Here is a 57,671-nt window from a genome sequence, read left to right as displayed (position 1 = left end):
CGACGATCAGCGTTACCGACGCCGCCGGCAATGTGCTGGGCACGGATATAGTGGATGGCAATGGCAACTACAGCGTCGCAATCACGCCCCCGCTGATCGATGGCGAGCCGTTGACAGTGGCGCAGACCGATGCAGCCGGCAACGCTTCGCCCTCCATCGGCCTGGTCGCGCCCGATCTTACCGCGCCTGATGCCCCGACCGGAACCGTCACGCCCGATGGCAGCGCGGTGACGGGCATGGGCGAGGCCGGTGCGACGATCAGCGTTACCGATGCCGAAGGATTGGTGCTGGGCACCGCTACGGTCGGCGTAAATGGCGCCTTCGTGGTCATGCTGAGCACCGCGCAAGTGAACGGCGAGACGCTGAGCCTGGTCCAGACTGACGGGGCGGGCAACGCGTCGATCGCGGTCGATTTGTTCGCGCCCGACATCACACCACCTGCGGCGCCGGCCGGCACCATTACACCCGATGGCGCAGTGGTAAACGGCAGCGGCGAGCCGGGCGCCATTATCCAGATCACCGATGCCGCCGGCACGGTGCTTGGAACGGCGACGGTCGCCGGCAATGGCAGCTTCAGCGTGACGCTGGACGTTCCGCAGACCAATGGCGAGGCGTTGACGCTGGTGCAGACCGATGGAGCGGGCAATGAGTCGCCGCAGGTGCCGATCACGGCGCCCGACATCACCGCGCCCGACGCCCCGACCGGGACCGTTTCTTCCGACGGCATGGTCATCACCGGCACAGGCGAGGCGGGTGCGACGATCGAGGTTACGGACCCGGACGGCGCCGTCATCGGCACCGCGACGGTCGGCGCCAATGGTACCTATATTGCCGCGCTGGCGAGCCCCCAGGTCAACGGCGAAACGCTAGGGATCGTTCAGACCGACGCGGCCGGCAACATGTCCGACGATGTCGATGTCATCGCCCCTGACATCACCGCACCCGATGCGCCGACTGGCGTGGTCAATGGTGACGGCACGGTGGTGGATGGCACGGGCGAGCCTGGCGCTACCATCCGCATTACCGACCCCGAAGGCGTCGTGATTGGCACGGCCACGGTCGCGGCCAACGGCACCTATAGCGCGACGCTGACGCCGCCGCAGATCAATGGCGAGACACTGGGCGTCGTGCAGGCGGACGCGAGCGGGAATGCGTCGCCATCCGTTTCGACCATCGCACCGGATCTGACGGCGCCGGCTGCGCCCACCGGGACCGTCACATCCGACGGCACGGTCGTGACCGGCACCGGGGAGGCGGGCGCTACCATCCGCATTACCGATCCCGAAGGCATGGTGATCGGCACAGCCACGGTGGCGGCGAACGGCACCTACAGCGCCGCGCTGACAACGCCGCAGGTCAATGGCGAGATGCTGGGCATTACCCAGGCGGATGATGCCGGCAATGTCTCGCTTCCGACGACGGCAGTCGCACCCGACATCACGGCGCCAGCCGCGCCGACGGGCAGTGTATCGGCGACCGGCGTGATCGTCACCGGCACAGGCGAGGCGGGCGCGACAATCCGCATCACCAGCGCAACCGGCCAGTTGCTGGCGACCGCCATTGTCGCGGCCAATGGCAGCTACAGCGCCACGCTGTCGACGCCGCAGGTCGATGGCGAGAGCTTGACCCTGGTGCAGGCGGACGCGGCGGGCAATATTTCGCCACCGGTGCCGTTGACCGCGCCCGATATCACTGCGCCCGACGCGCCGACAGCGGCGATCGCCGCCAATGGCGGCTCCGTCACTGGCACGGGCGAAGCGGGCGCAACGGTCACGGTCCGCGACGCTGAGGGCATGATCCTGGGCACTGGCATTGTTGCTGCGGGCGGTAGCTATACCGTCACGCTCAGCCCGGCGCAGCGCAATGGCGAGGCGCTATCGGTCACGCAGACGGATGGCGCGGGTAACGAATCCGGCGACGTGCCGCTGACCGCGCCTGACCTGACCGCGCCTGACACCCCGACCGCGATCGTGTCAGCAAATGGCGCGACCGTCACGGGAACGGGCGAAGCGGGCGCGACCATCACCATCACCAACGAGGCCGGCGTCATCATCGGCACTGCGCTGGTGGCGGCCAATGGCAGCTACACCGTCATCCTGACCACGCCGCAGGCCAACGGCCAGACCATCGACGTCATCCAGACGGATGCGGCCGGCAATGTGTCGCCCGAAATCAGCATCGACGCGCCCGACATCACGGCGCCGCCGGCGCCAGCCAATCTGGCAATCGACGACAGCGGCACCGTGGTGACCGGTGTCGGCGAGGCCGGCGCGACTGTGGAGGTGCGCGACGGCACCGGGACGCTGATCGGGACGGGCGTGGTCGCGGCCAACGGGTCTTTCCTCGTCACCCTGTCGAACCCGCAAATCGGCGGCGAGGATCTGACGGTGACGCAGACCGACCTGGCCGGTAACCAGTCCGACCCCGGACTAGTGGGCGCGCCATTCGACATCGCCGCTTTCGACAACAGCACCATCGCGCTGGTCGATCTGCTGCCGGTGACGACCCCGGTCAATCATGGCAATGCCAGCTATGTGGCGCTGGTCTCGCTGGATGTTCTCGACCTCGATGCGCAGGTGCTGAGTACGCCCAGCGTCGGCTTTACCGTAGCGGACGGCCACAGCCTGAACGCGGTCTTCACCTATGACGCCACGCTGAGCATCGGCGTTCTGAGCGGGTACAGCGTTGCCGTGCAGCAGTGGAACGGGTCGCAATGGGTCGCGGTCGACGGCGGCGGCGGTGCTTCCCTGCTTGAGCTGACGTTGCTGAACGGCAATCTGGTCAGCACAGAGGCGCTTGGGCCAGGGCAATATCGCGCTTTCGTGACGTTCAATGACGTTCTGGGCGTGGGCTTGCTGGGGTCGCTGAACGTATCGGGGACCGATGCGGATTTCACCGACGTGGGCAGCATTGTCCCGCAGCAGATCGAAGGCAATGTCATTACCGATGCCGGCCCGACAGGCCAGGTCGATATCGTCAGCCCCCAAACGGAAATACAGAGCGTCACCGTGAACGGCGTGACCACGGCGGTGACCGCCGATGGCACGGTGGTGAACGGAGCGTTCGGCCGGCTGACCATCGATCTGGACGGAAGCTATAGCTACACGCCATTGGCCAGTGCAGCCGCGATCGGCAAGACGGATGTGTTCCAATATACGCTGATCGATCGCAGCGACGGGGAGACGGAAACGGCCAACCTGTCAATCGCGATCGGCAGCGACGACATCACCGCCGCCCCGATCGCCAATGACGACAGCGCCACGGCCGGGGCCCAATATCGCAATGTCGTGGAAACGGTGCCGAACAGTCAGGAATTTGCGTTCAATACGCCGATCCTGAGCACGAGGTCGGGCAATGACGGTTTCTCTGTGGCGGCGAACAGCGAAGCGGACATTACCATCACGGTGATCCGCGGCGGCACGATCGCCTTGCTACCGACCTACACCATCACGGTTCGCAACGGCGCCGGGCAGGTGGTCGACAGCTATACGGGAACCACGGTTGCCGGGCTGCCGCTTGGATCGGGCATCAGCCACACATTCGAGGATCTGCCATCTGGCAACTATACCTACACGGTGTCGAGCACCAATCTTCTGGGCACGGCCTATAGCTCGACGGTGTATATCAGCCAGTCGATCACGCATCTGGACCAGTTCGAGGTCGCAGGCGTCACCGGCACGCAGGGCGACCTGCTTGCCAACGATGTCACAGGCACTGACTTCCCGGTGGTGAAGGTGGGCACCGGCAGCGGTTTCGTCGAAGTCGGCGATACCCCCGTCACGGTCCAGGGTAGTTACGGCACGTTGACGGTGACCGAAACCGGCGATTACAGCTACACGCCGCGCGGCACCATCCCTTATTCAACGGTCGATCTGGTCGACAGCTTCACCTATCAGATCGTCCAGCCCAACGGCGTCACATCGACCGCCACGCTGAACGTCACCATCGATGTCGACACGGGCGTGGCCGGGGGCGCGATATTGGCCGAACCGAGCAGCCTAATGATGGAAGAGGCGGTCCTGGCCAGTGACGAGAGCATGGTCGTGCGGAGCGCTTCGCCCGAAGCCGAGGCGTCGATGGAGGACGACGCGATGGCGCGCCTGTCCAGCGCGGACCTCATCATGGCGGCGACCCAGACGGAAACTGGCGAGATCGATCCGGGCGATCGGCCCCTCCTGTCCGATGCCGACGCGGCCGCATCCATGCCATCCGATGACATACTCGGCGAACTCGCCTATGAAATGTTTGAGGGACAAGGCCAGCTTGAAGATGTGCTGACTGCCTATCTTGACCGTCAGCCGATGCCGGAACAGGTCGCACTGGCCGCGCCAGTCGGTGAAGGGTCGCCTCATCCAGACGATCTATCGTCGATAGATGTGCCGCAGGATCCGCTCGCCTATCTGGCGCAACCGGAAGATTTGGAGAAGCATACAGCCAATAGCACCTCCCAAATATGACAGTGTTTGATAACATAAATCATAGAATTTGGATGACAATGGTGGCAAATCATTAGCTTATCGGTAATCTGTGTCGGGCATGCTGTTCATCACTGGATGAGGATGTGACCGACATGGGAACTTGGTTCCATAGCGGCAAAGCCTGTCTCGTAGCGACGGGCAGCTGGATGTTCTTCACCGCTGCTGCGCCCGTCGGCCCGGCAGCGCCCCAGGCCGCCCCTCTGACGCTGGAAGCGGCGGCGCGCGAGGCCATCGCCTGGCATCCCGCGTTGACCCAGGCCGCTGGTGAACTCAACGCGCGTGAAACAGAAGTGGATGTCGCGCGCGCAGGCTATTCGCCGCAAATCAGCGCAGGGCTGGCGACCGGGCTGGACAGCCGGTTGACGGCAGACTGGCGGCCCCGTCCGCAGATCAACGCATCGCAGATGCTTTTCGATTTCGGGAAGGTGTCAAGCGCGGTGGATCTGGCGCGGGCGGGAACGCGCGTGGGCGAGGCGCAAATGCTGCTGGCGATCGACCAGCTGGTCCGCGACACCGGCTATGCGCTGATCGAGGTGCAGCGCGGCGAGGCGCTGCACGCCGTCGCGCTTGAGCAGCTGGAACGGGTGCGGGCGATCAGCGAGCTGGTCGGAAATCGCGTCACCATGGGCGCCGCCACCAAGTCGGACCGGTTGCAAGCGCTTGCGCGCGTCGAAGCGGCGGTCGCGACATTATCGCAGGTGGAGGCAGCGCGCCGCCGCTGGTCGAGCAATCTGGCCTATCTGTTGGGACGTACCAAACCGCCCGACGAGGTAGCGGAAAATGCGCCTGGCTGGTTGATGTTGGCGTGTCGGCAGCCGCCCCCCGATTGGGGACAGGTGCCCGCCGTGATGGTGGCAGAGGCGCAACGGGAAGAGGCGTCGGCCGACCTCAAGCGCCGCCGCGCGGACCAGATGCCAACCGTATCGATCGGCGGAACTGGCACGATCGACGTGTCTGATCCCTTTTCCGATCGCCGCAGTGCCTATTCACTGGGCCTTAACGTGACCGGCAATGTCTTTGGCGGCGGTATCAGCAAGGCGCGGGTGCGCGGCGCGACCTTTGCCTTAGAGGCTGCCGACGCCGCCGCCGAGCGCGCGCGCAACGAAGCCGAGCAGCGGCTGGCCGAGGCCCAGCAGCAGATCGACAGCCTCAACGCCCTCCTGCAGACGCTAGCGTCGCGCCAGGACAATATGGACGAAACGGGCAAGCTCTATCGCATGCAGTATCTGCAGATGGGAACTCGGACGCTGGTCGACCTGCTGAACGCCGAGCAGGAATTCCAGCAGGTCCGGTTCGAGGCGGTCAACAGCGCCCATGATCTGCGTCGGCTGCAACTGGACTGCCTTTATAATTCCGGACGCACCCGCGCAGCCTTTCACCTGAGCGGCACCGTCGTGCGCGGGGTAACGTTGTGAAGATGACGCCGCCGATCAGTCCGGCCGACGCCACGCCAGTCGATAGCTGGCTGGACATGCTGCAGCAGGTCGCGCGCCATTATGGGCTGCCCAACAGCGGACAGGTCGCCAAGCTCACAGGCCTGTGGGCGGGACTGGACGGAGAACAGGCCCGGGTACGCGGCATGGCCCGGGCGCTGGGCCTGTCGGTGCGTTTTCGTCCGGTGGGCGGACGCGAGCCGCTGACAGGGTGGCGCTTGCCGATGATCGTGCGGATGGCGGATGGCGCGTTGGCCCTGGTCACGGCGATCGGAGAGGATGGCGAGGCGACACTGACGCTGTCGGGGGAAGCGGGACTGATGGCCCACCGCCCGATAGCCGACATTGCGCGCGAAGCGTCCATGGTCGTGATCGCCCGGCCGGCGCGCGCGGCTCCGGACATGCGGGTGGACCCCTATATCCATAAGCAGGAGGAGAATTGGCTGCGCCGCATATTGTGGCAGGACAGCCGATCCTATGTGCATGTGATGGTGGCATCGTGCATCGCCAATCTGCTGGGGTTGGCGGGCGTCATTTTTTCCATGCAGGTCTATGATCGCGTGGTCCCGGCCGAATCCTATCCCACGCTCTACATCCTGGCGTTCGGCGTCGCGCTGGCGATCGGGTTCGATTTCCTGCTTCGGCGGTTGCGCATGAACATCGTCGATGTGCTCGGCAAGCGGGCAGACCTGCGCATGTCGGACAGGGTGTTCGGCCATGCGCTTCACGTCCGCAACCGCGCGCGGCCGACATCGACGGGCACATTCATAGCGCAATTGCGCGATCTGGACCAAGTGCGCGACCTGCTGACCTCCACCACCGTGGCGGCGATGGCTGATCTGCCCTTCTTCCTGATTTTTCTGGTGATCCTCTGGTCGATCGGCGGGCCATTGGTGCTGGTGCCGATCGGCGCGCTGATCCTGCTGATCCTGCCCGGCTTGCTGGCCCAGCGGAAATTGCGGGTCTACGCCACCGCATCGATGCGAGAATCGTCGCTGCGCAACGCCATGCTGGTAGAAGCCGTGCAGGGCATCGAAGACATCAAGTCGCTACAGGCGGAGGAGCGGTTTCGTCAGCACTGGAACCGGTACAATGCCGAAGCAGGAGAGGCGCAGCTGAAACTGCGCGGCCTTACCAACAGTCTGACCGTATGGACGCAGAATGTGCAAAATGGCGTTTACGCCGGCATCGTGTGCGTGGGCGCACCGATGGTGATCGCCGGGGACATCACGACGGGCGCCCTGGTGGCTTCATCTATCCTGGGATCGCGGATGATGGCGCCCATGTCGCAAGTGACGGCGCTGCTCAGCCGGTTTCAGCAGTCGCGGGTTGCAATGGGCAGCCTCAACCAGATCATGCGCCTGCCGGTGGATCGGCCCGAAGCCGAACATCGCATCTCCGTCGATGCGATAAAGGGCAGCTTCAGTGTCCGCAGCGGCGTTTTCACCTACGCGGATCCCAACAGCCCGCCGGCGTTGACCATCGATGCGCTGGAAATCGGCGCAGGGGATAAGATCGCGCTGCTGGGTCGCAACGGCGCGGGCAAGTCGACGCTGCTGCAAGCCCTGTCCGGCATGTTGCCGCCAGTGTCGGGAGAAATGCTGATAGACAATCTGGCGATGCACCATGTGGACCCTGCGGACCTGCGCCGGGACGTCGCCTTCCTGTCGCAAAACAGCCGCCTGTTCCACGGCAGCATCCGCGAAAATCTGACGCTGGGGGCGCCCGATGCGTCCAATGAGGAAATCGTGTCGATGCTGGCGATGTCCGGCGCCCTCCAGTTCGTGCGCCGCCTGCGCAGCGGTCTGGAGCATGTCGTTCTGGAAGGCGGGCAGGGGCTTTCGGGCGGGCAGGTGCAGTCGCTGCTCCTGGCTCGCATGTTGCTGCGCCATCCGCGCGTGGCCCTGCTGGATGAGCCGACTGCCGCCATGGACGAGGTGTCGGAGCGCAATTTCATCGACGGCCTGAAGGGGTGGGCCGAGGGGCGGACACTGGTGGTGGCGACGCACAGGATGCGCGTGCTGGAACTGGTGGACCGGGTGATCGTGATCGACAATGGCGCCATCCTGCTGGACCAGCCGCGCGATGCAGCGCTGCGCACCATGCAGGCCAACCGGGCGAGGGTGGCATGACCAGCACGGTGATGGACGATGACTGGCAGTTCGACGATGAAGGGCGTGGCCGCATCAGGAGTGCGCGGCGGCTGGTCTGGCTGCTCGCGGCGCTGTTCCTCGTCGCCTTTTGCTGGGCCTGGTTCGCCCGGCTGGACGAGGTGGCCAGTGGCAGCGGCCGGGTTGTGCCCACCAGCCGCGAACAGGTGATCCAGTCGCTGGAAGGCGGGATATTGGCCAAACTAATGGTCCGGCAGGACGATATCGTGCACCCTGGCCAGATCGTGGCGCAGCTCGATCCGACCCAGGCGGGATCGACAGTGGAGGAAAGCGCCGCGAAATATCGCGCAGCGCTTGCCAGCGCGGCGCGGCTGCGGGCGGAGGTGACAGGTTCGGCGATCGACTTTCCAGCCGAACTCGATGACTATCCGGACCTCAAATCGGCGGAAAGCCGGTTGTATCATGACCGGCGCAGCAGCCTTGCCAGTTCCGAACGACTAATCGACGAATCGCTCGCCCTCATCAGCAAAGAGGTCAAGATCGGTGAATCCCTGATCGAGGTGGGGGCGGCCAGCAATGTCGAGGTGCTGCGGTTGAAGCGTCAGCGCGCCGAGCTGGCGCTCAAGAAGGCGGACCTTCGATCGCAATATCTGGTCGAGGCGCAGCAGGAACTTGCCAAGGTCAGCGAAGAAGTGGAAGCGCTCGGGCCGGTGGTGCGTGGTCGGTCCGACACGTTGGAGCGGTTGACCATCCGATCGCCCGTGCGCGGAGTCGTGAAGAGCATCGAGGTATCGACCATCGGCGGCGTGATCGCGCCCAACGGCGAAATCATGCAGATCGTGCCGCTGGACGACCAATTGTTGATCGAAGCGCGCATTTCGCCGCGCGATATCGCGTTCATCCACCCGAACCAGCGCGCGACGGTCAAGATCACCGCCTATGACTATTCCATCTATGGCGGGCTGAATGGCGTCGTTTCGAGCATTTCGCCCGACACGATACGGGACGAGGTCAATCCAGACATATATTATTATCGCGTATTCGTGCGGACCAATTCCGTCGCGCTTGTCAACAAGGCGGGCAAGCGCTTCCCGATCGTGCCGGGCATGATCGCGACTGTCGACATCCACACTGGCAGCAAGACCGTGATGCAATATCTGATGAAGCCGCTCAACCGGGCGCGCGAAGGGCTGCGCGAGCGATGAGGCCGACGCTGACGGACAGGCTGGCGGCAATCGGCGATCGGCTGGCGCATATCGACCCGATCATGATCGACGGGACGCCGGGCGTCGTGCTGTTCCTGTCCTACACCGACGGCGAAACGCGTGCGCGCACGCTCCGCTTCGCCGGCCCGAACGCGCAAAGCTGCTGGGCGGCCGCCGAGACTGTGCTGAAGCGGGCGGCGCCTGAAGGCTGCTGGCTGCGCGTCGACTGGGTGCGGGCGGTAGAGCAGATCGACTGGGGCGACCTGCGCGCGCGCCTTGGGCGGACGAAGCGCAATTATTTCCGCCTGGGCATCGCACTGGACGGACGTCTGGAGCGCGCCTTCCTGGAGACGGAGATCAACGCCAATGCCATGCTCTATGGCGGCAAGGGGCATCCCACCGCGACCCTGAACGAGGCGAATTTCCGGCGCTATGCACGGATCCGCCATGGCGTCGACCCGCTCGATTTCAGCGATGACGCGCCGGTATGGCTGTTTTCGACGGCCGGCCTGTTCCAAGGAGAAAATGGCGTCATTCATGCCATCCGGCAGCAGGGACGCAATGCCGGGCGCCGGACTGTCGAGCAATTGGATCCCGAACTGCTCCAGCAGATGATCGCCGACGGCAGCGCCTATCTGGCGTCGCAGGTGAGAGAGGATGGGCGCTTCCATTATGGCTGGCATCCCTGTTTTGACAGGCCAATCGTCGCCTATAACAGCCTGCGCCATGCCAGCACGCTCTACGCCATGCTGGAAAGCTGGGAGGTGACGCGTGCGCCGGACGTGCTTGCAGCGATCGAGCGCGGACTGGGCTATCTTGAGCGCGCACTGATCCGGGAGGTCGCCCTGCCCGACGGCTCACCGGCCGCGTTTCTGATCGACGCGGGCGAGGAGATAAAGCTGGGCGGCAATGCGGTCTGCGTGCTGGCGCTCGTGAAGTATAGCGAGTTGTTCGCATCCGACCGATATCGCCCGCTGCTCGATCGGCTGGCGCAAGGAATAGCATATATGCAGGATGCGGCCAGCGGCGGCTTCGTCCATATCCTCCAATATCCAACCTTGCGCGTAAAGCAGCCCTTCCGCATCATCTATTATGACGGCGAAGCGGCATTCGGGCTGATGCGGCTCTACGGGTTGACCAAGGATCCGCGCTGGCTGGCGGTGGCGACCCGTGCAGTCAGGCACTTCATCGCGGCCGGTCATGCCGCGGCCCACGATCATTGGCTCGGCTATTGCGCCAATGAACTTACCCGCCATTGCCCCGAAGAAGCATGGTTCCGCTTTGGCCTGGACAATGTCCGGGACTATCTGGATTTTGTCGAATATCGGATCACGACCTTCCCGACGCTGCTGGAATTGATGATGGCGGCGCAGGGGATGATCGATCGGTTGGCCCAGGATCCTGAACATCGCCATCTGCTGGACGATTTCGATCGCGAGCGGTTCGACAGGGCGCTACACGCGCGCGCCCATTACCTGCTCAACGGCCATTTCTGGCCGGAACTGGCGATGTTTTTCGCCAACCCGCGCCGAATCGTTGGCAGCTTTTTCATTCGCCATCACGCCTTTCGCGTGCGGATCGACGATGTCGAACATTATCTGTCGGGGCTGGTCGCCTATCGCCAGCATCTGCTGCGCCAGCGCACGGCAGATGCCAACGAGATCGGCTGGACCGCGCACAATGTAGCGCGCGCAACGGGCGGGACATGGGTTCGGTCTCCGCCCGAAGATTGGCGAGCGACAGGCTTGTGCATCTATCGTCCGAGCCTTCAGGACGGCGATATGGTCGTGATGCGCGGAGAGGAGGACGCCGAGCGTGGCATCCCACCGCGCCAGGTTAACCGGGTAAAACCACAAGCTCGGGGCATCATTACCAGCGCGCCGCAGGCATTTGCCGATGCAGAATTGCCGGTTTTGTCGGTGCGCGACAATGGCGACGCGGTGCTGGCTCTAGGTCGCTACGCTCGGTCGATGATGCGCGGCAAGTTGATCGGCGTCACCGGGAGCGCCGGCAAGACGACGATGGTCGCGATGCTGGCGCAGGCTCTGCGGCCATGGGGAAAGGTCGGTACAAGCCGGCTTAACGCCAACCTGCCACATGGCATCGGCTGGAACCTGGCCTCGATCGCCTGGGATACGCCGCATGTCGTCATGGAGTTGGCGATCGGGCGCATGAAACAGAATGCAGCGCTGGCGCGGCCGGACGTCGCCGTCTTTACCAACATCGCAGCCGCGCATCTGGAATTTCATCATGACCTCGCGACGGTGGCGCGCCGCAAGAGCGCGATTTTTGAAGGGATGGCTGCCGGCGCGACGGCCATCCTCAATGCCGACATGGCGGAACTGGCGCGGGTGCGCGCTCTGGCACTGGCGCGCGGATTGAGCATAGTGAGCTATGGTGAGGCCCCCCAAGCCGACATCCGCCTGATCAGCCGTAAGGGCAACTTTCTGGAAGCCGAGACGCCTTCGGGACGCATGGGCTATCATCTGGCCGCGCCCGGCCGGCACATGGCGGTCAACAGCCTGGCGGTACTGGCCACGCTGCATGCGCTGTCGCTCGAACCCGATCGCGGAATGAGCGCGCTAGAAGATTTCCGGCCGCTCGCCGGCCGCGGAGACGTGGCGGCGCTGTGCGTTCAAGGCAAGCGCATCCTGCTGATTGACGAGGCGTATAATGCGAACCCGGCATCGATGGCCGCCGCGCTGGAATTGCTGGGCGCGCAGGCCGGCGGCCGTCGCGTGGCAATATTGGGTGAGATGCTGGAACTGGGCCCGGGGGCGGAGGGCTATCATGCCGATCTGGCTCCGCTCGCCACGGGCCTTTCCATTGATGTCGTCCATGCCGTGGGGCCTCTTTACGCGCGCTTCTGCGCCGACCTGCCGCCCCGCCACCGTGGCATCCATGCACCGGATCTCGCGACGCTGCACGCCAGCTGGCCAGAGCTGATCCGCGATGGAGACATTGTGCTTGTCAAAGGATCCCACGGTAGCGGCGTTCATGAGATTGTTCAAGCCATCCAGGCGGAGGCTGATACCATCGCGATGCCGCGTTCGCCGGCATTGCTGGCGTCATGAAACCAAGTTTTTCAAGGAATTGACATATTCTTAACTACTCATCTTCAAGCTCGACCCTGCTCCACGAGAACATAATGCAAGGAATTCTGCATGGGCTCGCGTGATTACAGCATGGCCAAGCGGGGGAACGGCACCAAGCCGAGCCGGTCCTTGGTGGCGCTGGCGCGGCAAACCCAGCAGGCGCGGATCAATTGCTCGCAACATTTTCCCAAGCACGTGTTCCGCGATGCAGCCTGGGACATCATGCTGGAATTGTTCATCGTCGCCGAGGAAGGACGCAATATGTGCGTCAAGGAAACCATGGCCGTATCCGGAGAAAGCGCGACCAGCACCCTGCGCCGTATCGAGGGGCTGGAGGAGGCCCGACTTGTTGCGCGACGCTACGACCCGATTGATCATCGCCGCGTCATCGTCGAACTGAGCGAGAATGGGCGTCAAGCGATGATCGCCTTCCTCGTGCATTTGTTCGAAGCAGGCGAGGCGGCATCCGAGCAGGGAGGGACGACGAAACCTGTATCGTTCATCCCGATGGCGAACAATCGACAGAGAGGGCTTGGCGAGATGGAGTAAGAAAGCAAACACTTCGACATCGCCCTATATCGTTACGCCGTCTGGCCGCGGCGCGTCAGGATGCGAAGAGATCCCCCTGGCGGGCGGGCGCGTTCGTCCTGGGTGGGCCAGGCCGGCTGGAGACCAGTGCTCTGGCGCGTCCGGTCAATGTGTAGACCGCCTGACGCTGGGCGCCGCGATTGAGATGGTCCACGCGATAGCCCTGATAGTGTCGCTTGAGCAATCCGGCCTTTACCAGTTCCGATGCTGCCCGACTCAAATTGGTCTTTCCTGAAGCGCGCACGCGCACCTGTACTTCATCGTGAACCAATTTTGCGTCCGCTTCTGTGTCTCCGAGGATCTGACCGTTGGCCCGCAACTCTTCCCGCACGCGTTCGATCAATGCCAACCGGCGCGGATCACGCTGGCCCATTGGTGTCAATGCGTCACACAACCAGTCGCGCAAAGGCACGAGGCCGTCTTCGACCCGCACCAACGGTCCTGCGCTGCCATCGGGCCGCGCCACATCGGCGATCAGCGTCAGCAGCATGAAGGCATAACGCGGGCGTGAGCAGCAATGAGCCAATTGGTCGAGCAACAGCGAAATGTCGCTGCCGCCCACCATGCGGGACGGGACGGATGCGTGAAACATATCGTGAATCAAGCACAAAGCTATGCAGATGGGAATCCCGTTTTTCAGCCGAGTCGCGCTTTGTCGGCTGTGACACTTTACCCGCTGGCAAAGTGTCACAGCTGAAACATCATAAGCGGATTAGCCAGCACCTAAATGGGGGCCAGTAATTGCGGCTCGGCGTAAACGGACACCCGCTGGTTGGCGTGACCAAAATGGTCCCTGTCGAAATGCGCGTTAGCGCAGCTTGTCGAGCGTGAGCGGCAGGTCGCGGATTCGTTTTCCCGTGGCGTTGAACACCGCGTTGGCGATGGCGGCGGCTACACCGGTGGTGCCGATCTCTCCAATGCCGCGCGCGCCGAGTGGGGTACGGGGGTCGGGGATGCCGGTCCACAGGACATCTATATCGGGCACGTCCAGATGCACCGGCACATGATAGTCAGCCAAGGATGTGCTCATGATGCGGCCGGTGCGTTCGTCGAGCAGCGTTTCCTCGGTGAGGGCCATGCCAAGACCCATGACCATGCCGCCTTTAAACTGGCTGGTCGCCGTCTTGGCATTGAGAATGTGGCCGCAGTCGAAGGCACCCACGAGCCGGTCCACGCGAATTTCTCCGGTCACGTCGCTGACGCGCAATTCGCAGAAATTCGCCGAGGTGCTGTGCATCGCATATTTCATGATCTCAAGCGGCGCTCCGCTTTCGCCCACGACGCTTAGTTCCTCCCGCCCCGACCGGCGGAGGATGGAAGCGAAGCTCTCACTGCGGGAGGGATCCTCAACACTGCGCAAGCCCCCGTCGGCGAACTCGGCCTCAGCGGGCTTGAGGCCGGCCAGCGGCGTGTCGTTGCCCGCGAGCCGCAGCAATTCGGCGACAAGCTTCCCGCTCGCCGCGCTGATCGCGGCGGCCAGCGATGCAGTCTGCGACGATCCGCCGGCAAAGCTGGCGAAGGGGAGGCTTGAGTCCCCGATCGTCACCGTGACACGATCAAGCGGAAGGCCAAGGCGATCGGCAGCGTGCTGACGTTGCACCGTCGCCGTGCCCATGCCCATTTCATGCGCGGCGCTGGCGACATAAGCGTCCCCGCTGGTGTCGATGGTGATCCGCACCGAGGTGCCGGGCATCCGCATGAACGGAAAGGTGCCGCTGGCGCAGCCCATGCCGATCAGCCACTCACCCTCGCGCCGCATTCCCGGCTGGGCTATGCGCCGGTGCCAGCCGAAGCGCGCGGCGCCCATATCATAGGCCTCCATCATCGCGCTTTGCGAGTGCGGCGCGCCACTGACCGGATCGCGGGTCGCAACGTTGCGGCGGCGCAGTTCGATTGGGTCCATGCCGATAGCATGCGCCAACTCGTCCATCGCGCATTCAATTGCGAATGTGCCCGGCGTCTCTCCCGGCCCGCGCATGAAGCTGTTCGCCAGCAGATCAAGATCGACATAATGCTGGACGATGTCGAAGCTTTCGCAAGCGTAGAGGGATCGCCCGGTAAGGGTGAACCCTTCATCGCAGATGCTGTGCAGCGGTTTGACGCCATAGCCATGGTGCAGCAGCGCCTTGAGCTTGCCGTCCGCATCCGCAGCCAGCGCCACCCGCTGCTCCGTCTGCGTTCGCCCGCCGATCAACCTTTGCATATTGGCGCGCGTGAGAGCGACGCGCACGGGACGATCGGCGAGCTTCGCAGCAGCCACGCCGAGAATCTGGTGGTCCCACAGGCCCTTGGCGCCAAAGCCGCCGCCCACATAGGGCGAGCTGACCCGAACATCGCCTTCCTTCAGTCCGAATATCTTCGCGAGCGAACCGGCAGTGCCGTGGATCATCTGGGTCGCGTCGTGAACGATCAGCTTGCCGTCTTGCCAGACGATCGTGGTGGCGTGCGGCTCGATCGGATTATGGTTTTCCCATGGCGTCGTGTAGACGGCGTCGATCTTGAACGCCGCTTCCGCAAGCTTCTTGGCGGCGTTGCCCTTGTCGAGCCTGTTCTTTTCGACAAGCATCGATTCCGGCGTATAGGCGCTGGCCTTGCCTTCCTCGAACCGTGTGCGCGCCGGCGCGGTGTCGTAACCCACGCGGATCAGTGTCGCCGCATGGTCGGCCTGTTCACGGGTTCCGGCCAGAACCACCGCCACGACCTGGCCATTCCAGCGTATTTCGGCATCCTGCATGATCGGCAATGTGTGATTGCCCGCGGCCTTCAGGTTCGTCATGCCGATTGGCGGCGGGACCGCCATTTTAGGCGCGTTGCGATGGGTCATTACCAGCGCGACGCCCGGCGCCGCCTCGGCTGCGGACACATCCAAATCAGCAATGCGGCCGCGCGCGATCGTGGAATGAACAAAGGCGGCGTAAAGCAGATTTTCCATTGGTACTTCGGCGGCAAACCGAGCAGCGCCGCGCACCTTGTCGGGTCCGTCAACGCGCGACTGCTGCCCGCCAAGCGCCACCCGCTTGTCGATCAGCGGATCCGGCGTGCCCCCCGGCAGCCAGCTTGCGGGCACATGGCCGATCACGGCGCGCACGCCGCCGACGATGGCGTTTTGAAGCTTGGTCATGCGTTCGCTCCTGCAAGGGCGGTCAGGACGGCGACCGTCGTTCGTTCTACGAGGCCGATCTTGAAGGCGTTGCCGGACAGCGGCTGGGCATCGACGAGTTCTTCGCGGATCGCAGCCAGGAAAGCGTCGGGCGTCGGCGCCCGGCCGAGCAGAGCGTGCTCGGCCCGACTTGCCCGCCAGGGCTTGGCGGCGACGCCGCCCAGCGCGATGCGGATTTGCGTGACCTGCCCGTTGGCGAGCGACAGGCCGCCCGCGACGGAGATCAACGCGAAGGCGTAGCTGGAGCGGTCGCGCACCTTGCGATATTCAGAGTTCGCGATCGCATCCGATGGCGGCGGCAGTTCGATGCCGGTAATCAGCTCGCCGGGCTTCAGCACTGTCTCTATTTGCGGCATATCCCCCGGCAAGACATGGAAATCCATCAGCGGCACCTGCCGTTCGCCGGCCGGCCCTGATAGATGAACCACGGCGTCAAGCATGGCGAGGGCGACGCACATGTCGGAGGGGTGCGTCGCGACACATTGGTCCGACGCGCCCAATATCGCGTGATAGCGATTGAAGCCGTCGAGCGCATCGCATCCGGCCCCAGGCTGCCGCTTGTTACAGCGCGCACCATCGGCATCGTAGAAATACATGCAGCGTGTGCGCTGGAGGATATTGCCCCCGACCGTCGCCATGTTGCGGATTTGCGCCGAGGCGCCGGCGAGCAAGGCACGCGCGAGTACGGGATAGCGACTGCGGACGATCGGATGGGCTGCAAGTGCGGCATTCTTGACCGATGCGTCGATGAGCAATCCGCCGCCTTCGATTTCGCGGATGGCACCGTCCAGGCGGCTGATGTCGACCAAAGCGCTTGCTTGTTCGACATTCTGGCGCAGGAGGTCGACCAGATTGGTCCCGCCACCCAGAAATCGACCGTCGGTGCCGACACGCGCAAGCGCGTCCGCCCGGTCCGACGCTCGGATGTAGGTCAGGGGGGTCATGCCGCGGTCTCCGCCAGCATCGCCTCGATGGCTTCGACGATACCATTGTGCGCACCACAGCGGCAAAGATTGCCACTCATGCGCTCGCGTATCTCCGCGCGCGTCGCGACCGGTGGCCCGGCGGCGAGATCATGGGTCACATAGCTGGGATCGCCGCGGCGCAATTCCTCGGCCATGGCGATTGCCGAGCAGATCTGGCCGGGCGTGCAATAGCCGCATTGTAGCCCATCATGCTCGACAAAGGCGCGCTGCAACGGGTGAAGATCGTCACTTTCGCCTGAGAGGCCCTCGATCGTCCGAACGTCGCGGCCTTCCGCCTGCGCGGCCAGCGTAAGACAGGCCAGGACGCGATCACCATCGAGAAGAACCGTGCAGGCACCACAGGCACCCTGATCGCACCCCTTCTTCGTGCCGGTAAGATGCAGATGCTCCCGCAAGAGATCGAGCAGCGAGACCCTGGCGTCGTCCGGCGGTGAAATCTCGATGCCGTTCACGCATATCATCATACGTCGCTCCATTCCTGACGGTTTGCCAACCATGCCGCACCGCTTACGAAGATACAACGACGGTCGGACTATTCAACTATCGTTGTAGACGATTTTGGTGATCATTGCGATGAACCGGTCCCTTTCATCGGGCGACAGCCGCGAGAGCATGAGCATATATATCTGTCGATAGGCCTCGACCTGCGCCTTGGCATAGGCTTCGCCGTCCTTGGTGAGCGTGAGCGCCACGGCGCGGCGATCGACTTCGATCCGTTCCCGCTTAAGAAAGCCGCGCCTGACAAGCCGGTCCGTCGCCGAGGACAAAGTTGTCTGGGGCACGCCGAGAAAGCGAGCAACATCAGTCGGGCCGCAACCAGCGTGCTCGGCGATATAGAGCAGCACTGCCTTATCCAGTTCGGCAAGCGGCCGTTCGGCGCGCCGCGCATCGGCCAGCTTATAGCGGCGCGTAAAGGTTTCAAACGCATTGCCGAGCGTGGCAAGCTGGTCTTCAGTCGGATCAGTCATTCATTCCGCATATCCCGTTAGGGCCGCTTTGGGCAATGATCCGACGTCGATGGCAGGTCAGGACCGCAGAGCCGTTATCGGCTATGTGTGAGCCGTTTAGCGCTTTCGAAATCGTCCGGTCTCCATGTCTGGGCTGTGGTGTGCATGCATGGCCTAATGGATGATCCTTCATCCGAGGCGCGGCCGGTCGCTGCATTGGCCTGATGGCAGGTCGCCATAGGCTGCTAGTGAGTACCCACAGGAATTGGGAACGGTCCGTATTTGGTAAGTGACAATACGGCGCTGACCGGCTGGTATGGGTCGGCATATGCCGGAAGCTCCCGAGATACCGCGGTTATTCGCTGGCAAAACAGAAATGGCAAAACAGCTGACTATTTAACATAAGATATATTATCAGTTTTCTTTTGGTGCGCTTAGCGGCTTATGCCTGTTCGAAAAACCGAATTACAGCTGAGGCTCCTGGAGAGAATGCGATCCCGGAGAAGCCCCTACCCCATGCGGCGCGTTATGTTTCAAAAGCGGATCGATATCCAGCCGGCAAGGAAATCGGAGCTGCTATAGCCCGCTTTGGTGAGCGCCGGGCCGGCGGCGAAATGTTCGTAGCGCCCTGTGAAGGACAGCCGCGGCGTAATCGACCAGACGAGTTGGAGCCGGGCCACATCACCGATCTTGGCTGAGCGGACATTCTGAGTACCCGCGAAGGGCTGACCGCTGGCGCGATAGACGGCGTCGGTTACGCTGTCCCGCCAGGCAAGCTGATATTCAGCTGTGACGCGAAGCCGGCGTGTCGGCGAGACCGTGAGGTTGGGAGCGATTGCGATCAGGTTCGATGGCGTCAGGAACAGCGCATAGCTATAATAGATGTTGTTGCCGAACGGCGCGTAGGCATTGCGCAGCTTGCCGTCGCCATAGCCGCCCCCGCCGCTCGCATAGTCGGCATGGAAGCCCATGCGCGGTGCGGAGCGGGACGACCCGAGGCGATAGGTCTGGGCCAGGAATATCTGCCAGGCGTCCGTCCGCTGATCGATGAAATGGCCCCATTGATGGTTGGCCGACCAGTCGATCGTCAGCGGCCCGACTTCGCCCCAAAGGCGTGCGCCGAAATAATGGCGTGTGGCGGGGCCGACCCGTCCGCCCCAGGTGCCGACGCGATTGCGGCGGCGCCAGAGAAAGGGATCGAGATAAAGTTTCGATCCACCAAGCCAGCGGGTGGGCAGCGCGAACCCCATCGTCAGGCCCGAAAAGCGCCGTTCGGGGTCGATCACGTCGTCGTCCGTTCCAAGGTCGCCATATTGCGTCGGGCGAAGGTCGAAGGTGTCGATCCGCATCTTCGGTCCACGCCCCCATGCCCGCCAGCCATTCAATGTGTAGCGGATCGTGTTGTTGTCGCGTTGAGACACCAGAAGGTTCGGCCCATCGGTGAACTCCTGCCGACCATAGCGGACACCCAGCGCCACGTCGCCCACGGTCGCATTCCCCTCCACGAACGCCTGCTGCACCACGATGTCGTTGCGTAGCGTCGCCGGAGGAGCGCCTAGTTCCACGCCCGAGATGCCCCCATGCGCCAGTTCGCCATAGACGCGCAGGTGCGATCCCAGATGCAGATCGGCGCCGCCGACGAAGCGGCGGATGTCCTGCCGCTGGGCGCGCGCCTCCCGCAGGTTGGGATTGGTGGTGTGGTTGATGCGCAGCCGCGCCTCGCCTGATAACGTGAGATACACCTCCTTGTCGGCGCTGAGCGGCAAAAACTTAAGACGATCGAAAAGATCGTCGCGCTCTGCCGGATCGCGCATCACGCGCCAGTCCTCGGCCCACCGCGACAGGTTGTAGCCGCCTGGACTGGCGCCTTCCCCGATGGCGTTGCTGGGGTAGCCGGTGACGGCAGGTGATACGGTATCCGGGATCGACGCCCTCCCGCTTTGGGTCTGCTGGGCCAGCGCGGCTGGGAAAGCCCCGCTGGCGAGTGTAGCGACGAGGCCGCTGGCGATCTGGGCGCCGGTGTAAGGCATGATTGCGACTTACTCGGCCGGGACTGTGTCAGGGGTAAACACCCGGCCGGCCATCGCGTCTTTGAAACGATCGCGGTCTAGCCGCCCCTCCCAGCGCGAAACGACGACGGTAGCCACAGCGTTTCCGATGAAATTGGTGAGGCTGCGGCACTCGCTCATGAAGCGGTCGACGCCCAGGATCAGCGCCATGCCGGCGACCGGCACCGATGGCACGATCGAGAGGGTCGCCGCAAGGGTAATGAAGCCCGCGCCGGTGACGCCGGCTGCCCCCTTGGACGACAGCATCGCGACCCCCAGCAACAGCAATTGCTCGCCGATCGACAAATGGACGTTGGTCGCCTGCGCAATGAACAGCGCAGCGAGGGTCATGTAGATGTTGGTGCCGTCGAGGTTGAAGGAATAGCCGGTCGGCACCACAAGGCCTACGATCGACTTGGGGCAGCCTGCGCGTTCCATCTTTTCGATCAGGCTCGGCAGTGCGCTTTCCGATGAGGATGTGCCGAGCACGAGCAGCAACTCGGCCTTGAGATAGGCGATCAGGCGGAAGATCGAAAATCCGGCGATCCAGGACACGGTGCCGAGAACGACGATGACGAACAACAGGGACGTTAGATAGAAGGCGGCGACGAGCGTCGCCAGATTGGCGAGTGTGCCAACGCCATATTTACCGATAGTGAACGCCATAGCGCCGAAAGCGCCGATAGGGGCCGCTTTCATTACGAGTGAAACGACCTTGAACACGGCCAGCGACAGATCGTCGAGCGCGGCCAGGATACGGTCGCCGCGATCGCCAATCAAGGCTAGGCCCACGCCGAAGAGGATGGCGACGAACAGCGTCTGGATGATGTTGCCCGCAGTCAGCGCCGACAGGAACGTGTCGGGGATGATGGCGAGCAGGAAGCCGATCAATGTCGTTTCATGCGCCTTGGCCGCATAGCCCGCGACCTTGGAGGCGTCGAGCGAGGCGGGGTCGATATCGAGCCCTGCGCCGGGCTGGACGATGTTGGCGACGATAAGGCCGACGATCAGCGCCAGCGTTGAGAAGAACAGGAAATAGGCGAAGGCCTTGCCAGCGACCCGTGCAACCGAAGCAAGATCGCGCATCCCTGCGATGCCGGTCACGATGGTCAGGAATATGACCGGCGCGATGATCATCTTAACGAGCTTGATGAAGCCGTCGCCAATGGGCTTGAGGGCCTCACCTGTTGCCGGCGCGAAATGCCCTAGAAGGACGCCTGCGAGGATCGCCGTCAGCACCTGCACATAGAGGCTGGCATACCATGGGCGTCGCGCAGTCTTCGCCACGCCGCTATTCATATCCATTGTCAACTTTGTCACGCGTACGACCTTATAGTTATCCGATCAGACGACCGCCTGCGCCCGGATCGATTGGGGAAAGGGATTGATCCGGGCGGGCGCGGTCACCCCATTGCCGCGAACCGCTCGCGCATTCTCTGGATGACCTTGATTTTCACGGGCTTGCCGTCCCGCAATTTGTACCAGCTGTGCTGGCTGATGCCGTAGGTCGCCATGACCCCTTCTTTGGTGACGGCTGGAATGTGCCGGCGAAGCCGGTCGAACTCTTCCTTGCTGATCGTATCCATTGGAAGAATGCGCGCCATGCCCCTGCTCCTTTCTAGAACTTCACGCCGGCAGTGATGAAATAATAGGACCCGTTGAAACCGAACTGGTTGGCGTTGCGCGTGTAGGGCGTCTGGCCGTCCGAATAGGATGCCGCCTGGCCGACATCGCCGTCGCGCGTGTTCTTCCATTTGTCGGGATAGGTGTTGAAGATGTTGTTCGCGCCCATCGTCAGCGAGAAGGATTCGGTGAACGCGTAGCTGAGCGTCGCATCGAACAACGCTTTTCCCCGGAAGGTCTGTACGCAGCGGTTGGTCGCGTCGCATTTCACATTCTTGTCCTGCGACGAGAGCCCGGTGGAAAAGGCTTTCACATTTCCGAAATAAGAGCCGCGCAGGCCCAGAGTCAGCTTGTCCCAGGTATAGCTGGCCGACCCCAATATCTTAGTGCGCGGCTGCGCCACCTCGATCAGTTCGGTCGCGGTCTGGCCGAGCAGCTTGATCTGCTGCGCCGTGGGCGATGCGCCTGCAAGGATCGCCACGGGGGTGTCCCGCTGGCGCAGCACGTCGGTCTTGGCATGGGTGCCCGCCAGCGTCAGCGTCAGGGTCTGGTCAGGCCCTATCGCCGCCTTGTAGGTCAAGACCACATCGACGCCGCGCGTCCTGGTGTCGATCTGGTTGGTAAAGAAGCGGATTTCTCGCGCTTGCGGGAAAAGTGCCTGGACCGCCGGATATTGCGCGGTGAGCAGGCCTTCGGTGATGACGATCCGGTCCTTGATGTCAATCTGGAAGGCGTCAATGGTGGCCGTGACCTTTCCGCCGAGCACATCCGGGAGATCGCCGGTGATGCCAAGCGAATAGCTGTTCGATATCTCCGCTTTCGGGTCGGGCACGCCAAGCGCAGCGAGGCGCGGATCGTCGCTCGACACCTGTTGGGTGATGAGGATCAGGTTGTTCTGGACAGTCGAGGTATTCACTCGATTGCCGGTCTGCTGGAGAGAGGGGGCGCGGAAGCCGCGATTGTAAGAGCCGCGCAGCGCGATCTGGTCAGTGATCTTGTATCGGCCAGCCAGCTTGCCCGACAGATTGTTGCCGAAGTCGGAATATTTCTCGAAGCGAAGCGCCGCTGCGACCAGCAGCCGATCGTTGAACTCCGCTTCCGCGTCGACATAGAAGCCAACCGAATGGCGGCTCACGTCATTCTCGTCCGCTGGCGCATAGCCCGGCCGGCCGTTGGCGCCAGGCGCCTTGCCGGTCGTGGCGAGTGGCCCGACGGCGTAGGAGGCAGGGTCGCCACGCTTCACGATGAAATTATCACGGCGATACTGCCCGCCCCACGCAACGTTCAGGCTCTTTCCGATGAAGCCGACGGGACCAAAGTCCTTCGATGCGTTGAAATCGGCGGTCCACTGGTTGAAGGCGGTACGGCCGACGTAGAATTCGGTCGGGCTGGCATTGCCGAGCGATGCGTTGACGGTGTTGCGGGCGTTCTGATCGAGATGATTGTCGCCGTAGCCGAGGCTCAGGTCGACCTTCCAGTCATCGACCACGCTGTTGATGCCACCGGCCGCCGACCAGTCGATCGAGGTGCCCGGTAGTACCGGCACATAGCCGTCGGGGTAGATGCCAAGCGATGCGTTGGAGAAGACCGCTGCCGAACGGAAGAAGCCGAACGCGCGAATATCCTTTCGGCTGTAGCCGCCGAATGCATAGATATTCGTGTCGTCGTTGATGGGATAGGATGCGTTCACGAAGGCTTGATAGGTACGATTGCGATTGGCGCCGTAATTGCCGACGACAAAGGGCGTTTGCGGATAGACGCCGCGGTCGGCACGCGGATCGGCGGTGCTGTAGGGGAAGTTGGGCGTCGGCCCCGTTACCGCATAATTGGCGGGCGTCGCGGGGTAGAGCGCACCGGTATAGGTGTCGGAGCGGTTGGTCCCTTCGAACCCGAAATATTCAAGGGTGTAGTTGATGAAACCGCCGCTGCCGCCGAGCGCGATCCCATGGTTCAGGCTGATCTTGTTGGTGAAGCCGTCACCTTCCTGGTAGATGCCGCCATTGGCCTCCAGATAGTTGCCAACCTGGTCATTCAGCACGATGTTTACGACGCCGGCGATGGCGTCGGACCCATATTGTGCGGCAGCGCCGTCGCGCAGCACCTCAGTCCGCTTCACCGCGCCGGTTGGGATCGAGTTGAGGTCGGTGACAACGGTGCCCAGGCCGGGCGCGACATTGAGATTGATAGCGGAAAATTGGTGGCGGCGCTTGCCGTTCACCAGCACGAGCACCTGATCGGGCGCAAGGCCGCGAAGCGACGCAGGGTCAGCGAAATTGGTCGCGCCGTTGACGCCATATTTGGCCGAGTTGAACGAGGGCGACGTGAACTGGATTTGCTGGCCCAGATCGGTCTGGCCAGTGGCGCGCAGCTCGATATTGCTCACAACGTCCACTGCGACCGGCCGGTCCACGTCCGTGCGCGGTTTACCGCGCGAACCGATGACAACGATATCGTTCAACTGACGTTCGGCCATCTCTTGCGGGGCGTCGGGTGCAGGCGGCTCCAACTGGGTTTCGGGCGTGGTCGCCTCCGCTGGAGCCGATGGACTGTCAGGCGCGGGGCGAAGCCCAGGCACGTCCTGTGCCCAAACCGGCGCCGCGGCCGCGCATGCTGTGCCCATCATCAATGCTTTAAACAGTTGCCCCTTGGTCATGTTTTTCGCCTCTCCATATGCCGCCGCCGTTCACGCTGCGGCTTTTCTTTTGCAGGAGCAGCAGTCGTTTCGCGGGGTTGCCCCCCGGCGATGCCTGCTTCTCCGGCCTGTTCTCACCGGAACATGGCTGTAAAATCCCGCAAATATCAAAGTGACACAACCAAAATGGCCTCATATAAATATCTATAGAAAACAGTGGTATAGTCGTATTTTGACCAACGGCGTGTGCAAGAATTTGCCCATACCTTGTTGCCAGATGGGCCATTATTCACCACAAGTGTCTGATGCGGACTCGAACGCTTACGCTTGTGGTGCGATCAGCCCTGACGATAGCTATCGCGCTTTCGCTGGTGCTTGCCTTCGTCATCTCCGAACGCTTGGCGACGCGGCAAGCCATCGCCGACGTTTCCAATCGCGCGCAATCCTCCGCCATCCTTCTTGGGGCCAGTTTCCGGCGGGAGCTCGACAAGTTCAGGCTGGTTCCTGTCGTACTGGCGGACGATCAGGAGGCGCGCAACGCCCTGACGACGCGTGATCCCGCGCTGCTGCTGCGGTTGAACCAGAAGCTGGAGGCATTGAGCGACGAGACGCGGGCGGGGAATGTCTACCTGCTAGACGCGGATGGCGTGACGGTCGCGGCAAGCAACTGGCGGCGTGCCGACAGCTTCCTGGGCGACAGCTATGCCTATCGCGCCTATTATCGCGATGCCGCGCGATCCGGTAGCGCACAGCAGTTCGCCCTTGGTCAGCGCAGCCGCCGACCGGGCCTCTACATCTCTCGGCGGGTGGAGGCAGATGGCCACCTGCTCGGCGTGTTTGTGGTGAAGGTCGATTTTTCGTCGCTCGAGCGTGAGTGGCAGGAGACGGCGACGAATGCTTTCGTCACCGATGGTCGCGGGATCATCCTCATATCGTCCAACCCGCAATGGCAGTTCCAAACGACGCGGCCATTGTCCGGCGTAGAGCGATCACGCGCGCGCCGCGCACTCGATTTTGGCGCGGTGCCGCTGGTGCAAAATGCGCTGTATGCCGCAGGTGAAGTCGCACCGCGCAGTCGTGCCACGCCCAAATTTGCCTATGTCGAAGCGAATGAGAATGTGGGCGCTGGATGGCGGATGCATGTGCTCGAATCCACCGAGCAGCCGTTGGGCAGCGCAGTGACCTTCTCTCGCCTCGCCGTGGCAATATTGGCGCTGGTTGTTGCCGGCGCGGTGCTGTTGTGGCGAATGCGACGACGGACGGAAGCAGCGCGTATAGAGCGGGAGACGTCCGCACGGCTGGCAGGGATGCGTGAGCAGCTTGTCCAGGCAAACAAGCTTGCCACCCTCGGCCAGATCACTGCGGGCGTGGCGCATGAGATCAACCAGCCGCTTGCAGCGATTTCCGCCTATGCCGGCAACGCCCTGGTGCTCAACCGACGGGGCGACCATGAGCACGCATCCGAGGCGATGGAGCAGGTCGGAACGCTGACCGAACGGATCGGCATTATCACGCGTGAATTGCGCGGCTTTGCCAAACGGTCTTCCGGCGACGCCGAACCGGTCGCAGTGGAGGAGGTGATGGCTGGCACGGCGCTGCTGCTGCGCGACCGGATGCGAATGCTCGACGCCCGACTAGAAGTCGAAGGCGCGATGCTGTCGGTCCGCGCCGAGCGTGTTGGCCTGGAACAGGTATTGGTCAACCTGATCCAGAATGCGCTGGACGCCGGAGCATTGACGATCCGGATTCTGGTCACGCCTTATAAGGACCGGGTCGCGATTACCGTTTCGGACGATGGCACGGGACTGACGGACGAGGTCAGGGCGTCCCTGTTCATGCCGTTCAAGACCTCGAAACGGAACGGTCTCGGCCTGGGTCTGGTAATCTGCCGCGATATCGTGACCGGCTTTGGCGGAACGTTGATAGCGGCCAGCCCGCCGGCGGGGGCGGCCTTCGTGATTGATCTGGAGCGCGCATGACGAACACGGTCCTCTTCGTAGACGATGACGAGGATTTGCGCCGGGCCTCCGCGCAAACATTGTCGCTTGCCGGTTACGAGGTTCAGGTCACGGAGGGCGGCGCGGCTGCGATGCGCGAAGTGCATGGCGGTTTCGACGGCGTCATCGTCTCGGACATCCGTATGCCGGGGATGGACGGGGTGGAATTGCTGCGCCAGGTAGTCGCGCACGATCCCGACATGCCCGTCATCCTAATCTCCGGACATATTGACGTGCCGACCGCGATGGGTGCGCTGCGCACGGGCGCCTATGATGTGCTGGAAAAACCCTATTCTACCGAACAGCTGATCGCTGCGGTCGAACGCGCCTTAGAACGTCGCCGGCTGATCGTGGAAAACCGCCAACTTCGACAAGCAGCACCGGCTGATGACGCAGAGCCGCTGATCGGTCATTCGCCCGCAATCGTGCAACTCCGGCGGACTATCGCGCAGATCGCACCGATAGGTGTCGATGTATTGATCCAAGGCGAAACCGGCACAGGCAAAGGTTTGGTCGCGGAAATGCTGCACAGGGCGTCGCGGCGTCGCGGACCGCTCATGGCGATCGACTGCGGCGCAATGCCCGCAGGTCTCGTTGAAGCAGAGCTGTTTGGCAATGTCGCAGACGCCGTACCGGGCAGCCGCATGCCCCGCACCGGTCGCCTCGAACAAGGCAATCGCGGCACCATATTCCTGGACGACATCGATGCGCTCGGCGATTCCACACAACTTGCAATCCAGCGCGTCCTGGAACGCCGCGAGGTGACGCCGGTCGGCGCGATCGCCGGGCGCTCGGTCGACCTGCGAGTAATATCTGCAAGCAGCGTCGATCTCGAGACGCTCGCCAAGTCAGGCCGCTTTCGCCTGTCGCTCTTTTATAGGCTCAACAGCGTGATCCTTCGTCTGCCGCCCCTGCGGGAACGTCGAGAGGACATCGCCCCTCTTTTCCGGCGCTTCGTCCTCCAGGCGGCAGTGCGTTTGGGAGTGAGCCCGCCTAAGCTGGAGGCGCGCACGTTCCGCCATTTGGAAAAGCACGATTGGCCGGGCAACGTACGTGAATTGATGCGTTTCTCGGAGAACTTCGTGTTAGGCCTGAGCGATCATGATCTGGACGCGGACGCCCGCCCCGGCCCCCCGGATCTCAAAGGAAGGCTTGACGCATTCGAAGCTGAATTGATCGAGGAGGCGCTCAGCGAAGCTGCAGGCGACGTCACTCGTGCTTGCGCCGCGCTCGGGGTGCCACGGAAGACCTTCTACTACCGTCTACAGAAACTCGGCATCGATCTCGCTAAATTCCGCAATTGACGCCCGAGCAAAAGATGTCACGCAGCATAGTTGACGCTTGGGCGCGCCATCAAGCCAAGCCGTCGGCTTGGCTTCGGCAACTCTTCGCGCGAACCGCGCGACATGCCGCACATAGTCGAACTGGGGCCTCCGCGCGAGCCCGCGCATGTTCATATCTTCGATCATTTGCTGGCGCAGGGAACGAGCGCGCATTGCGTTGCACGTCGGTCATCATCAGCCCCTTGGATGAAAGGAGCCTAATCGTCTGCATACTCGGGCCCGAGCTCAACTTTAACGAAGACCTCTGCTGTGCGCCTTTACCTCAAAGCAAGCGCCACTCCCGCCCCGGCGGATTCGCGCTTGCCCCACGATCCGTCATTCCGCAAGCCCGGCTGGAGACCCTACGACTATCCGCTCACTTTCGCGAACGATCGCAGTCCGGCACATGCAGGAGACGCCACGGCCCGGCGGCATTCTGTTCAGTCGGCAGGACGCTCGAGGCCGGCCAAGCGTCATGGGTCGTCAAGAAGGCGTTGGCCTAATTGGACGGAGGGAACGGGATTAAAAGGCATGAAGGCACGAGGTCTCAAGACAGCGCTGGTGACGATCGTGCTGGGGGTGTCCGGCATGGGTTTGCCCACGCCCGCGATCGCCCAACCAATGGCGCTGCTCGACCGGCATGGCAGCCGTATCGCGATCGAACCCTATGCGCCAAACATCGTGCGGGTAACAATCGCGCTCGACAAGGGACTGGCACAAGCACCGCCCGGACCCGGACCGATTGCGCCGCCGAACGCCGTTGGCTGGACGCACAGTAAGGACGGGGGCGCGGATATTTTCCGGTCTTCCGCGCTTGCCTTGACCGTCGATCCCCAGCCATGGCCCAGGGCGCCATCGCAGATGGACCGCTATTTCGCGCCGTCGCTACCGCCAGTCACCCTGACAATCCGCACCGCGCAAGGCAAGCTGCTAACGCGAATGACGGGCTGGGAAATGGCGCCGCACAGCGTGAATGGCGAGCAGACCTTCAAGGTCGGCGCCCGCTTCGATGCGCCATCCGACGAGCATTATTATGGCCTCGGGCAGAATCAGGATGGCATTCTCGACCTCAAGGGTCGGGAGATTGACTGCAAACATTATTATGATGCGCCGGCGGGTGAAACTGTCTGCGTGCCCTTCATGGTGACGAACAAGGGTTATGGCATTGTCTGGGACAACCCGGCCCGTACGCTGGTCTGGCCCGGTCTGCACAGCAGCACCCATTGGCAAAGCCAAGTGGGCGAGCGAGTGTCCTTCTTCGTCATTTCCGGCGCTACAACGGACGAAATCTACACCGGCTATGCAAAGCTGACCGGAGAAACACCCCTGCCACCGAAAGCGGGATTCGGCCTCATCCAGAGCAAGGCGCGATACGAAAGCGAGCAGGAATTGCTTGGTGTCGCAAAAGGCTATCGCGACCGAGGCTATCCGCTCGACGTGATGGTACTCGACTGGTTCTACTGGACCCGCATGGGGCAGTTGGACATCGACCGCACCTATTTTCCAGACCCCAAGGGGATGAACGACCAGCTCAAAGCGATGGGCGTGCGCTCCATCATTAGCGTGTGGCCGCGCTTCGAGCGGGAGTCGCGCTATTTCGACATGCTGACGACTAAAGGCTGGCTGCTCAAGGACAAGGACGGCAACCCTGTCGATGGCCTGCCCGTCCGCTATGATCGGGCCGGCGCGCTGATCGACAGCACGAACCCTGAGGCACGCGCCTGGTTCTGGAGCAAGATCCACGACAATATCCTCTCAGAAGGCTTCGATTGGCTGTGGCTGGACGAAACCGAACCCGACGTGATCCCGGAGGGCTATGTCTTTTCAATCGGGTCGGGCGATCGCTATCGCAATCTCTTCCCGCTCGTGCATATCGGCGGCATAGCCGAAGGATCGGCGCGCGATCGTCCTGATTTTCGCAACATGATCCTGGCGCGCGCCGCCTATCTGGGCGCCCAGCGACATGGCGGACTATTCTGGTCCTCGGACGTCAAGTCGACCTGGGAAGCGTTGCGGCGCCAGGTGCCGGCCGGGCTCAACTACACTGCGTCTGGTATCGCTTATTGGGGCAGCGACATTGGCGGCTGGCAATGGCCCAAGGGTCCGCCGCCGCAGGCCCCCGTGCTGCTCGACCCTGCGGGCATGACCGCCGCCGGCATGGATTATATCGACTATCCCGAACTGTTCGTGCGCTGGTTTCAATATAGCGTCTTCACGCCCACCCTGCGCATCCACGGCCAGCGGCCTGACACGGAAATATGGACCTATGGCAGGGCGGCCGAGCCGATCCTGGCCGACTGGCTTCGCCTGCGCTACGCACTGATGCCCTACATCTATTCGCTGGGCCGCCATACCTACGATAGCGGCGCGCCCTTCATGCGCGCCCTCTTCATGGATTTCCCCAATGATCCCAAGGTCGCGACGATCGGCGACCAATATATGTTCGGTCCCGCCTTCCTGGTCGCGCCAGTTACCGAGCAGGGCCAGACCAAGCGCCCCGTCTACCTGCCGGCGGGCGTGGCCTGGTATGATTATTGGACCAACCAGCGCTACGATGGCGGGCAGACGATCGAGGTCGAGGCCCCGATCCATCGCATGCCGCTGTTCGTCAAGGCAGGGTCGATCATCCCAATGGGCGTTCAGGTGAAAAGCACGGCGGAACGGCAGCCGCTCGAAGCGATCCGGGTCTATCCGGGGGCCGACGCGCGCTTCACCCTGTATGATGACGACGGCCAGACCAATGCCTATCGCAAGGGCGGCATGAAGGCGGACCTGGCTTGGGACGACCAGAGCCGGTCGCTCAGCAGCAAGACGAAATTGCCCAGCGGTCAGGCGATCGACGGCCTGGTACAGATTATGGGCCAATAAGGAGCTTTATCGGCATGACTGGCATCAATCGCCGCGATTTGGGGCTGGGTCTGGGCGCGGCCGCGCTGGGCGCATCGCTCACAGGCAGCGTCAGCGCCGGCACCCAGACCAGCGCGGCCGTCCCGAACGGCGCGGTGGACCCGCTGCATTTCCCGGACGGCTTCCTGTGGGGCGCGGCAACGGCCGCCTATCAGATCGAGGGCGCGGCCAAGGAGGATGGTCGCGGGCTGACCAACTGGGACGTTTTCTCGCACACGCCTGGAAAGGTCGCCAATGGCGACACGGGTGATGTCGCCTGCAACAGCTATCATCGCTATCAGGAGGATATCGCCCTTTTGCAGGCGCTGGGCGTCAAGGCCTATCGCTTCTCGATCGCCTGGTCCCGCATCTTTCCTGATGGCCGGGGACAGCCCAATCCCAAAGGCTTCGCTTATTATGATTGGCTGGTCGACGGATTGCTGGCCGCTGGCATAACGCCGCATATCACCCTGTTTCACTGGGACCTGCCCCATGCGCTGCCCGGCGGATGGCAGAACCGCGATACCGCCTACGCGTTTGCCGACTATGCCAGCTACATGACGGCACGGCTGAGCGACCGCGTGAAGCATATCATGACGGTCAACGAACTGCGTTGTTTCACGGACCTGAGCTATATGACCGGCGGAAAGGCGCCCGGCCTCAAGCTGCCGATGAAGGAGGTCAACCAGGTCCGCCACCACGGCGTTCTCGCCCACGGGCTTGGTGTTCAGGCGATTCGCGCGGCAACCAGGTCGGGCGTACAGGTCGGCATCGCCGACAACCCAAATATCTATGTGCCCGCGATCGAAACAAACGAGCATATCGAGGCGGCCAAGCGAGCGATGCGGGAAGAGAATGCGATGTTCCTGACCGCGATCTTGGAAGGCGCCTATCGCGACACCTATCTGGAAGCCCAAGGCGAGGACGCGCCGGTGGTCAGGGCCGGCGACATGCAGGCGATCGGCAGTGCGCTCGATTTCCTGTCGATCAACGTCTATACAGGCAATACCGTTCGCGCCGACGGCTCGAAGCCGGGCGGTTATGACATCCTTGCCCGGCTGCCGCAGTCGCCGCGCATGGCTTCACCCTGGCTCTATGTCAGCCCCGAAGTCATTTACTGGGGCATTCGTGCCATCCATGAAATGTGGCGGCCCAAGGCGATGTATATCTCGGAAAATGGTTGCTCGACCGACGACAGGCTGTCTTCGGACGGGCGCGTCTATGATGCGGATCGGGTCATGTATCTGCGCAACTACATCACGCATCTTCAACGCGCAGCGCGTGAGGGCCTGCCGATCAGGGGCTATTTCGTCTGGAGCTTGATGGACAATTTCGAGTGGGAAGATGGCTATACCAAGCTGTTCGGCATCCACTATGTCGATTTCAAGACACAGAAAAGGACACCGAAGCTGTCGGCCGACTGGTATCGCGAACTGGTGCGGACCAACCGGCTGGTCTGACCATGCGAAGTAGGGCAGCCTTAGTCCAGCAGGTCGTGCAAGGCATGGTTGACGGGACGGTCGCCGCGCCGTTCCATCTGCGCCAGCGTTGCCTGGGCCATGGCGCGATAGGCGGGCAGCAAATCGGGGCATGCCCGCGCCAGCGCAGTCAGATGATGATGGATGGTTTGCGCATCGCCACGCAACAGGGGACCCGACAGGGCGTCAGACCCTTTTGACAAGCTGTTATCCAGCGTCGCGCGGACGAGCGGCGCAAGCAATGCGGCGGGATCCTGGACCCCGGCCGCAGCCAGCGCGTCAGTCGCGCCAACCAGCAGGGTCACCATGTGGTTGGCGGCATGCGACAGCGCGGCATGATAGAGGGGACGGCGATCTTCCTCCACAATCTCGACGACGCCGCCAAGCAATGTCACAAGCGCGCGGCCCTGTGCAATCGCGGCGGGTTCCGATGCCGTGATTGCGAAGCTCGCGCCTTTCATGAGCGTGACTTCCGCCGCGGCATCGCCGGTGAAGGTCATCACCGGGTGGATCGCTGCGGTCAACGCGCCTGCCGCGCGCAGCGGGTCAAGCACCGACACGCCGCTCCCACCGCTTAAATGAATGCAAAAGGGTGCAGGTGAAGGACATGGCGAAGATGACAAAGTCTGCGCTACCGAGGCGATCGCATCGTCCGACACCGCCAACAGCACCAGATCGCAGCGTTGCATCAGTTCGGCAGCGTTGCTGACCACATGACCGCCGACAATCGCAGCAGCATTGCGCGCCCGCATTTTATCGCGGCCCCAGATGCAAGGCGGATGGGCGCTATGGACGGCGAGCGCGAGCCCCATGGCGCACGCGACCCTGCCGTTGCCGACGATCCCAATGCGCTGATAGATATGACTTGTCATGGCGCTATCATTATCACAGCACCCGCGCGGCGCGATGTCAGATGATTGCCAGCACGCTGGTGAAGATGATGCGCACGAGGTCAGCCTGCCCCCCCGCCCCCGTCTTGGCATAGATTTTCTTTGAATAGTTGCGGGCGGTTTCGGTGGTGAGGCCAAGATCATGCGCAGCCTCCGCGATGCTGCGCCCTTGCGCCATGGCCCAGGCTAGACGGGCCTCGCTTGGCAGGAGACCGAAAAGGTCGATCAACTGCTCGCACCTATCATCACGGGACCAGCGATCGCCGCTCAGATACAGCATCGCCACCGCTGGCGACGCGCCCGAAGGCTGGCGATCGGGTATGGCGGTCACGAACATGTCCATCCAGGGGTCCTGACACAAGCGAAAGGCGCGGGGGCGGATGCGGGGGTCTTGCGCAAAGGCCTTGGCCAACGCGGCCACGTCCCTGTCGATCGCGGCCGCCGCAAAGGTCAGCCGGTCATAGCGTCCATGACGCAGCAGCGCGGTGCGGCGCAGTATGTCCTGGACATTGGCCGACTGGTCGATGATACGGCAACGCGCGTCGATGGTGAGCCATCCGAAATTCAGGCGTCCGATCATTTCGGACGAGATGGAGGCCCGCCGTCTTTCCCGCTCCAGCGCCGCCAGATTGTTGAGGGCAATCTTAAGATGCGGTCCCAGGCGGCTGAGCAGGGCTGCGCTTGCCGCGCCCATGTCGCGGGGGCCGGCGATCGTCAGCCAGGCGTGCGCATCATTTGCATCCGTCAGTCGCAGGGTCCGCAAATGGCGAAAGCCAAATCCTTCCGGCGTTGCGAAAGTTCGCACGCCCTGATCGGCGGCGGTCAACTCGTCCCACGCATAGACGCGCCCTTCCCGCAAAAGCCGGGCGGCATCATCATCCCTGGTAAAATACTCTTGCAGCGCCAGCGGCAGGCTATCCCCGGCATGGAAGTGCACCGCGGGCCCTTCCTTGGGGCGAACAATCAGGCTGGCCGTCGCAGCGCCCGTAGCGCCTTGCAGCAGGCCAAGAAAACGGCTCCATAGCGGCTGATCCCACAGGCCGTCATGCAGTGCGGCCAAAAGGTCCGCTTCACCAGTATTCATCATCCGCATCAGCATTTTCTGCCACACTCCCATATGGGAGGTCAAATAGGTGCAGGATGATGCGACAGGGGACCATCCTTGCCGTGGAGACACCATGCTTGATAAGAAGACCCTGACTCATCTGGAACGCCTCGAAGCAGAGAGCATCCACATTCTGCGCGAAGTGGTGTCGGAGGCCGAAAAGCCGGTGATGCTCTATTCAGTGGGCAAGGACAGCGCGGTGATGCTGCATCTTGCGCGCAAGGCCTTTTACCCCTCGCCGCCTCCCTTCCCCCTGCTGCATGTCGACACCACGTGGAAATTCCGCGCGATGTACGATCTGCGCGATCGGATGGCGCGTGAAAGCGGGATGGAATTGCTGGTTTACCAGAACCCCGAGGCCAAGGACCGGGGGATCAACCCCTTCGATCATGGACCGCTGCACACCGACATGTGGAAGACGGAAGGGTTGAAGCAGGCGCTCAACCTCTATGGCTTTGATGCAGCCTTTGGCGGCGCGCGCCGCGACGAGGAAAAGAGCCGCGCCAAGGAACGTATTTTCTCGTTCCGGACGGCCAGCCATGGATGGGACCCCAAGAACCAGCGGCCTGAATTGTGGAACCTCTACAATGCGCGCAAGAACAAGGGCGAGAGCATCCGGGTTTTTCCGATCAGTAACTGGACCGAACTCGACATTTGGCAATATATCCACCTGAACGACGTGCCGATCGTGCCGCTCTATTTTGCCGATAAGCGCCCAACGGTAGAACGCGATGGCATGTTGCTGATGGTGGATGATGACCGCTTTCCCCTGCAGCCGGGCGAGGAACCGGTCATGCGCTCCATCCGGTTCCGCACGCTGGGCTGCTATCCCCTGACCGGCGCGGTGGAGAGCCAGGCAAAGACGCTGCCGGAGGTGATCCAGGAAACGCTGCTCACCACGACATCCGAACGCCAGGGTCGCGCCATCGACAAGGATGCCGGCGGCGCGGGCATGGAGAAAAAGAAGCAGGAAGGATATTTCTGATGCGACCCGTCATCCGCAACGCGGATGACGGCACGGCTAATCCGGCGCAGGCCGGTGCCTTACGCCTCAGGCAGACCTTTCCCCCCGAACCCCGAGATGCCAGCGCCTGCCGGCACGACGGAACAGAATGACGGGACAGACGACATGACCGACACCGTTGCAGAACCCATCTACCAGACCGACGCCCTGATCGCGCAGGATATCGACGCCTATCTTGAAACGCACCAGCATAAGACCATGCTGCGCTTCATCACCTGCGGGTCGGTGGATGATGGCAAGTCGACGCTGATCGGGCGGCTGCTCTATGACAGCAAGATGATCTTCGAGGATCAGCTGGAAGCCCTCCAATCGGACAGCAAGAAGGTCGGCACCCAGGGAGCGGAGATCGACTTCGCCCTTCTCGTCGATGGCCTGGCCGCAGAGCGCGAACAAGGCATCACGATCGACGTCGCCTACCGCTTCTTCAACACTGAGAAACGCAAGTTCATCGTCGCCGATACGCCGGGGCACGAACAATATACCCGCAACATGGTGACGGGCGCGTCGACGGCCGACCTGGCGGTGATCCTGATCGATGCGCGCAAGGGCGTGCTGACCCAGACGCGCCGCCACAGTTATTTGGCGCATTTGATTGGCATTCGGAACATCGTGCTGGCGGTCAACAAGATGGACCTGGTCGGCTATGACCAGGCGACGTTCGACGCCATTGTCGAGGACTATACCGCATTCGCCAAGTCGATCGGCATCGCGGCGTTCACTGCCATGCCGATTTCGGGGTTCAAGGGCGATAATATCACGACACTGTCCCCCAACACCCCCTGGTATCAGGGACCAAGCCTGATCGAGCATCTGGAAACCGTGGAGGTGAACAGCGCGACAGACGCGGACAAGCCGTTCCGTATGCCGGTGCAATGGGTCAATCGCCCCAATCTGGATTTTCGCGGCTTTTCCGGCCTGATCGCCACTGGCAGCGTGCGGCCAGGCGACAGCGTGCGGGTCTTGCCGTCGGGCAAGACAAGCAGTGTGACCCGGATCGTGACACTGGACGGCGACCTTGAGGAAGCGGTGGCCGGACAATCGGTAACGCTGTGCTTTGCCGATGAAATCGACTGTTCGCGGGGCGATGTCATCGCCCTGGCGGACAACCCGCCCCAGGTGGCCGATCAGTTCGAAGCGACCATCGTGTGGATGGCGGACGAGGAAATGCTGCCCGGCCGGGCCTATTGGCTCAAGATCGGCACGCAGACCGTGACGGCGACAATCCAGCAACCCAAATATCAGGTCAACGTCAACACGATGGAGCATCTGGCGGCCAAGACGCTGGATTTGAATGCCATCGGCGTCGCCAATCTGTCGACCGACAAGCAGATCGTTTTCGAACCCTATGCCGACAACCGGACGCTGGGCGGTTTCATCCTGATCGACAAGATCAGCAATGCGACAGTTGCCGCCGGCATGCTGCATTTCAGCCTCCGCCGCGCGCAGAATGTTCATTGGCAGGCCACTGATGTCAGCCGCGACTTCCACGCGCAGCTTAAGAACCAGCGCCCCGCCGTGCTGTGGTTCACCGGCCTGTCGGGCGCGGGCAAATCGACCATCGCCAATCTTGTGGAAAAGAAGCTGGCGCGAATGAACCGCCACACCTTCCTGCTGGATGGCGACAATGTGCGCCATGGCCTGAACAAGGATCTGGGCTTTACCGATGCCGACCGGGTGGAAAATATCCGCCGGGTGGGTGAGGTGGCCAAGCTGATGACGGACGCGGGCCTGATCGTCATCACCGCCTTCATCTCCCCCTTCCGGTCCGAACGCGACATGGTGCGGCAGATGATGCAGCCTGGCGAGTTTTTCGAGGTGCATATCGACACGCCACTCGCCGAGGCGGAGGCCCGCGACGTCAAGGGTCTCTACAAGAAGGCGCGGGCGGGCGAGCTCAAAAATTTCACTGGGATCGACAGCCCCTATGAGCCGCCGCACGACCCGGAAATGCGGATCGACACCACCGCCATGACTGCCGACGAAGCCGCCGAGGCGATTGTTGCAAGGCTGATCCCATGAGCCCGGCTCCCGATCCCAGGGCGATGAACGACGGCGATCTGGCCGCGCATCTGGCGGAGGTCGCCGGGCGCATATTGATCGAGGTTCGATCGTCCGGCCTGTTCAGCCCCAAGGCGCTGGGCAAGGCGGGCGATCAGACCGCCAACCAGTTCCTGTGTCATGCCTTGCGTGAAGCCCGGCCCGATGACGGCCTGCTGTCCGAAGAGGAAAAGGACAATGAGGCACGGCTGGGCAAGAGCCGCGTCTGGATTGTCGATCCCGTCGATGGCACGCGCGAATATGGCGAGGCGCGGTCGGATTGGGCGGTGCATGTCGGCATGGCCGTCGATGGCGCGCCCGCTCTGGGGGCGGTGGCACTGCCTGGGCTGGATGGCGGCACGGTGCTGCGATCCGACCAGCCCATAGTGGTGCCCCCTGCCCCCGAAAAGCTGCGCATGGTGGTCAGCCGCACTCGCCCGGCCGCCGAAGCGGTCGCAGTCGCGCAAGCGTTGGACGCTGATCTGGTGCCCATGGGGAGCGCGGGCGCCAAGGCCATGGCCGTGATCCTGGGTCAGGCCGATATCTACCTGCATAGCGGTGGCCAATATGAATGGGACAGCATGGCCCCCGCCGCCGTCGCCATCGCCCATGGACTGCACGCCAGCCGGATCGACGGCAGTCCCCTCCTCTACAATCAGCGCGACGTCTATCTGCCCGATCTGCTGATCTGCCGTAAGGAGCATGCGGACAGGGTGCTGAGCCTTGTCGCATCACTACCAAAAGCCTGAGCGGTTCCATCAAGCAAGGCGAGCCGCCGGCTTCAACCGCCGCTGCTGCGCCGCACGACAAGGCGGGTCGGCAGCACCATTGGCGGCGGCGGCCGAACCTCCACCTGCGCCAATATCGTGTCGACCAGCAATGCCCCTGCCCCCTTCATGTCCTGCATGATGGTTGTGAGTGGTGGGCTGGTCAGATTGGCGGCCGGAATGTCATCGAAACCGACGATCGCAACGTCCTGCGGGATGGAAAGGCCGGCCTCCCCAAGGGCGCGCATGGCGCCGATCGCGATCAGATCACTGGCCGCGAAGATGGCGTCGAAGGGCGTGTCGCGCGCGATCAGCGTCCGCGCCGCGGCATAGCCTGCATCCTCGGCCGTGAGCGCGTCGACCTGCAACTGCGGATCGAGCATGATGCCGCGCTCTTCCGCTGCGGCACAAAGACCACGATAGCGATCGGCAAATTCGGGATAATGTTCGTCGGCATGACCCAGAAAGGCGATGCGCCGCCGGCCCATTGAAAACAGATGATCGCCCGCCAGACGCCCGGCGCCGACATTGTCCGACCCGACCGTCGCGCCGATATTATCGTCGCTGACCGAACCCCAGCGCACGAAATGCGTACCATGGCCGACCAACTGCTCCAGCCGCTGCGTGTAGAGCGTATAATCACCGTAGCCGAGCAGGATAAGGCCATCGGCGCGGTGACTGTCCTGATAGCGGACGTGCCAGTCATCCTCCATCTTCTGGAAGGAGATCAGCAGGTCAAGCCCGCGCGCGGCGCACTGGCGCGTGATCGAACCCAGCATCGACAGAAAAAAAGGATTGATATTGGATTCGTCCGGGGTCGGGTCCTCGAAAAACAGCAGCGCGATCGTATTCGACCGCTGCGATCGGAGCGATGACGCGTTCTTGTCGACGGAATAGTTGAGTTCGCGGGCGATCGCCTCGATCCGCTGGCGCGTCTCGAGGCTGACCGAGCGCGAGCCGCGCAGCGCACGGCTGACGGTCGGCTGCGACACGCCGGCCAGATAGGCGATGTCAAAGCTTGTCGGCTTGCTGCTTGGCTGACGTCCCACATTCCCCTCCCGCCCCGACGAAAGGGCTTTTTTCTTGGTAGGACCGTCATGCGGATTAGGCAATTAGGCAGCGTTGCATGATGGCCACAGTGAGTCACGTCCCACCGCGGCCGCATAATATGCGTATACGTATGCCATCTGGCGACCCTGGCCAGCCACAGCGTAAGGAAACGGCCAACGCATACAGGTGGCGCCGCATCGCCACGCTGCATTCGAGAAGGGTTTGCACCGGCCGGGACAAGAGCCGACGGTGACAAGGGGAGAGGATAATGGCTAATCACACAGACCGCGCCCACTGGCTGGGCGCTTCGATGCTGGCGATCATCGTCGCGGCGACGGCCGTTCCGGCCATGGCACAGGACGCGATTCCGCAGGCTGACAGCGCGCCGCAGGATGATCCCGCCAGCACCATCGTCGTCACCGGTTTCCGCGCCGCGCTTGAGAACGCCGTCAACGTCAAGAAGAATGCGCAGACCATCGTCGAATCCGTGTCAGCCGAAGATATTGGCAAGCTGCCCGACGCGTCGATCGGCGAATCCATCGCCCGCCTGCCCGGCCTGACGTCGCAGCGCCTGTTCGGCCGCGCCAATTCGATCGCGATCCGCGGCGCCAGCGCCGACCTGTCCTCCACGACGCTGAACGGACGGCCGCAAACCTCGACCGGCGAACAGCGCAATGTCGAGTTCGACCAGTATCCCGCCGAAGTCGTCAGCCGCGTCGACGTCTACAAGACGCCGCAGGCCAATCTGATCCACCAGGGTCTGGTCGGCACCGTCGATATTCGCACCATCCGTCCTCTCGATTATGGCAAGCAGTTGATCGCTGTAGGCGCGCGCGGCGTCTATGCAGACCTGGGCAAGGTCAACGCCGACAGCAACGACATGGGCTATCGCCTGACCGGCACCTATGTCGACCAGTTTGCCGGCGACCGGATCGGTGTAGCTCTATCGGTCGCCTATAGCGACGAACCCTATCAGTCGAAGGAGTTCGAAGCCTGGGGCTATGCCGACACGCCCGATGGCCAGAAGGTCATTGGCGGCATCAAGCCGTTCGGTGTGTCAACGCAGCTCAAGCGCCTGGGCATTCAGGGCAGCGTCCAGATGCAGGCGACCGACACGCTGATGCTGACGTTCGACGGCTTCTACGGCGATTTCAAGGACAAGCAGATCAAGCGTGGCGTTGAATTCCCGCTCTACTGGTCGAGCGCCTCGCTGGTCCCCGGCAGTGCCATGAGCGACGGCAATTTCATCAACAAGGGCACTTTTACCAATGTCGAGGCCGTGGTGAACAACCATGGCTATGAACGCACATCGCAGATATTCTCCGGCGGGTTCAACGCGAAATATACCGGTGACGATGGCTGGTCGGCCAGCTTCGATTTTGGTTATTCGCGCACCGACCGCAGCGAATTGTCACTGGAGACCAACGCAGGCACGGGTTATGGTCCCGGCGTCGGCGCGACAGACACGCTGGATTTCGTCAGCGCGAAAAAAGGCACGCGTTTCACCGGCAGCCAGCTGGACTATAGCGACCCCAATCTGATGGTGCTGACTGATCCGCTTGGCTGGGGCGCGGGAGCGCCGCTGGGGCATCAGGAAGGCTATTATAACGACCGGATCATCGACGATGAGCTGAAAAGCTACCAGGTCGAGTTCGGCAAGGAAATTGAAAGCAGCTTCCTGTCGAAGATCACGGCGGGGCTGGGCTATACCGACCGCACCAAATCGAAAACGCCAGAGGAATCTTTCCTGAACCTGGCCAATGGCGCGACGTCGCTGGTGCTGCCCGAACAATATCGCATGAGCGGCACGGACCTAAGCTTCATCGGCGTAGGGCCGATCCTGTCCTATGATCCCTTCAAGCTGCTGGAGGATGGCGTCTATGTGCTGACGGCTAACCCCAGCAAGGATGTGCCGGCCAAGGCCTATTCGGTAACGGAACGGGTCATGTCCGCCTATCTGATGGCGGACATCAAGGCCGACGTGGGATCGGCCGAACTGACCGGCAATGTCGGCGTGCTCGCCCAGAACACCGAGCAGAAGTCGCGCGGATTCCAGAATCTGGCGGCGGCCGACCTGGTGCCGACGACGCGGGGCGCGACCTATTGGGACGTGCTGCCCAGTGCCAACCTGTCGCTGCGCTTCCCCAGCGACTTCGTCATCCGCCTGTCGGGTGCGCGCGAAATCCAGCGTCCCCGCTTCGAGGACATGAAGGTCAGCCTGGATTATGGATATAATATCAACAGCGGTGTCATAACGGGCACCGGCGGATCGCCCACGCTGCGCCCCTATCGCGCTTGGGCGGCGGACATGAATTTCGAAAAATATTTCGGCACCAAGGGCTATGTGGGCCTTCAGCTATTCTACAAGAAGCTGCAAAGCTACGTCTACCGGGAGACGGTGCCGTTCGACTATACCGGCCTGCCGGTCATCCTGCCGCCCGGCGTCACCGACCTGCAAGGCACCATCACGCGCCCGGTCAATGGTTCAGGTGGCAAGCTCTACGGCTTTGAAGTTGCGGGCACGGTGCCGTTCGAAGTGATCACGCCGGCGCTGGAAGGCTTCGGTCTGACCGGAGGCGCAGGCTATACCAAGACCAGCATCCGCCCGGGGGTCGGGGCGTCAGCCGAAGACCTGCCCGATTATTCGCGCTGGGTCGCCAACGGGACGCTCTTCTTTGAAAAATGGGGGTTTTCGGCGCGTGGATCGGTGCGCTATCGGTCGTCCTTCGTGGGCCAGTTTGTTGGTTTCGGCGGTGAGCGGGAATTGCGCCGGGCGCTTAGTGAAACCATCGTCGATGCCCAGATCGGCTATGAATTTCAGAAGGGCAGCGCACTGGAAGGCCTGTCCTTCTTCCTCCAGGGCCAGAATCTGACCGATGAACCGTTCGTGTCGGTCGACACCGGGGCGTCGATCCAGATCCGCAATTATCAAAGCTACGGCGCGCGTTACATGGCGGGCTTCAACTACCGCTTCTGATGTGTAGACTTGGCCTGGCGGTGTTCGCGCCGCCGGCCGTTTGGCGCCTTTTGCAGCAGGGAGATTTCCCGATGGGACGAACGGCCACGGCGATTTGCGTGACAGCCGCCACCATGATCGCGGCCTTCGGCTGTGGGGCGGCCAGCGCGGACACGCTCACCGAATTAAGAGCGCGCACGCCAGAGCAGGAAATCGTCTATTTCGTCCTGCCCGACCGGTTCGCCAATGGCGATCGGCGCAATGACAAGGGCGGGCTGCGCGGCGGCCCGCTCCAGACCGGCTATGATCCGACATCGCGCGCTTTCTATCATGGCGGGGACCTTAAAGGCCTGACCGCCCGGCTCGACTATATTCAGGGACTGGGCGCGACCGCCATCTGGCTGGCGCCGATTTTCAGGAACAAGCCCGTTCAGGGCGGGCCAGGCGACGAAAGCGCTGGCTATCACGGCTATTGGGTGACGGACTTCACGCAGGTCGACCCGCATTTCGGCACCGACGCCGATTTCAAGGAGCTGGTCGAGGCGGCGCATGCGCGCGGCATAAAAGTCTATATGGACATCATCGCCAATCATACGGCCGATGTTATCCATTATCGGGAGAGCTCCGGCAGCACGCCGCTCTATCGCAGCAAGGCGGACTATCCCTTTTCGCGCAAAGGCGGCGTGACCGGCCCCGCGATCAATAGCGGATTTGCTGGCGATCACGATGCCAGCGCCGCCAACTGGGCAAAGCTTGAGGACCCGTCCTTTGCCTACACCCCCGTTATCGCCAAGGGTGAGAAGACAGTCAAAGTGCCCGCCTGGCTCAACGACCCCATCTATTATCATAACCGGGGCGATACCGACTGGCGCGGCGAGAGCGCGCAATATGGCGATTTTGTCGGCCTCGATGACCTTGCCACTGAAAATCCGCGCGTCGTCTCGGGCTTCATCGACATTTACAAAGGCTGGATCGACCGGTTCGGTATCGATGGGTATCGCATCGACACAGCCAAGCATGTGAACCCGGAGTTCTGGCGCGCCTTCATCCCGGCCATCCGTGCCCATGCGGCCGCCAGGGGCATTCCCAATTTCCATATCTTCGGCGAAGTCGCTACCGGCGATTATGACCCGGCCTTGCTGGCGAGCTGGACGCGCAATGCCGCTTTCCCTGCTGTCCTGGATTTCGCGTTCATGCGGGCAGCGGTCGATGCGGCCAGCGGTAAAAGCGGAACCGATTTGCTGGCGCGGCTGACCGATGACGATGCTCTGTACGAAGGCGGCAAGGCGGCAGCTCTGCAATTGCCGACATTCCTTGGCAACCATGATGCGGGCCGCTTCGCCTATTTCCTGCGCGAAGCGAAACCTGCCATGTCGCCCCAGGAGGAGTTGGCCCGCATGATGCTGGGCCATGCGATGCTGCTGACGCTGCGCGGCGTGCCGACCATCTATTATGGCGACGAGCAGGGCTTTGCCGGCACCGGCAATGACCAGCAGGCGCGGCAGGATATGTTTCCGTCACAGGTTGCCGAATATAATCGGGACCGGCTGGTCGGGACGAGCGCGACCACAGCCGCCGACAATTTCGCAACCGACCATCCGCTTTATATGGAAATTGCGCGGCTGGCCCGCTTACGCGTCGCTACTGCAGCGCTATCGCGGGGTGCTACTCTGGTACGGGCCAGTTCGGACCAGCCAGGCTTGTTCGCAGTGTCCCGGTTCGACCCTGACAATGGCCGTGAAATTCTTGTTGCCTTCAACACCAGCGATGCCCCTGTCACGACGCAAGTCGCCATCGATCCCGCAAGCCGAACTTTTTCAAGCCTTTCAGGTGATTGCCCGGCCACAGTCACCGCGCCGGGAAGCCTGACCCTACGCCTGCCCGCCTTCGGCTATGCCGTTTGCGCCGCCCAACCTTGATCCCTTGGAATATGCCATGACCCCTGACCCGCGTTCGACCGACCTGCCCTGGTGGAAGGGCGCCGTTATCTACCAGATTTATCCCCGCAGTTTTCAGGACAGCAATGGCGACGGCATCGGCGATCTGGCCGGCATCACGCAGCGGCTGGAGCATGTCGCCCGCCTGGGCGCGGACGCCATCTGGATTTCGCCCTTCTTCACCTCCCCCATGCGCGACTTTGGCTATGACATTGCCGATTATTGCGGGGTCGATCCTATCTTCGGCACGCTGGCGGATTTCGATGCGGTGGTGGCGCGGGCGCATGAGCTGGGCCTCAAGGTCACGATCGATCAGGTTTACGCGCACACGTCCGATCTGCACGACTGGTTCGTGAACAGTCGCACCGGCCAGTCCGGTGACAAGGCCGACTGGTATGTCTGGGCCGACCCCAAGGCCGATGGCACGCCGCCCAATAACTGGCAGTCGGTCTTTGGCGGTCCCGCATGGACATGGGACGCGCGGCGCGGGCAATATTATATGCACCAGTTCCTCGCCAGCCAGCCCCAGCTCAACGTGCACAACCGCGCCGTGCAGGATGCGCTGCTGGACGCCATGCGCTTCTGGCTCGACCGGGGCGTCGACGGCTTCCGCCTCGATGCGCTCAACCATTCGATGCACGATCCGCAGTTGCGCGACAATCCGCCTGCACCAGAAAATGGCAAACCCCGCACCCGGCCATTCGATTTCCAGATCCGGCGGTATAACCAGTCGCATCCCGATGTCGTAGGCTTTGTCGAGCGCATCCGTGCCCTGTGCGATGACTATGGGGCGGTCTTCACCATGGCGGAGGTCGGCGGCGATCTCGCGGAAAAGGAGATGAAGGCCTATACCGCAGGCGACGATCGCCTGAACAGCGCCTATGGGTTTAATTTCCTTTATGCTGACCGGCTGACGCCTGCCCTTGTCAAGGACACGATCGAACGCTGGCCCGATGCGGCCGGCATGGGCTGGCCGAGTTGGGCGTTCGAAAATCATGATGCGCCCCGCGCCCTGTCGCGCTGGTGCGCGCCGGAGGATCGCACCGCCTTCGCCCGCTTGAAAATGGCGCTGCTGATCGCGCTGCGGGGCAATGCCATCCTGTATCAGGGCGAGGAACTGGGTCTGACCCAGGTCGAGATTCCGTTCGAGCGGTTGCAGGACCCCGAAGCGATCGCCAACTGGCCGCTGACCCTGTCCCGCGATGGCGCGCGCACACCGCTGCCGTGGACCGCAGAGGCCGCGCAGGCTGGCTTTTCAAGCGCTGAGCCCTGGCTCCCCCATGGCGACGATCATCTGGCGCTGGCGGTGGATGCGCAGGATGCCGATCCTGCGTCGCTGATGAACCTCACCCGCCACTTACTGGCGCTGCGCAAGGCCAATCCGGCGCTGCATCATGGCGCGCTGGACATCCTCATCGCCGACGAGCGCACCCTGGCGTTTCGCCGAACGGCAGATGGGCAATCTATGCTGTGTTTGTTCAACCTGTCGAACCAGCCAGTGCAGTGGCCGGATGAGATCGCTGCTTCCAATCATGTGCTGTGCACCATCAACGACGCCGCGCCCGGCGCCCTGCCCGCCTATGGCGCCTTGCTGATCGAGGAATGAAAAGGACCCCCATGCTGAACGTGACTTTGCGCGCCTGCGCGCTTGCCCTGCCTATGGTGGTCGCATTTCCGGTAGCGGCCCAGGACAGCCGACCTGCGGTGACGGCAACCTCGCCCGATGGCAGCATTGCGCTGACAGTGTCCACCGACAGTGACAGCAGGCCCGTCTGGTCGCTTTCGCGCAAGGGCAAGCTGCTGATCGCGCCCTCCAAGCTGGGTTTCATCCTGACCGACGGCCTCAACATGGTGCGCGGCTTTGCCATTGCAGGGTCTGAAAAAGGCAGCGGCAAGGATCGCTGGGAACAGCCCTGGGGCGAGCGGCGCTTCGTCACCGACAATCACAATGAACTGCTGGTCCGCTTCAAGCAGTCCGACGTGCAGGGCGCACGGCTGATGAATGTGCGGTTTCGCCTGTTCGATGACGGCGTGGGCTTTCGCTATGAATTGCCCGAGCAGCCCGGCCTCAAGACGATGCGCATCGCCGACGAGACGACGGAGTTCGACATTGCGCCGGAAGGCACGGCTTGGTGGATACCCGGCGGCGAATGGAACCGATACGAACAGGTGTATCAAAAGACCCCGATCGATGCGGTTTCCACGGCGCATACGCCGATCACCATGCGGTTGGCCGACGGCACGCATCTGAGTTTTCATGAGGCGGCTCTGGTCGATTATGCGGGCTATTGGCTGAAACGCGCGGACGGCCGAAAATTCCGCACCACGCTCGCGCCGTCTTCCCAGGCGGCGCGCGTGACGCGCAACCTGCCCTTCAACACGCCCTGGCGCACCATCCGTATTGCCGACGATGCAGCGGGGCTGGTCGAGAATGACCTGGAACTCAACCTCAACGAACCCAACAAGCTGGGCGATGTCAGCTGGTTCACCCCGGCCAAATATATCGGCATCTGGTGGGGAATGATCCGGGGCGACTGGTCATGGGCGGAAGGTCCCAAGCACGGGGCGACCAATGAGAGGACGAAGCAATATATAGACTTCGCCGCAAAGAACGGGTTCCGCGGCGTGCTGGTCGAAGGGTGGGACAAGGGCTGGAATGGCGACTGGTTCGGACATGGCGATGATTTCAGCTATACGCAGGCGACGCCCGATTTCGACCTCCCCGCCCTCGCCGCCTATGCCAAGCAGAAAGGCGTCCGGTTGATCGGGCATCATGAAACGGGGGGCAATATCGCCAATTACGAGGCGCAGTTGGATAATGCGATGGCGCTATATGGACGATTGGGCGTCGATGTCGTCAAGACCGGCTATGTCGCGGACGCAGGCGGCATCATTGCGCCGGGCAATGCTCCGGGCGAAACACGCATGGAATGGCATGACGGCCAGCGCATGGCGCAGCATCACTTAAAAGTCGTCGAAACCGCCGCGCGCAATCATGTCGCGGTGAATGCGCATGAACCCATCAAGGATACAGGCCTGCGCCGCACCTATCCCAATTGGGTCGGACGCGAAGGCGCGCGCGGGATGGAATATAATGCCTGGGGCGCCTTCGCCAACGGGCCGGACCATGAACCCACCCTGGTCTATACCCGGATGCTGTCGGGACCGATGGACTTCACGCCGGGCGTTCTGAGCCTGGAGGGCGCGCAGAAGGCGCCGCTCGCCTCCACTTTGGCCAAGCAACTGGGCCTGTACCTCGCTCTTTATTCGCCAATCCAGATGGCGGCCGACTTCATCGAGACATTGGCGAAATATCCCAGGGAGCTGGCTTTCATCCGCCTTGTTCCGGCGGACTGGTCGGAAAGCCATCTGGTCGCAGGCGAAGTCGGCGATTATGCGATCTTCGCGCGCAAGGACCGCAACAGTGACGACTGGTATGTCGGCGGCGTCAACGACGCGACCGCGCGAACCGTGCCCCTGAGCTTCGATCATCTGGAGCCGGGCAGAGCCTATACCGCCACCATCTACAAGGATGGAGACGGCGCAACCTATCTGACAGAGGCGCGCCATCGCATCGCCTATGAGACGCGCACCATCCGCAAGGGCGACCGCTATGACCTGTGGCTGGCTCCCGGCGGCGGCGCGGCAATCCGCCTGACCCCACAACGATAAACGGCTTCCGGCCTTGAAGGTCGGTTCCCCCGCCGCCGGGCTGGACTGCACGCTGGCCCGGCGGCACCCTCTCTCGCAAAGTGGCAGGGCAAGCGTAAGAAAATGACACCTGGGTGCTTAAAAAGGAATAATTTGTTTCAATATTTGAGCTCAGCCGGTAGAGGAGCCGCCTCTCCCCTTTGAAGGACCCTGAGTCATGCCTGCCTATCGTTCCCGCACCACCACCCATGGCCGCAACATGGCGGGCGCGCGTGGCCTTTGGCGCGCGACGGGCATGAAGGATGGGGATTTCGGCAAGCCCATCATCGCGATCGCCAACAGTTTCACCCAATTTGTGCCAGGCCATGTGCACCTGAAGGACCTGGGGCAGCTGGTCGCGCGCGAGATCGAGGCCGCCGGTGGCGTCGCCAAGGAATTCAACACAATCGCGGTGGATGACGGCATCGCCATGGGTCATGGCGGCATGCTCTATTCGCTGCCCAGCCGTGATCTGATCGCCGACAGCGTCGAATATATGGTCAACGCCCATTGTGCGGACGCGATCGTGTGCATTTCCAATTGCGACAAGATCACGCCGGGCATGCTGATGGCCGCGATGCGGCTCAATATACCCGTCGTGTTCGTATCGGGTGGGCCGATGGAAGCCGGTAAGACGGTCATGCGCGGCAAGAAGGTCGCGCTGGACCTCGTTGACGCCATGGTCGTCGCTGCCGATGAAAGCTACACCGACGAAGAAGTGCAGACCATCGAGCGCTCAGCCTGTCCCACATGCGGCAGCTGTTCGGGCATGTTCACCGCCAATTCGATGAACTGCCTGACCGAGGCGCTGGGCCTTTCACTGCCCGGCAACGGATCGACGCTCGCCACGCATGCTGACCGGGAGCGGCTATTTCGCGAGGCAGGGCATCTGATCGTCGACATCACCAAACGCTATTATGAGCAGGACGACGAAAGCGTCCTGCCCCGCAGCATCGCCAGCTACGCCGCATTTGAAAATGCCATGAGCCTGGACATCGCCATGGGAGGATCGTCCAACACGGTGCTGCATCTGCTTGCGGCCGCCTACGAAGGCGGCGTGGATTTCACCATGGCGGATATCGACCGATTGTCGCGCCGCGTGCCGTGCCTGTGCAAGGTCGCGCCTGCCAAGAATGACGTCCATATGGAAGATGTCCATCGCGCCGGCGGGATCATGGCGATCCTGGGCGAACTGGAACGTGCCGGCCTGATCGACGCATCGCTTCCCACGGTCCATAGCCGCACGATGGCCGATGCGCTCGCCCGATGGGACGTTGGTCGCACCAACAGCGAAGAGGTGCGCAACTTCTATCGCGCCGCGCCCGGCGGCGTGCCGACGCAAGTGGCCTTCAGCCAATCGGAACGCTGGGAAGAGCTAGACACCGACCGTGAACAGGGGGCGATCCGATCCGCCGAGCACGCCTTTTCCAAGGATGGCGGCCTTGCCGTGCTGTTCGGCAACCTCGCGCCCGAAGGCTGTATCGTCAAAACGGCGGGCGTGGACGAAAGCATCCTGGTCTTTCATGGCATCGCACGGGTCTATGAAAGCCAGGACGCGGCGGTCGCCGGCATCCTGGGCAATGAAGTCAAGGAAGGCGATGTGGTCGTCATTCGCTATGAAGGGCCAAAAGGCGGGCCGGGCATGCAGGAAATGCTCTATCCCACCAGCTATCTGAAGTCGAAAGGCTTGGGCAAGGCCTGCGCGCTCATCACCGACGGGCGTTTTTCGGGCGGCACATCGGGCCTGTCGATCGGCCATGTCTCACCGGAGGCGGCCGAAGGGGGCCTCATCGCGCTGGTGCAGACGGGCGATCCTATCGTCATCGACATCCCCGCACGCGTCATCAAGGTGGATCTGGACGACGCCGTCCTGGCAGAGCGACGCGCCGAGATGGAAGCGCGCGGCGCGAAGGCTTGGAAGCCGTTCGGCCGCAAGCGCGACGTGTCACCAGCGCTGCGCGCCTATGCCGCGATGACCACCAATGCGGCAAAGGGTGCTGTGCGGGACGTCAGCCAGATCGAGCGCTGAGCCAATGTCTCTGCGCGGCGTCCATCATATTGCGATCATCGGGTCGGACTATGCGCGCTCCCGCGCCTTCTACCACGAGGTGCTGGGCTTGCCGATCTTGCGCGAAGTCTATCGGGAGGCGCGCGACAGCTGGAAATGTGATCTCGACGCGGGCAACGTGCAGATCGAGTTGTTTTCCTTCCCCTCGCCGCCTGAAAGGCCGACGCGGCCCGAAGCGTGCGGATTGCGCCATCTGTCCTTTTCCGTCGATGATCTGAACGCCGAAATTGCTCGGCTGCTCGAACGAGGCGTTGCGTGCGAACCGGTTCGTGTGGACGAATATACCGGGCAGCGTTTCACCTTCTTCCGCGATCCGGATGGATTGCCGTTGGAGCTTTACGAGAATTGAGCGCCGGTTGGCGACTAGCTACCGTCAGGCGATCGTCACGATCCGCGCGCTGCCCGAACGTCCCAGCGGACGAACGACGACCTTGTCGTCCATTCGGTCGAAACCGATATCGACCGCGCCCGCGCCGATTTGCAAACCGCTTACTGTCAGATTTTGCAGGAAAGCAGGCATGATCGGTTCGCGTAGGCAAATTTCCTCCTTCTGGACGTCGAACCCCAGGCCGAGGCAGGACTGAACCAGCGACAGCGGCGTCGCCGCCGACCAGGCTTGCGGGCTGCATGCGACCGGATAAAAGGTCGGCCCTTGCGAACGACGACGGGGGAAACCGCAAAAGAGTTCCGGCAGCCGCATGAGATCGACATAGGTCGCCGCGCTGAACAACCCTTCGAAAATGCGCGCCGCCTCGCGGCGAAAACCGTAACGCGAAAATCCGGCCGCGATCAGCGCATTGTCATGCGGCCAGATCGACCCGTTATGATAGCTCATGGGATTATATCGTGCTTCGGTGGACGCGATCGTTCGAACGCCCCAGCCGGAGAAGGACGCCGGCGCCATCAGGGTCGAAACGACGCTTGCCGCGCGCGCGTCAAGCGCCAGGCCGGTATAGAGAACATGGCCCGCATTGGACGCACGGACGCGACAGGGCCGCTTGTCCCCGTCCAGCGCCAGCACATAGCTGTTGAGCTTCGCGTCGAAAAAGGCGGCGTCGAACCGATGGCGAAGATCCTCTGCGCGGGCGCGATAGCCCGTGGCGCGGACCATGTCGCCGGTCGCTTGGAACAGATCGGCTGCTGCCCGCCAAGCACCATAGACATAGGCCTGAACTTCAGCGAGCGCGATTGGCCCGCGCGCGATCTCACCATCGGCATGGAAGACAGAATCGTGGCTGTCCTTCCAGCCTTGATTTTGCAGACCCTGATCTGTCAGCCGGCCATATTCGACGAAGCCGTCCCCGTCCCTGTCGCCATGGTCATCGACCCACGCCAACGCCGCTTCGATCTGAGGCAGAATACCCCGTAAAAAGCCGATGTCGCCCGTGCGGTCCAGATAGGCACCGGCCAGCATGACGAAGAGCGGGGTTGAATCGATGCTGCCATAATAATGGCGGAACGGCACTTCGCCCAGTTCAGCCATTTCACCTCGACGCACTTCGTGCAGGATCTTGCCTGGCTCGGCATCGGCAGCCGGGTCGAAACTGGTGGCCTGATGCGCGGCAAGATACCCCAGCACGCCACGCGACAGCGTTGGGTCGAGCCACAGCATTTGCAGCGCTGTGATGATCGCGTCGCGGCCGAACACCGTGCTGAACCAGGGGATACCGGCATAGGGATAGGGACCATAGTCCGTGTCCGTCGATAGCATGGCGATGTCGGAAACCGAGCGGCCCGCAACTTCGTTGAACAAGGCGTTGGACGAGCGCAGGGTTCCGCCGCGCTTTCGTGCCTGTTTGGCGCCCTGCATCGCTTCCCGCAAGGTTGCGAGATATTCGAACGGGAGGCTTTGGGCCGGTTCAGCCGCGTTGCTGCATATGCGCATGAACAGGGTGCACCGCTTGCCCGCCGGAACGGTCATATCAAAATGGGCGCTGCCTTCGGTCAACTTATCCGGGACCGGGTCGAATTGGATATGCGTGAAGCGCTCCACGTCATCCAGCCCCACATAGGATAGTCGCACCTGCGCTTGCGAAATTTCCGGCGCGCGCACTGTCCCCTTATGCTTGCGGGTCATACCGCGAATTTCGAAAAGGTCGGCAAAATCCGCCGCAAAGCCGACGTCGATCTGAATGGCGCGGTCCTTTGCGTCGAAATTGCGCACTGTTACCCGCTCATAAACGGCGCCTCGCCACAAGAAGCGGGTGCGCCGCAAATGGATCAGGTCATGCTCAACCGCGAGACGACCGTCTTCATCGAAAAAATCCGGATTGGTCAGGTCGCACGTCAGCATGGTATTGTCATCGCGCACAGCGGAGCTGAGCAAGATCGGACGAAGACCGTTGATGGTCAGATACAGGTGCGACAGGTGCCGGGTATCACGATAATAAAGGCCTTCGGGACTGCCGGGCCCGGCGATCGCGTCGCCGCTATGGTCAAAGACAGCGAAACTTTCACCATGTTTGAGCGTGCGGGGACGTCGTTCGGCCAGCGATGCGGTGGCCGGGATAAAGAATTGCGTTTGGCCCTGTGAAAGCATCTGCCCCGGATCGAGTTCTGCCATAGGGGAATTGGGCTGGACTGGCGTCATGCGGGATCCCTCAAGCTATCGTCAGGTCCGGCCCCTCGCCCGCCATGGCGGCAAGACCTGGCGATGCCCGGCCGGTAATGACATCCTCGTAAAGACTGACATAGTCTTGCGCCATCCGGGCCGCCGTGAAGCGTGCGTCGAACACGGCGCGTACGCCCGCGCGGTCGAGTGAACGCACTGCGTGTACGGCGGCGATGGCGTCCGCTTCGCTGTCGACGATGAAGCCAGATACGCCATGATCGATCACTTCGGGAACCGATCCGCAGCGGAAGGCGATGACCGGCGTGGCGCAGGCCATGGCTTCGATCATGACCAGGCCAAATGGCTCAGGCCAATCGATCGGGAACAGAAGTGCGGCGGCATTACCCAGAAATTCAGCCTTCTGCTGCTCGTTGATTTCCCCGATATAATCGACATTGTCGTGCGCCCGAACCAGCGGCTCAATCTCCTGCTCCCAATAGGCGCGATCGACCGCGTCGATCTTTGCCGCCATCTTGAGCGGCATTCCGGCCTCCACCGCGATCCGGATCGCGCGGTCGGGGCGCTTTTCCGGCGATATTCTACCGATGAAGGCGAGATAGCCATCCTTCGTTGATGTCCTTGGCGGCAATAGGTCGGCAGGTAGGCCATGATAGATGGTGCCGCCCCAGTTCACCGGCGGCATCGGCAATCGTTGGTGATCCGAAATCGAGACAAGGCAGCTCTCCGGAAAGGCGCGGTAAAGAGGTACAAGGTCGGGAAGGTCAAGCCGACCGTGCAGCGTCGTCACAGCACGGTCCAGCATGTCACGCACCATGGGCATGTGCAGCACATCGATATGGAAATGCAGGATATCGAATTCGTCGGCCCGGCGGCGCACCTCATCTAGCAAAATCATATGATGCGGTATCGTGTCCCGGACATGGGGGTTGAGACGCAGGGCCATTTTCGTGACGGGAACGAGCTTGGCCGAAGTGATGGAATCCCCGCTGGCGAAGAGCGTGACGTCATGCCCCTGCTGCACAAGCTCTTCGGTAAGGTAGGATACGATACGCTCCGTCCCGCCATAAAGTTTGGGAGGGACGCTTTCGGCCAAAGGCGCGATTTGGGCAATCTTCATGCGATGATCCTTTTTCGACGAAGCGCCGCCCCCGACGCGCCTGCGGGGGTAAAAATCCTACCGGATCGGGAAGTTGCATGAGCGTCCAGCGGCTGGTCGCAAAAAGCCTTAAATGTCCGGCAGTGATTGCGCTGCAAACCCCCAGCCCTTAAGGTGCTTGGCACGTTTCAACAGTTGGTCGGCATCACCAATATCAAATGGGTGCGCGTCCTTGAACCGGTCCAGTTCATCCCATGCGATCGGCACCGCGACAGGCGCGCCGGCGCGCGCGCGGGCGGAAAATGGCAGTACGGCCGTGCTACCCCGCTGGTTGCGCAGCCAGTCGATGAAGATGCGGTTCTTCCGCTTGGCCTTGCTCATAGTCGCTACAAATGTATCGGGGTTGGCCGTGCTGAGCGCCTGGGCAAAGCGGGAGGAAAAATCCTTGTGCGCTGTCCAGTCATGCCCGGGCGTAAGGGGCACAACGACATGGACCCCCTTTCCCCCCGAAAGCATGGCAAAGGACGCAAGCCCAAGATCCTCTAGCGCGCCGCGAATATGCTGTGCGGCGTCGCGAACCCGGCCAAAATCCATCCCTTCATCGGGATCAAGGTCGAAGATCATGCGATCGGGCTGCTCCACGGCATCAGCGCGGCTCCCCCAGGCATGAAATTCAATCGTCCCCATCTGCACGCAGGTCAGCAGGCCTTCAGCATCTTCGACAAAGAGATAATCCTCCGTACCGCCGTCTTTTTCAGCGATGGGGACCTGATGCACCGCCTTGCCGAATGCGCCGCTGTCATGTTTTTGGAAAAAGCATTTGCGTGCCCGGCCCTGGGGGCAGCGGACCAGACTGATGGGGCGATTGGCGGCAAAGGGTAGCATCAGGGGTGCAACGCGTGCGTAATAATCGGCCAATTCTCCCTTGGTCTGTCCGCTGTCCGGGAAAATGACGCGATCAGCGCTGCTGATCTTCACATCGATATGCGCCTTTGGAGTGCGCGCAGGTTTTTCCGGCGTCACGTCCTTGGCCTTTTTGTCCGCCCGCAGCCCGAGGAAGCTGGCATGGCGGACGCGCCCTTCCCCGGTGAATTCGGCAAAGGCAATCTCTGCAACCAGCGTCGGTTTGATCCAGCATGCGCCGCGCGCATCGCCCTTCGGCACGTCGAGTGGCGGCTTATCCACGGCGAGAGGCGCCATGGTTTCAGCCAAATCGCCCATCGCGTCGGCGCCGAAACCCGTGCCGACCTTGCCTTTGTAAATGAGGGTGCGCCCTTCCTTCTGGGCCAGCAGAAGCGAACGGAACGGCCGGCCCTTTGCACTACTCCTGACCCAGCCGACGATGACGAATTCCTGCCGGCGCGTGCACTTGACCTTGACCCAAGCGCGTGTGCGCCCCGATCGGTAGGGGGCATCCGCCCGTTTGGCGATGATGCCTTCCTGGTGGGCATCGCACATGGAACGATAGAGTTTTTCGCCGGCGCCGATGACGTGGTCAGCAACATGGACAGGTGGCGCGGCGTCGCGCAGCAAGGCTTCAAGCCTTTCCTTCCGCTCGATCGTCGACAATGGCCGCAGATCCATGCCATCGAGCGACAGCAGATCGAAGGCGAAGAGGTTGAGCGGGGCATCTTCCCGCTCCGCGCCATGGCCACGCTTGAGCACCGTTTGCAGCGCGGAAAAGCTGGGATTGCCGTCCGGGCCAAAGGCGACGATCTCGCCGTCTATCAGCGCCGGTGGCAAGTCCAGCGCAGCAAGGCTGCCCACAAGCGCAGGGAATTTTTCCGTCCAGTCGAGCCCATTGCGCGTGAAGACACGCACCTTGTCCCCCGCGACAGAGATCATCGCGCGATAGCCGTCAAACTTGATTTCGTGCAGCCAGTCATTGCCGGTCGGCACGTCATCGACCAGCGTAGCAAGTTGCGGGTCGACAAAGGCCGGGGGTTGCGCGCTCTTTCGCCTGTTCTTGCGCCGGACATCGGCGTTATGATCCCGCGCCGATTGCATCGACTTTGCAAAGTCATCGCTCCTCGCGCCGGACAGTGAGTGGCTGGCCTGCTTGTCCGCCGCGATTTGGGCCATGGACCGGCCCGTGAGGACGCTTGTCAGCGCCTGGTCCACCAGCGAGCCGGACGGATCGGCCGCGTCATCATCAATCTTGCGCAGCAGCCAGTTTTCGCGCTTTTCGCCGGGACGCCCCTTCATCCGAACGAGCAGCCATTCCCCTTTCATCCGTTCGCCATGAAGGATGAAATGCAGATGCCCCTCGTCCAGATCTTTCGCACTCTTGCCCGGGACGGCTTCCCAATTTCCCCGGTCCCAAAGCATCACTGTCCCGCCGCCATACTCACCCTTGGGAATGACGCCTTCAAAATCGCCATAATCCAGCGGATGATCCTCGGTCCGCACGGCAAGCCGTTTGTCGGCAGGGTCGAGGCTCGGCCCCTTAGTGACAGCCCAGCTTTTCAGGACACCGTCTATTTCCAGCCGGAAGTCCCAATGAAGCCGCGTGGCGGCATGTTTCTGAACCACGAAGCTGTTTCCGGATTTTTTACCGACAGCGCCTTTGGGCTCGCGCGTGCGCCTGAAATCGCGCTTGGCATTGTAGGTCGCCAGGGGGTCTTTGGCCCGCGTCACCGGCCATCCCTCTCGCGGGCCTTTTTGAACCAATGATCCTCGGCTACACCGAGCAATGTCAGCATCAACACCGCTATGATCGCCGCGCTGATCACAAGTGGCCACTGCCCTGCGCCACAGGCGATACCGATCATTGCGGCAAGCCAGATATGGGCTGCCGTCGTCAGGTTCTTGACCTCTCCCCGGTTGAAAACGATTAGCCCGGCCGCAATGATCCCCGTGAAGGCGGCCGACGCCTCGAATATCCGCAGCGGATCGATATTGCCGTCGTGGCTGAGCTGGTTATGCAGCGCGATCGCACTGATCGTCATCAGCGCGCAGGTGAAGCACAATATGCCATGCGTGCGCAGACCGGCGGCATGGCCGCGCAATTCCCGGTCGAGACCAAGCAACAGGCCCAAAAATGCCGCCGCGCCCAGCCGCAACAGGATCGGCCCGTCGATCATGTGCAGGGGTGTGGCGGCATTCGGCACCATTAGGTCAAGCGCTCTTCTTGCCGGCGCTGGTGGAGCGGCCGCGCGATGTGATGGATTTGCCAGTGCTGCGCGATGTGGTTTTTTTCGTCGCACTTTTCTTTGAAGACGCGCCGCCGTCTCCCACCGACTTTTTAAGCGCGGCCATCAGGTCGATGACATTTCCGCCGCGCGACGGGGCATCCTCCTCGACATCTTCGATGACGCGCTTGCCCTTTGCCTTCTTCTTATTGTCGATCAGCTGATGGAGCGCATCGACATAGCGATCATGAAATTCCTCCGGCTTGAATGGCCCTGTCTTCTTGTCGATGATCGTGGTCGCAAGATCGAGCAGGTCGGTGTCAGCTTCCGTTTCGGGGAGGCCGCGAAAATAGGTTTGCGCCCGCGTCACTTCATCGGCGTAGCGCAGCACTTCGAGCACAAGGCCGCGGCCACAGGGTTTAAGCGAGACCAATTGCTCCCGCCCCCGCACCGACAACTGGCCAAGCCCCACCTTTTTCGTGCGTCGCAGCGCGTCGCGCAGGACTGCATAGGCCTCTTCGGCCAGGTCATCGGCGGGCAGCACGAAATAGGGCTTTTCATAATAAAGCACGTCAATGGCGTCAGCCTCGACGAATTGGACCAGTTCCAGCGTCTTGCGACTTTCAATCTTGACCGCCTCGATCTCATCCTGCTGCAATAGGACATAGTTGCCCTTGGATACCTCATAGCCCTTGAGGATTTCGTCGGGATCGACCGGCCCGACGCCGGTCACGACCTTCTCATATTTGATGGGCTTGCCACTGGGTTCATGAATCTGGCGGAAGGAAACCGCAGCGCCAGACTTGGTGGCGGGATAGATTTCCACCGGTATAGAAACGAGGGCCAGCCGAATCTGGCCCTGCCAATATGCGCGTGCGGCCATGGGGGAACCTCCAACGGCACAGCGCGCTACGCCCTTGAAAAGTTCCAGGGGCAGCGGGCATCTTTGGCGCGTGCCGCATGGGAGCATCCATATCAGTCATGGAACATTCATGCTGTAGGGCTATTGTAATCCCGTCACTCCTTCCCCCCTTTGGAGTGACCCTCCCTGAACCTCGGCTCCGCCGGCCTATGCCGGTGGAGCCATTTTCTTAAGCGCGGCCCGGCAGGATGCAGGCCCGGCATTCGCCAAAGCCAATGGACGCAAAGCCGTCCCGGTGCGCACGCGCCTCCAACATCACTTCGTCGCCATCCTCCAGGAATGTGCGGCTTTCGCCAGATGGCAGGGTGATTGGGCTCTTGCCGCCCTGTGTCATTTCCAGAAGACTGCCGAGCGATTCCCTGTCCGAACCGGAGATCGTTCCTGTGCCAAGCAGGTCGCCCGGCGTCAGGTTGCAGCCATTGGACGCGTGATGAGCG

General features: G+C 62.4%; 37 protein-coding genes (2 of these 37 running past the window's edge). 19 read left to right on the top strand and 18 right to left on the bottom strand.

Translation table 11 applies throughout. The features are described from left to right. The 6 genes from LL253_RS19940 to LL253_RS14725 all read left to right on the top strand — a co-directional run. Nucleotides 1-4,457, top strand: partial view of a BapA/Bap/LapF family large adhesin gene (locus tag LL253_RS19940; RefSeq protein ID WP_323133418.1) — the 3' portion only. 3,328 nt of this gene lie to the left of the window's left edge; only the last 4,457 of its 7,785 coding nucleotides appear in the window; its start codon lies beyond the left edge, outside the window; its stop codon occupies nt 4,455-4,457. Nucleotides 4,458-4,570: 113 nt separating this feature from the next. Then, on the top strand, nt 4,571-5,893 hold the full coding sequence (locus LL253_RS14745) for a TolC family protein (RefSeq protein WP_228227671.1): 1,323 nt from the start codon (nt 4,571-4,573) through the stop codon (nt 5,891-5,893). Between the two features lie 2 nt (nt 5,894-5,895). Then, the gene (locus tag LL253_RS14740) at nt 5,896-8,043 is read left to right on the top strand and encodes a type I secretion system permease/ATPase (RefSeq protein ID WP_228227680.1); all 2,148 of its coding nucleotides are present in this window, start codon (nt 5,896-5,898) and stop codon (nt 8,041-8,043) included. Further along, a complete protein-coding gene (locus LL253_RS14735; protein ID WP_009823613.1) occupies nt 8,040-9,227 on the top strand; it encodes an HlyD family efflux transporter periplasmic adaptor subunit in 1,188 nt (395 codons plus the stop codon). The genes LL253_RS14740 and LL253_RS14735 overlap by 4 nt, the downstream gene beginning before the upstream one ends. After that, nucleotides 9,224-12,301: a UDP-N-acetylmuramoyl-tripeptide--D-alanyl-D-alanine ligase gene (locus tag LL253_RS14730; RefSeq protein WP_228227670.1), complete on the top strand. Its 3,078-nt coding sequence runs from the start codon at nt 9,224-9,226 to the stop codon at nt 12,299-12,301. Before LL253_RS14735 ends, LL253_RS14730 begins: the two co-directional genes overlap by 4 nt. Before the next feature lie 90 nt (nt 12,302-12,391). Then, nucleotides 12,392-12,871, top strand: a complete 480-nt coding sequence (locus LL253_RS14725) for a helix-turn-helix domain-containing protein (protein WP_228227669.1) — start codon at nt 12,392-12,394, stop codon at nt 12,869-12,871. A gap of 55 nt (nt 12,872-12,926) precedes the next feature. Here the strand turns inward: LL253_RS14725 and LL253_RS14720 are convergent, their stop codons facing one another. The 9 genes from LL253_RS14720 to LL253_RS14680 form a co-directional block, all read right to left on the bottom strand. Then, nucleotides 12,927-13,502 carry a hypothetical protein gene (locus tag LL253_RS14720; RefSeq protein WP_228227668.1) on the bottom strand — a complete coding sequence of 192 codons (576 nt, stop codon included), beginning with the start codon at nt 13,500-13,502 and terminating at the stop codon, nt 12,927-12,929. A gap of 216 nt (nt 13,503-13,718) precedes the next feature. Then, nucleotides 13,719-16,031, bottom strand: a complete 2,313-nt coding sequence (locus LL253_RS14715; RefSeq protein ID WP_228227667.1) for a xanthine dehydrogenase family protein molybdopterin-binding subunit — start codon at nt 16,029-16,031, stop codon at nt 13,719-13,721. After that, nucleotides 16,028-17,014: an FAD binding domain-containing protein gene (locus tag LL253_RS14710; RefSeq protein ID WP_228227666.1), complete on the bottom strand. Its 987-nt coding sequence runs from the start codon at nt 17,012-17,014 to the stop codon at nt 16,028-16,030. Before LL253_RS14710 ends, LL253_RS14715 begins: the two co-directional genes overlap by 4 nt. Continuing rightward, the gene (locus LL253_RS14705) at nt 17,011-17,520 is read right to left on the bottom strand and encodes a 2Fe-2S iron-sulfur cluster-binding protein (protein ID WP_228227665.1); all 510 of its coding nucleotides are present in this window, start codon (nt 17,518-17,520) and stop codon (nt 17,011-17,013) included. The genes LL253_RS14710 and LL253_RS14705 overlap by 4 nt, the downstream gene beginning before the upstream one ends. 72 nt (nt 17,521-17,592) lie before the next feature. After that, on the bottom strand, nt 17,593-18,024 hold the full coding sequence (locus LL253_RS14700) for a MarR family winged helix-turn-helix transcriptional regulator (RefSeq protein ID WP_228227664.1): 432 nt from the start codon (nt 18,022-18,024) through the stop codon (nt 17,593-17,595). A 512-nt stretch (nt 18,025-18,536) separates the two neighbouring features. After that, complete coding sequence (locus LL253_RS14695) at nt 18,537-20,033, bottom strand: alginate export family protein (RefSeq protein ID WP_228227663.1); 1,497 nt, start codon at nt 20,031-20,033, stop codon at nt 18,537-18,539. A gap of 9 nt (nt 20,034-20,042) precedes the next feature. Next, nucleotides 20,043-21,356, bottom strand: coding sequence for a dicarboxylate/amino acid:cation symporter (locus tag LL253_RS14690; protein ID WP_228222887.1), 1,314 nt, complete (start codon nt 21,354-21,356; stop codon nt 20,043-20,045). A 98-nt stretch (nt 21,357-21,454) separates the two neighbouring features. Continuing rightward, nucleotides 21,455-21,655 carry a hypothetical protein gene (locus LL253_RS14685; RefSeq protein WP_228222872.1) on the bottom strand — a complete coding sequence of 67 codons (201 nt, stop codon included), beginning with the start codon at nt 21,653-21,655 and terminating at the stop codon, nt 21,455-21,457. A 14-nt stretch (nt 21,656-21,669) separates the two neighbouring features. Then, a complete protein-coding gene (locus tag LL253_RS14680; RefSeq protein ID WP_228227662.1) occupies nt 21,670-24,297 on the bottom strand; it encodes a TonB-dependent receptor plug domain-containing protein in 2,628 nt (875 codons plus the stop codon). A gap of 314 nt (nt 24,298-24,611) precedes the next feature. On the opposite strand from LL253_RS14680, the gene LL253_RS14675 reads away from it, so the two are divergent. The 4 genes from LL253_RS14675 to LL253_RS14660 all read left to right on the top strand — a co-directional run bounded on the left by LL253_RS14675 (nt 24,612) and on the right by LL253_RS14660 (nt 31,971). Then, the gene (locus LL253_RS14675; protein ID WP_228227661.1) at nt 24,612-26,285 is read left to right on the top strand and encodes a sensor histidine kinase; all 1,674 of its coding nucleotides are present in this window, start codon (nt 24,612-24,614) and stop codon (nt 26,283-26,285) included. Further along, nucleotides 26,282-27,607, top strand: a complete 1,326-nt coding sequence (locus LL253_RS14670; protein ID WP_228227660.1) for a sigma-54-dependent transcriptional regulator — start codon at nt 26,282-26,284, stop codon at nt 27,605-27,607. The genes LL253_RS14675 and LL253_RS14670 overlap by 4 nt, the downstream gene beginning before the upstream one ends. 549 nt (nt 27,608-28,156) lie before the next feature. Further along, nucleotides 28,157-30,493 (top strand): glycoside hydrolase family 31 protein, encoded by a 2,337-nt coding sequence (locus LL253_RS14665; RefSeq protein ID WP_228227659.1) that lies wholly within the window; start codon nt 28,157-28,159, stop codon nt 30,491-30,493. 14 nt (nt 30,494-30,507) lie between these two features. After that, nucleotides 30,508-31,971, top strand: a complete 1,464-nt coding sequence (locus LL253_RS14660; RefSeq protein WP_228227658.1) for a GH1 family beta-glucosidase — start codon at nt 30,508-30,510, stop codon at nt 31,969-31,971. Between the two features lie 20 nt (nt 31,972-31,991). On the opposite strand, the gene LL253_RS14655 is transcribed toward LL253_RS14660, so the two are convergent. Beyond that, nucleotides 31,992-32,861 carry a Rossmann-like and DUF2520 domain-containing protein gene (locus LL253_RS14655; RefSeq protein WP_228227657.1) on the bottom strand — a complete coding sequence of 290 codons (870 nt, stop codon included), beginning with the start codon at nt 32,859-32,861 and terminating at the stop codon, nt 31,992-31,994. A gap of 37 nt (nt 32,862-32,898) precedes the next feature. Beyond that, entirely contained in the window at nt 32,899-33,978 is a 1,080-nt protein-coding gene (locus LL253_RS14650; protein WP_407696114.1) for a helix-turn-helix transcriptional regulator, read from the bottom strand. Between the two features lie 79 nt (nt 33,979-34,057). Here LL253_RS14650 and cysD point away from each other — a divergent pair, with 79 nt between their 5' ends. From cysD to LL253_RS14635, 3 genes are all read left to right on the top strand, one after another. After that, nucleotides 34,058-34,969: a sulfate adenylyltransferase subunit CysD gene (gene cysD, locus LL253_RS14645; RefSeq protein ID WP_228222864.1), complete on the top strand. Its 912-nt coding sequence runs from the start codon at nt 34,058-34,060 to the stop codon at nt 34,967-34,969. Between the two features lie 144 nt (nt 34,970-35,113). Then, the gene (gene cysN, locus LL253_RS14640) at nt 35,114-37,027 is read left to right on the top strand and encodes a sulfate adenylyltransferase subunit CysN (RefSeq protein ID WP_228227679.1); all 1,914 of its coding nucleotides are present in this window, start codon (nt 35,114-35,116) and stop codon (nt 37,025-37,027) included. Between the two features lie 23 nt (nt 37,028-37,050). Beyond that, the gene (locus LL253_RS14635) at nt 37,051-37,794 is read left to right on the top strand and encodes a 3'(2'),5'-bisphosphate nucleotidase CysQ (RefSeq protein WP_407696115.1); all 744 of its coding nucleotides are present in this window, start codon (nt 37,051-37,053) and stop codon (nt 37,792-37,794) included. 32 nt (nt 37,795-37,826) lie between these two features. On the opposite strand, the gene LL253_RS14630 is transcribed toward LL253_RS14635, so the two are convergent. Then, nucleotides 37,827-38,861, bottom strand: coding sequence for a LacI family DNA-binding transcriptional regulator (locus LL253_RS14630; RefSeq protein WP_228227654.1), 1,035 nt, complete (start codon nt 38,859-38,861; stop codon nt 37,827-37,829). Nucleotides 38,862-39,130: 269 nt separating this feature from the next. Between LL253_RS14630 and LL253_RS14625 the strand changes: the two genes are divergently transcribed. From LL253_RS14625 to gloA2, 6 genes are all read left to right on the top strand, one after another. Further along, nucleotides 39,131-41,839 (top strand): TonB-dependent receptor, encoded by a 2,709-nt coding sequence (locus LL253_RS14625; RefSeq protein ID WP_228227653.1) that lies wholly within the window; start codon nt 39,131-39,133, stop codon nt 41,837-41,839. A 71-nt stretch (nt 41,840-41,910) separates the two neighbouring features. After that, nucleotides 41,911-43,737 carry an alpha-amylase family glycosyl hydrolase gene (locus tag LL253_RS14620; RefSeq protein WP_407696113.1) on the top strand — a complete coding sequence of 609 codons (1,827 nt, stop codon included), beginning with the start codon at nt 41,911-41,913 and terminating at the stop codon, nt 43,735-43,737. A 16-nt stretch (nt 43,738-43,753) separates the two neighbouring features. Next, a complete protein-coding gene (locus tag LL253_RS14615; protein WP_228227652.1) occupies nt 43,754-45,361 on the top strand; it encodes an alpha-glucosidase in 1,608 nt (535 codons plus the stop codon). A gap of 11 nt (nt 45,362-45,372) precedes the next feature. Continuing rightward, nucleotides 45,373-47,427, top strand: a complete 2,055-nt coding sequence (locus LL253_RS14610) for a glycoside hydrolase family 97 protein (protein WP_407696112.1) — start codon at nt 45,373-45,375, stop codon at nt 47,425-47,427. A gap of 196 nt (nt 47,428-47,623) precedes the next feature. Beyond that, entirely contained in the window at nt 47,624-49,474 is a 1,851-nt protein-coding gene (gene ilvD, locus LL253_RS14605; RefSeq protein ID WP_228227651.1) for a dihydroxy-acid dehydratase, read from the top strand. Nucleotides 49,475-49,484: 10 nt separating this feature from the next. Further along, a complete protein-coding gene (gloA2, locus tag LL253_RS14600) occupies nt 49,485-49,862 on the top strand; it encodes an SMU1112c/YaeR family gloxylase I-like metalloprotein (RefSeq protein ID WP_156784271.1) in 378 nt (125 codons plus the stop codon). A 24-nt stretch (nt 49,863-49,886) separates the two neighbouring features. On the opposite strand, the gene LL253_RS14595 is transcribed toward gloA2, so the two are convergent. From LL253_RS14595 to fahA, 6 genes are all read right to left on the bottom strand, one after another. Then, nucleotides 49,887-52,103, bottom strand: a complete 2,217-nt coding sequence (locus LL253_RS14595) for an amylo-alpha-1,6-glucosidase (protein WP_407696111.1) — start codon at nt 52,101-52,103, stop codon at nt 49,887-49,889. Nucleotides 52,104-52,113: 10 nt separating this feature from the next. After that, nucleotides 52,114-53,202, bottom strand: coding sequence for a glycosyltransferase family 4 protein (locus LL253_RS14590; protein WP_228227649.1), 1,089 nt, complete (start codon nt 53,200-53,202; stop codon nt 52,114-52,116). Between the two features lie 108 nt (nt 53,203-53,310). Beyond that, the gene (ligD, locus tag LL253_RS14585) at nt 53,311-55,818 is read right to left on the bottom strand and encodes a DNA ligase D (protein ID WP_228227648.1); all 2,508 of its coding nucleotides are present in this window, start codon (nt 55,816-55,818) and stop codon (nt 53,311-53,313) included. Further along, nucleotides 55,815-56,294, bottom strand: a complete 480-nt coding sequence (locus LL253_RS14580) for an MgtC/SapB family protein (RefSeq protein WP_228227647.1) — start codon at nt 56,292-56,294, stop codon at nt 55,815-55,817. Before LL253_RS14580 ends, ligD begins: the two co-directional genes overlap by 4 nt. A 4-nt stretch (nt 56,295-56,298) precedes the next feature. Beyond that, nucleotides 56,299-57,195, bottom strand: coding sequence for a non-homologous end joining protein Ku (ku, locus tag LL253_RS14575; protein ID WP_228227646.1), 897 nt, complete (start codon nt 57,193-57,195; stop codon nt 56,299-56,301). Nucleotides 57,196-57,403: 208 nt separating this feature from the next. Continuing rightward, nucleotides 57,404-57,671, bottom strand: partial view of a fumarylacetoacetase gene (gene fahA / locus LL253_RS14570; protein ID WP_228227645.1) — the final stretch only. The gene runs 1,025 nt beyond the window's last position; 268 of the gene's 1,293 nt are visible here — the last part of the coding sequence; its start codon lies beyond the right edge, outside the window — the gene reads right to left on this strand; it ends in the stop codon at nt 57,404-57,406.

This window comes from Sphingobium soli (assembly GCF_020782245.1).
In the GTDB taxonomy this organism is placed as follows: Bacteria; Pseudomonadota; Alphaproteobacteria; order Sphingomonadales; family Sphingomonadaceae; genus Sphingobium; species Sphingobium soli.
The sequence above is the reverse complement of the archived record's forward strand: the minus strand, read 5'-3'. Positions and strand labels throughout refer to the sequence as shown.

What these genes read in the sequence shown, in the direction of transcription:
- LL253_RS14745 (WP_228227671.1), top strand. Translation starts at nt 4,571, where the DNA reads ATGGGAACTTGGTTCCATAGCGGCAAAGCCTGTCTCGTAGCGACGGGC.
- LL253_RS14740 (WP_228227680.1), top strand. Translation starts at nt 5,896, where the DNA reads ATGACGCCGCCGATCAGTCCGGCCGACGCCACGCCAGTCGATAGCTGG.
- LL253_RS14735 (WP_009823613.1), top strand. Translation starts at nt 8,040, where the DNA reads ATGACCAGCACGGTGATGGACGATGACTGGCAGTTCGACGATGAAGGG.
- LL253_RS14730 (WP_228227670.1), top strand. Translation starts at nt 9,224, where the DNA reads ATGAGGCCGACGCTGACGGACAGGCTGGCGGCAATCGGCGATCGGCTG.
- LL253_RS14725 (WP_228227669.1), top strand. Translation starts at nt 12,392, where the DNA reads ATGGGCTCGCGTGATTACAGCATGGCCAAGCGGGGGAACGGCACCAAG.
- LL253_RS14720 (WP_228227668.1), bottom strand. Translation starts at nt 13,502, where the DNA reads ATGTTTCACGCATCCGTCCCGTCCCGCATGGTGGGCGGCAGCGACATT.
- LL253_RS14715 (WP_228227667.1), bottom strand. Translation starts at nt 16,031, where the DNA reads ATGACCAAGCTTCAAAACGCCATCGTCGGCGGCGTGCGCGCCGTGATC.
- LL253_RS14710 (WP_228227666.1), bottom strand. Translation starts at nt 17,014, where the DNA reads ATGACCCCCCTGACCTACATCCGAGCGTCGGACCGGGCGGACGCGCTT.
- LL253_RS14705 (WP_228227665.1), bottom strand. Translation starts at nt 17,520, where the DNA reads ATGATGATATGCGTGAACGGCATCGAGATTTCACCGCCGGACGACGCC.
- LL253_RS14700 (WP_228227664.1), bottom strand. Translation starts at nt 18,024, where the DNA reads ATGACTGATCCGACTGAAGACCAGCTTGCCACGCTCGGCAATGCGTTT.
- LL253_RS14695 (WP_228227663.1), bottom strand. Translation starts at nt 20,033, where the DNA reads ATGCCTTACACCGGCGCCCAGATCGCCAGCGGCCTCGTCGCTACACTC.
- LL253_RS14690 (WP_228222887.1), bottom strand. Translation starts at nt 21,356, where the DNA reads ATGGATATGAATAGCGGCGTGGCGAAGACTGCGCGACGCCCATGGTAT.
- LL253_RS14685 (WP_228222872.1), bottom strand. Translation starts at nt 21,655, where the DNA reads ATGGCGCGCATTCTTCCAATGGATACGATCAGCAAGGAAGAGTTCGAC.
- LL253_RS14680 (WP_228227662.1), bottom strand. Translation starts at nt 24,297, where the DNA reads ATGATGGGCACAGCATGCGCGGCCGCGGCGCCGGTTTGGGCACAGGAC.
- LL253_RS14675 (WP_228227661.1), top strand. Translation starts at nt 24,612, where the DNA reads ATGCGGACTCGAACGCTTACGCTTGTGGTGCGATCAGCCCTGACGATA.
- LL253_RS14670 (WP_228227660.1), top strand. Translation starts at nt 26,282, where the DNA reads ATGACGAACACGGTCCTCTTCGTAGACGATGACGAGGATTTGCGCCGG.
- LL253_RS14665 (WP_228227659.1), top strand. Translation starts at nt 28,157, where the DNA reads ATGAAGGCACGAGGTCTCAAGACAGCGCTGGTGACGATCGTGCTGGGG.
- LL253_RS14660 (WP_228227658.1), top strand. Translation starts at nt 30,508, where the DNA reads ATGACTGGCATCAATCGCCGCGATTTGGGGCTGGGTCTGGGCGCGGCC.
- LL253_RS14655 (WP_228227657.1), bottom strand. Translation starts at nt 32,861, where the DNA reads ATGACAAGTCATATCTATCAGCGCATTGGGATCGTCGGCAACGGCAGG.
- LL253_RS14650 (WP_407696114.1), bottom strand. Translation starts at nt 33,978, where the DNA reads ATGCTGATGCGGATGATGAATACTGGTGAAGCGGACCTTTTGGCCGCA.
- cysD (WP_228222864.1), top strand. Translation starts at nt 34,058, where the DNA reads ATGCTTGATAAGAAGACCCTGACTCATCTGGAACGCCTCGAAGCAGAG.
- cysN (WP_228227679.1), top strand. Translation starts at nt 35,114, where the DNA reads ATGACCGACACCGTTGCAGAACCCATCTACCAGACCGACGCCCTGATC.
- LL253_RS14635 (WP_407696115.1), top strand. Translation starts at nt 37,051, where the DNA reads ATGAACGACGGCGATCTGGCCGCGCATCTGGCGGAGGTCGCCGGGCGC.
- LL253_RS14625 (WP_228227653.1), top strand. Translation starts at nt 39,131, where the DNA reads ATGGCTAATCACACAGACCGCGCCCACTGGCTGGGCGCTTCGATGCTG.
- LL253_RS14620 (WP_407696113.1), top strand. Translation starts at nt 41,911, where the DNA reads ATGGGACGAACGGCCACGGCGATTTGCGTGACAGCCGCCACCATGATC.
- LL253_RS14615 (WP_228227652.1), top strand. Translation starts at nt 43,754, where the DNA reads ATGACCCCTGACCCGCGTTCGACCGACCTGCCCTGGTGGAAGGGCGCC.
- LL253_RS14610 (WP_407696112.1), top strand. Translation starts at nt 45,373, where the DNA reads ATGCTGAACGTGACTTTGCGCGCCTGCGCGCTTGCCCTGCCTATGGTG.
- ilvD (WP_228227651.1), top strand. Translation starts at nt 47,624, where the DNA reads ATGCCTGCCTATCGTTCCCGCACCACCACCCATGGCCGCAACATGGCG.
- LL253_RS14595 (WP_407696111.1), bottom strand. Translation starts at nt 52,103, where the DNA reads ATGACGCCAGTCCAGCCCAATTCCCCTATGGCAGAACTCGATCCGGGG.
- LL253_RS14590 (WP_228227649.1), bottom strand. Translation starts at nt 53,202, where the DNA reads ATGAAGATTGCCCAAATCGCGCCTTTGGCCGAAAGCGTCCCTCCCAAA.
- LL253_RS14580 (WP_228227647.1), bottom strand. Translation starts at nt 56,294, where the DNA reads ATGGTGCCGAATGCCGCCACACCCCTGCACATGATCGACGGGCCGATC.
- ku (WP_228227646.1), bottom strand. Translation starts at nt 57,195, where the DNA reads ATGGCCGCACGCGCATATTGGCAGGGCCAGATTCGGCTGGCCCTCGTT.